At 72.7% G+C, this 45,961-nt stretch carries 48 protein-coding genes and 1 pseudogene; 22 read left to right on the plus strand and 27 right to left on the minus strand.

What is annotated here, in order from left to right:
* Positions 1-827, minus strand: a pseudogene (locus ACFWE1_RS07010) (hypothetical protein); the annotation flags it as partial.
* Positions 828-991: 164 nt separating this feature from the next.
* On the opposite strand from ACFWE1_RS07010, the gene ACFWE1_RS07015 reads away from it, so the two are divergent.
* The 3 genes from ACFWE1_RS07015 (at position 992) to ACFWE1_RS07025 (ending at position 4,046) form a co-directional block, all read left to right on the plus strand.
* Positions 992-2,125: a hemin ABC transporter substrate-binding protein gene (locus tag ACFWE1_RS07015; RefSeq protein ID WP_376932749.1), complete on the plus strand. Its 1,134-nt coding sequence runs from the start codon at positions 992-994 to the stop codon at positions 2,123-2,125.
* A 134-nt stretch (positions 2,126-2,259) separates the two neighbouring features.
* The gene (locus ACFWE1_RS07020) at positions 2,260-3,273 is read left to right on the plus strand and encodes a FecCD family ABC transporter permease (protein WP_376933077.1); all 1,014 of its coding nucleotides are present in this window, start codon (positions 2,260-2,262) and stop codon (positions 3,271-3,273) included.
* Complete coding sequence (locus ACFWE1_RS07025) at positions 3,270-4,046, plus strand: heme ABC transporter ATP-binding protein (RefSeq protein WP_376932750.1); 777 nt, start codon at positions 3,270-3,272, stop codon at positions 4,044-4,046. Before ACFWE1_RS07020 ends, ACFWE1_RS07025 begins: the two co-directional genes overlap by 4 nt.
* A 166-nt stretch (positions 4,047-4,212) precedes the next feature.
* Here ACFWE1_RS07025 and ACFWE1_RS07030 read toward each other — a convergent pair whose 3' ends face one another.
* Positions 4,213-4,581, minus strand: coding sequence for a sterol carrier family protein (locus tag ACFWE1_RS07030; RefSeq protein WP_376932751.1), 369 nt, complete (start codon positions 4,579-4,581; stop codon positions 4,213-4,215).
* 32 nt (positions 4,582-4,613) lie between these two features.
* Between ACFWE1_RS07030 and purD the strand changes: the two genes are divergently transcribed.
* The 4 genes from purD to ACFWE1_RS07050 all read left to right on the plus strand — a co-directional run bounded on the left by purD (position 4,614) and on the right by ACFWE1_RS07050 (position 8,683).
* Entirely contained in the window at positions 4,614-5,939 is a 1,326-nt protein-coding gene (gene purD / locus ACFWE1_RS07035; protein ID WP_376932752.1) for a phosphoribosylamine--glycine ligase, read from the plus strand.
* A 12-nt stretch (positions 5,940-5,951) separates the two neighbouring features.
* Entirely contained in the window at positions 5,952-6,890 is a 939-nt protein-coding gene (locus ACFWE1_RS07040; RefSeq protein WP_376932753.1) for a phosphoribosylaminoimidazolesuccinocarboxamide synthase, read from the plus strand.
* A 108-nt stretch (positions 6,891-6,998) separates the two neighbouring features.
* Positions 6,999-7,679, plus strand: a complete 681-nt coding sequence (locus ACFWE1_RS07045; RefSeq protein ID WP_376932754.1) for a response regulator transcription factor — start codon at positions 6,999-7,001, stop codon at positions 7,677-7,679.
* Positions 7,676-8,683: a sensor histidine kinase gene (locus ACFWE1_RS07050; RefSeq protein WP_376932755.1), complete on the plus strand. Its 1,008-nt coding sequence runs from the start codon at positions 7,676-7,678 to the stop codon at positions 8,681-8,683. Before ACFWE1_RS07045 ends, ACFWE1_RS07050 begins: the two co-directional genes overlap by 4 nt.
* Here ACFWE1_RS07050 and ACFWE1_RS07055 read toward each other — a convergent pair.
* From ACFWE1_RS07055 to ACFWE1_RS07070, 4 genes are all read right to left on the minus strand, one after another.
* Complete coding sequence (locus tag ACFWE1_RS07055; RefSeq protein WP_376932756.1) at positions 8,672-9,472, minus strand: FAD:protein FMN transferase; 801 nt, start codon at positions 9,470-9,472, stop codon at positions 8,672-8,674. The genes ACFWE1_RS07050 and ACFWE1_RS07055 overlap by 12 nt on opposite strands.
* Complete coding sequence (locus tag ACFWE1_RS07060) at positions 9,469-9,924, minus strand: FMN-binding protein (protein ID WP_376932757.1); 456 nt, start codon at positions 9,922-9,924, stop codon at positions 9,469-9,471. The genes ACFWE1_RS07055 and ACFWE1_RS07060 overlap by 4 nt, the downstream gene beginning before the upstream one ends.
* A 43-nt stretch (positions 9,925-9,967) precedes the next feature.
* Positions 9,968-11,389, minus strand: a complete 1,422-nt coding sequence (locus ACFWE1_RS07065) for a ferric reductase-like transmembrane domain-containing protein (protein ID WP_376932758.1) — start codon at positions 11,387-11,389, stop codon at positions 9,968-9,970.
* Positions 11,390-11,559: 170 nt separating this feature from the next.
* Positions 11,560-12,051: an aldehyde dehydrogenase family protein gene (locus tag ACFWE1_RS07070; RefSeq protein WP_376932759.1), complete on the minus strand. Its 492-nt coding sequence runs from the start codon at positions 12,049-12,051 to the stop codon at positions 11,560-11,562.
* A gap of 43 nt (positions 12,052-12,094) precedes the next feature.
* Here ACFWE1_RS07070 and ACFWE1_RS07075 point away from each other — a divergent pair, with 43 nt between their 5' ends.
* The gene (locus ACFWE1_RS07075; protein ID WP_376933078.1) at positions 12,095-12,937 is read left to right on the plus strand and encodes a VOC family protein; all 843 of its coding nucleotides are present in this window, start codon (positions 12,095-12,097) and stop codon (positions 12,935-12,937) included.
* A 58-nt stretch (positions 12,938-12,995) separates the two neighbouring features.
* On the opposite strand, the gene ACFWE1_RS07080 is transcribed toward ACFWE1_RS07075, so the two are convergent.
* A complete protein-coding gene (locus ACFWE1_RS07080) occupies positions 12,996-13,637 on the minus strand; it encodes a TetR/AcrR family transcriptional regulator (protein WP_376932760.1) in 642 nt (213 codons plus the stop codon).
* A 111-nt stretch (positions 13,638-13,748) separates the two neighbouring features.
* On the opposite strand from ACFWE1_RS07080, the gene kynA reads away from it, so the two are divergent.
* The 3 genes from kynA to ACFWE1_RS07095 are packed head-to-tail and all read left to right on the plus strand — an operon-like array spanning position 13,749 to position 16,899.
* Positions 13,749-14,627, plus strand: coding sequence for a tryptophan 2,3-dioxygenase (gene kynA / locus ACFWE1_RS07085; RefSeq protein WP_376932761.1), 879 nt, complete (start codon positions 13,749-13,751; stop codon positions 14,625-14,627).
* A complete protein-coding gene (locus ACFWE1_RS07090; protein ID WP_376932762.1) occupies positions 14,624-15,643 on the plus strand; it encodes a hypothetical protein in 1,020 nt (339 codons plus the stop codon). The genes kynA and ACFWE1_RS07090 overlap by 4 nt, the downstream gene beginning before the upstream one ends.
* Positions 15,640-16,899: a kynureninase gene (locus tag ACFWE1_RS07095; protein WP_376932763.1), complete on the plus strand. Its 1,260-nt coding sequence runs from the start codon at positions 15,640-15,642 to the stop codon at positions 16,897-16,899. Before ACFWE1_RS07090 ends, ACFWE1_RS07095 begins: the two co-directional genes overlap by 4 nt.
* 48 nt (positions 16,900-16,947) lie before the next feature.
* Here the strand turns inward: ACFWE1_RS07095 and ACFWE1_RS07100 are convergent, their stop codons facing one another.
* Positions 16,948-18,492 (minus strand): DHA2 family efflux MFS transporter permease subunit, encoded by a 1,545-nt coding sequence (locus ACFWE1_RS07100; RefSeq protein ID WP_376932764.1) that lies wholly within the window; start codon positions 18,490-18,492, stop codon positions 16,948-16,950.
* Positions 18,493-18,509: 17 nt separating this feature from the next.
* A complete protein-coding gene (locus ACFWE1_RS07105; protein ID WP_376932765.1) occupies positions 18,510-19,079 on the minus strand; it encodes a PadR family transcriptional regulator in 570 nt (189 codons plus the stop codon).
* A 171-nt stretch (positions 19,080-19,250) separates the two neighbouring features.
* Between ACFWE1_RS07105 and purS the strand changes: the two genes are divergently transcribed.
* The 4 genes from purS to ACFWE1_RS07125 all read left to right on the plus strand — a co-directional run bounded on the left by purS (position 19,251) and on the right by ACFWE1_RS07125 (position 22,156).
* The gene (gene purS, locus ACFWE1_RS07110; protein ID WP_243570298.1) at positions 19,251-19,532 is read left to right on the plus strand and encodes a phosphoribosylformylglycinamidine synthase subunit PurS; all 282 of its coding nucleotides are present in this window, start codon (positions 19,251-19,253) and stop codon (positions 19,530-19,532) included.
* 4 nt (positions 19,533-19,536) lie between these two features.
* Positions 19,537-20,235: a phosphoribosylformylglycinamidine synthase subunit PurQ gene (gene purQ / locus ACFWE1_RS07115; protein WP_376932766.1), complete on the plus strand. Its 699-nt coding sequence runs from the start codon at positions 19,537-19,539 to the stop codon at positions 20,233-20,235.
* A gap of 119 nt (positions 20,236-20,354) precedes the next feature.
* Positions 20,355-20,822, plus strand: a complete 468-nt coding sequence (locus ACFWE1_RS07120) for a hypothetical protein (protein WP_376932767.1) — start codon at positions 20,355-20,357, stop codon at positions 20,820-20,822.
* A gap of 197 nt (positions 20,823-21,019) precedes the next feature.
* Positions 21,020-22,156 (plus strand): C45 family autoproteolytic acyltransferase/hydolase, encoded by a 1,137-nt coding sequence (locus ACFWE1_RS07125; protein ID WP_376932768.1) that lies wholly within the window; start codon positions 21,020-21,022, stop codon positions 22,154-22,156.
* Here the strand turns inward: ACFWE1_RS07125 and ACFWE1_RS07130 are convergent.
* From ACFWE1_RS07130 to ACFWE1_RS07155, 6 genes are all read right to left on the minus strand, one after another.
* A complete protein-coding gene (locus tag ACFWE1_RS07130) occupies positions 22,153-23,145 on the minus strand; it encodes an FCD domain-containing protein (RefSeq protein WP_376932769.1) in 993 nt (330 codons plus the stop codon). The genes ACFWE1_RS07125 and ACFWE1_RS07130 overlap by 4 nt on opposite strands.
* Positions 23,142-24,824 carry a dipeptide ABC transporter ATP-binding protein gene (locus ACFWE1_RS07135; protein ID WP_376932770.1) on the minus strand — a complete coding sequence of 561 codons (1,683 nt, stop codon included), beginning with the start codon at positions 24,822-24,824 and terminating at the stop codon, positions 23,142-23,144. Before ACFWE1_RS07135 ends, ACFWE1_RS07130 begins: the two co-directional genes overlap by 4 nt.
* Positions 24,821-25,804, minus strand: coding sequence for an ABC transporter permease (locus tag ACFWE1_RS07140; protein WP_376932771.1), 984 nt, complete (start codon positions 25,802-25,804; stop codon positions 24,821-24,823). The genes ACFWE1_RS07135 and ACFWE1_RS07140 overlap by 4 nt, the downstream gene beginning before the upstream one ends.
* Positions 25,805-25,812: 8 nt before the next feature.
* Positions 25,813-26,763: an ABC transporter permease gene (locus tag ACFWE1_RS07145; protein WP_376932772.1), complete on the minus strand. Its 951-nt coding sequence runs from the start codon at positions 26,761-26,763 to the stop codon at positions 25,813-25,815.
* 57 nt (positions 26,764-26,820) lie between these two features.
* The gene (locus ACFWE1_RS07150; protein ID WP_376932773.1) at positions 26,821-28,386 is read right to left on the minus strand and encodes an ABC transporter substrate-binding protein; all 1,566 of its coding nucleotides are present in this window, start codon (positions 28,384-28,386) and stop codon (positions 26,821-26,823) included.
* A gap of 426 nt (positions 28,387-28,812) precedes the next feature.
* The gene (locus tag ACFWE1_RS07155; protein ID WP_376932774.1) at positions 28,813-29,547 is read right to left on the minus strand and encodes a flavodoxin family protein; all 735 of its coding nucleotides are present in this window, start codon (positions 29,545-29,547) and stop codon (positions 28,813-28,815) included.
* Positions 29,548-29,737: 190 nt separating this feature from the next.
* On the opposite strand from ACFWE1_RS07155, the gene ACFWE1_RS07160 reads away from it, so the two are divergent.
* Entirely contained in the window at positions 29,738-30,430 is a 693-nt protein-coding gene (locus ACFWE1_RS07160) for a DUF1345 domain-containing protein (protein WP_376932775.1), read from the plus strand.
* 13 nt (positions 30,431-30,443) lie between these two features.
* Here the strand turns inward: ACFWE1_RS07160 and ACFWE1_RS07165 are convergent, their stop codons facing one another.
* A complete protein-coding gene (locus ACFWE1_RS07165) occupies positions 30,444-30,977 on the minus strand; it encodes an adenine phosphoribosyltransferase (protein ID WP_376932776.1) in 534 nt (177 codons plus the stop codon).
* Between the two features lie 123 nt (positions 30,978-31,100).
* Between ACFWE1_RS07165 and ACFWE1_RS07170 the strand changes: the two genes are divergently transcribed.
* Positions 31,101-31,571 carry a DUF3817 domain-containing protein gene (locus ACFWE1_RS07170; RefSeq protein WP_376932777.1) on the plus strand — a complete coding sequence of 157 codons (471 nt, stop codon included), beginning with the start codon at positions 31,101-31,103 and terminating at the stop codon, positions 31,569-31,571.
* A gap of 43 nt (positions 31,572-31,614) precedes the next feature.
* Here ACFWE1_RS07170 and ACFWE1_RS07175 read toward each other — a convergent pair whose 3' ends face one another.
* Positions 31,615-32,817 carry an MFS transporter gene (locus ACFWE1_RS07175; protein ID WP_376932778.1) on the minus strand — a complete coding sequence of 401 codons (1,203 nt, stop codon included), beginning with the start codon at positions 32,815-32,817 and terminating at the stop codon, positions 31,615-31,617.
* Positions 32,818-32,975: 158 nt separating this feature from the next.
* Here ACFWE1_RS07175 and ACFWE1_RS07180 point away from each other — a divergent pair, with 158 nt between their 5' ends.
* The 4 genes from ACFWE1_RS07180 to ACFWE1_RS07195 all read left to right on the plus strand — a co-directional run bounded on the left by ACFWE1_RS07180 (position 32,976) and on the right by ACFWE1_RS07195 (position 37,239).
* Positions 32,976-33,794 (plus strand): shikimate 5-dehydrogenase, encoded by an 819-nt coding sequence (locus ACFWE1_RS07180; RefSeq protein WP_376932779.1) that lies wholly within the window; start codon positions 32,976-32,978, stop codon positions 33,792-33,794.
* A gap of 326 nt (positions 33,795-34,120) precedes the next feature.
* A complete protein-coding gene (purL, locus tag ACFWE1_RS07185) occupies positions 34,121-36,439 on the plus strand; it encodes a phosphoribosylformylglycinamidine synthase subunit PurL (RefSeq protein ID WP_376932780.1) in 2,319 nt (772 codons plus the stop codon).
* A 48-nt stretch (positions 36,440-36,487) separates the two neighbouring features.
* Positions 36,488-36,976, plus strand: coding sequence for an NUDIX domain-containing protein (locus tag ACFWE1_RS07190; RefSeq protein WP_376932781.1), 489 nt, complete (start codon positions 36,488-36,490; stop codon positions 36,974-36,976).
* Positions 36,977-36,978: 2 nt separating this feature from the next.
* The gene (locus ACFWE1_RS07195; protein ID WP_376932782.1) at positions 36,979-37,239 is read left to right on the plus strand and encodes a hypothetical protein; all 261 of its coding nucleotides are present in this window, start codon (positions 36,979-36,981) and stop codon (positions 37,237-37,239) included.
* A gap of 98 nt (positions 37,240-37,337) precedes the next feature.
* On the opposite strand, the gene erm is transcribed toward ACFWE1_RS07195, so the two are convergent.
* Positions 37,338-38,207: a 23S ribosomal RNA methyltransferase Erm gene (gene erm / locus ACFWE1_RS07200; protein WP_376932783.1), complete on the minus strand. Its 870-nt coding sequence runs from the start codon at positions 38,205-38,207 to the stop codon at positions 37,338-37,340.
* A gap of 429 nt (positions 38,208-38,636) precedes the next feature.
* Between erm and ACFWE1_RS07205 the strand changes: the two genes are divergently transcribed.
* Positions 38,637-39,203: an OsmC family protein gene (locus tag ACFWE1_RS07205; protein ID WP_376932784.1), complete on the plus strand. Its 567-nt coding sequence runs from the start codon at positions 38,637-38,639 to the stop codon at positions 39,201-39,203.
* Between the two features lie 40 nt (positions 39,204-39,243).
* Here ACFWE1_RS07205 and ACFWE1_RS07210 read toward each other — a convergent pair whose 3' ends face one another.
* From ACFWE1_RS07210 to ACFWE1_RS07250, 9 genes are all read right to left on the minus strand, one after another.
* Positions 39,244-39,816 carry a hypothetical protein gene (locus ACFWE1_RS07210; RefSeq protein ID WP_376932785.1) on the minus strand — a complete coding sequence of 191 codons (573 nt, stop codon included), beginning with the start codon at positions 39,814-39,816 and terminating at the stop codon, positions 39,244-39,246.
* A 20-nt stretch (positions 39,817-39,836) separates the two neighbouring features.
* Complete coding sequence (locus tag ACFWE1_RS07215; protein WP_376932786.1) at positions 39,837-40,025, minus strand: hypothetical protein; 189 nt, start codon at positions 40,023-40,025, stop codon at positions 39,837-39,839.
* Positions 40,025-41,008, minus strand: a complete 984-nt coding sequence (locus tag ACFWE1_RS07220; RefSeq protein ID WP_376932787.1) for an SDR family NAD(P)-dependent oxidoreductase — start codon at positions 41,006-41,008, stop codon at positions 40,025-40,027. The genes ACFWE1_RS07215 and ACFWE1_RS07220 overlap by 1 nt, the downstream gene beginning before the upstream one ends.
* Positions 41,009-41,018: 10 nt before the next feature.
* A complete protein-coding gene (locus ACFWE1_RS07225; RefSeq protein WP_251203119.1) occupies positions 41,019-41,342 on the minus strand; it encodes a chorismate mutase in 324 nt (107 codons plus the stop codon).
* Between the two features lie 81 nt (positions 41,343-41,423).
* Positions 41,424-42,749 (minus strand): FtsX-like permease family protein, encoded by a 1,326-nt coding sequence (locus ACFWE1_RS07230; protein ID WP_376932788.1) that lies wholly within the window; start codon positions 42,747-42,749, stop codon positions 41,424-41,426.
* Positions 42,746-43,537 carry an ABC transporter ATP-binding protein gene (locus tag ACFWE1_RS07235; protein WP_376932789.1) on the minus strand — a complete coding sequence of 264 codons (792 nt, stop codon included), beginning with the start codon at positions 43,535-43,537 and terminating at the stop codon, positions 42,746-42,748. Before ACFWE1_RS07235 ends, ACFWE1_RS07230 begins: the two co-directional genes overlap by 4 nt.
* A gap of 171 nt (positions 43,538-43,708) precedes the next feature.
* Entirely contained in the window at positions 43,709-44,482 is a 774-nt protein-coding gene (locus ACFWE1_RS07240; protein WP_376932790.1) for a hypothetical protein, read from the minus strand.
* The gene (locus tag ACFWE1_RS07245; RefSeq protein WP_376932791.1) at positions 44,479-45,384 is read right to left on the minus strand and encodes an ABC transporter ATP-binding protein; all 906 of its coding nucleotides are present in this window, start codon (positions 45,382-45,384) and stop codon (positions 44,479-44,481) included. Before ACFWE1_RS07245 ends, ACFWE1_RS07240 begins: the two co-directional genes overlap by 4 nt.
* A complete protein-coding gene (locus tag ACFWE1_RS07250; RefSeq protein ID WP_376932792.1) occupies positions 45,381-45,740 on the minus strand; it encodes a GntR family transcriptional regulator in 360 nt (119 codons plus the stop codon). Before ACFWE1_RS07250 ends, ACFWE1_RS07245 begins: the two co-directional genes overlap by 4 nt.
* Positions 45,741-45,961: the final 221 nt, after the last annotated feature.

A 45,961-nucleotide genomic window follows, 5' to 3' on the forward strand; every position in this document is an offset into this window, starting at 1 on the left:
ACATCCGTCGACGGCGACACCGGCGAGAACCCGGTCCCCGACACCGTCACGACCTCACCAGCCGCATCCAGCCCCGTCGTCTTCGACACCGACACCACCGGCACCACCGGCTGCTTCACGGTGATGGGGGCGAAGGCGTCGAGGGAACGGTCGGTGGCCGAGAGCTCGTGCGCGGCCGACGAGGCGACCGTGTAGCTCCTCGCGGGGTCGAAGGTGCCCGCCGCGATCGTGATCGACTTGGTGAAGGCGCCGTCGACGATCTCGCGCGGCATCACCCAGCTCTGCGCGAGCCAGCCCTCGGAGACGAGGGGGCCCTCGCCGGCCCAGATGCCGGCCTCGCCGATCAGCAGGTAGGCGCCGTTCTTCGCGCCCTCGCCGACGAAGCCGGTGCCGGTCACGGTGAACACGTGCTGCACCGCGGGGTCGACGTCGCTCGCCGGGGAGATCGTGAGCTGCGGGGCCGCGGCCGCGAGCGGCGCGGCAGCGGAGGCGTCGGCGGCCTTCGCGGCCGGGGACGGCGCCGCAGGCTCGGCCGGAGCGGCCGGGGTCTCGGCGACCGGCGCGGTCTCCGTCGCCTCCGGCGCTGGGGATGCCTCGGGCGCACCCGATCCCGCCGCGTCGCCCTCAGCGCTCGAGTCCGCGGGCGCAAGCGGCGCCTCTGCGACGAGCGGGGCCGGGGACGGCGTCGCGTCCTCGGCGAGCGCGGGGCCCGCCGACATGAGCGAGCCGCCCGCGACGAGCAGCGCGGCGAGGCCGCTCGCGAGCCAGCGGGTCACTGTTCCGGCGCGGGTCGCCGGTCGAGCGGTGGTCGGTGACGGTGTCTTCACGACGCGGTCCTCCAGGCATGGCGAAGCCGCGCGGCGCACGTCGGCGAGCGCGGCTTCGGTGATGGTGATCGGGGGAAACCAATTGAGGTTAGGCTTAGCTAAGACGAACCTATGCCCTGCGCTGACACCCTGTCAACATTGAGGATAGGCTAACCTCACTCCCGATGACCTCACTCCCTCGCCCCCGCTCGGCGCGCACGCGCCTCGCCGCTCTCGCGACCCTCGCGGTCGTGCTGCTCAGCGGCTGCGCCACCGGTGCCGCGGGCGGCCCCGCGGCCGTCGCCCCCAACTGCATCGACGCCGAGGTGCCCTTCGCCGAGCTCGCCATCGAGCAGACGCCGCGCGAGACCGTCGGCGAATCGACCGCCTGCCTCGCCAACTCCGCCCTGCCCGTCGTCAAGAGCGACGAGCAGCCGGCCCTGCCGACGACGGTCACCGACGCGAAGGGCAACGAGGTCACGGTCGAGGATGCCTCGCGCATCCTCCCCCTCGACATCTCCGGCTCGCTCGCGGCGACCGTCTTCGGCCTCGGCCTCGGCGACCGCGTCGTCGGCCGCGACGGCTCCACCGGCTTCGCCGAGGCGGCCGGGCTGCCCGTGGTGACCCACGGCGGCCACAACATCACGGCCGAGGCGATCCTCGCGCTCGACCCGAGCGTCGTCATCACCGACACCACGCTCGGCCCGCTCGACGTGCTCGACCAGCTCCGTGACGCCGGCATCCCCGTCGTGCTCACCACCTCGGAGCGCAGCCTCGACACGATCGACCTGCTCATCGAGCAGGTGTCGACCGCGCTCGGCGTGCCCGAGCGCGGCGCCCTCCTCGCCGCCCAGGTCGACGAGGAGCTCGCGAGCACCACCGCCGAGATCGCCGCCGCCGTGCCGGCCGACCCCGAGGTGCGCCCGCGCGTGCTGTTCCTCTACGTGCGCGGCTCCGCGAACGTGTACTACCTCTTCGGCGAGGAGTCCGGCGCCGACGCCCTCATCGAGGCGATCGGCGGCGTCGACATCGCCGGCGAGATCGGTTGGACGGGCATGCGCCCCGTCACCGCCGAGGCGCTCGTGGCCGCCCAGCCCGACGTCGTGCTGCTCATGACCGACGGGCTCGAGTCGGTCGGCGGCGTCGACGGGCTGCTCGAGCGCGTGCCCGCCCTCGCCTCGACGCCCGCGGGCGAGCACCGCCGGTTCGTCGACATGGCCGACACGGAGATCCTGAGCTTCGGCCCGCGCGCCCCGCACATCGTCGAGGCGCTCGCCCGCGCGGTGTGGGCGCCCTCGCAGTCCGGCCCGCTGCCGTGAGCGGCGCGCGCACCGGCACGGCCGACACCGGCACCGCCGAGACGGGCACGAGCGGCGCCGGCACGAACCGGGCGCCGCTCGACACCGTCACCGCGCCCCCGAGCGGCTGGGTGACGCTGCGCACCCGCCGCACCCTGCTCTTCACCGGGCTCGCCCTCGGCCTCGTCGTCGCCGCCGTCGTCGCCGCGGGCACCGGCCAGCTCGCCATCCCGCCCGGCGAGGTGTGGGCCTCGATCCTGCGCGGCCTCGGCCTCTCGAACGCCCCCGAGACCGTGCCGAACGCGGACTCGGCGCTCTGGAACATCCGCTTCCCCCGCGTCGCCATGGCCGTGCTCATCGGCGCCGCCCTCGCCGTCGCCGGCACCGTGATGCAGGCGATCTTCGCGAACCCGCTCGCCGAGCCCGGCGTCGTCGGCGTCTCCTCGGGCGCGGCGCTCGGTGCCGCGAGCGCGATCGTCTTCGGCTGGACCGCCGCGGGCGACCTCGTCACCGCGGGCGCCGCCTTCGTCGCCGGCCTGCTCACGACCCTGCTCGTCTACTTCACGAGTCGCGCGGGCGGCCGCACCGAAGTCGTCACCCTGCTGCTCACCGGCATCGCGATCAACGCGTTCGCGGGCGGGGCGCTCGCGTTCCTCACGTTCCTCGGCGACTCCGGCTCGCGCGAGGAGATCGTGTTCTGGCAGCTCGGCTCGCTGAACGGCGCCCGCTGGCAGGAGGTCGCCGTGATGCTGCCGCTCATCGCGGTCGCGATCACCGGAGCGCTGCTGCTCGGCCGCACCCTCGACCTGTTCTCACTCGGCGAGCGCGGCGCCCGCCACCTCGGCGTGCGCGTCGAAGCCGTGCGGATCACCTCGATCGTGCTCGTCGCCGTCCTCGTCTGCTCGGCCGTCGCCTTCGCCGGCATCATCGGCTTCGTCGGCCTCATCGTGCCGCACCTCATGCGCATGGCGATCGGGCCGGCGCACCGGCCGCTGCTCATCGCGAGCGCGCTCGGCGGTGCGCTGCTGCTGCTCCTCGCCGACCTCGCGGCGCGCACCCTCGTGCCCATGGCGGAGCTGCCGATCGGCATGCTCACCTCGCTCATCGGCGGCCCCTTCTTCTTCTGGCTGCTGCTGCGCACCCGCCGCCGCTCGGGAGGCTGGGGATGACGCGGCCGCCCGCGCTCGAAGCGCGCAGCCTGTGCGTCGAGATCGACGGCGCCCGGCTGCTGCACGACGTGGACTTCGCCGCGCACGCGGGCCGGGTGCACGCGCTCATCGGCCCGAACGGCGCTGGCAAGTCGACCCTGCTCGCCGCCCTGTCCGGCGACCTGCCCGCCGCGAGCGGCGAGGTGCGGCTCGGCGACGCCCCGCTCGCCGGACGCAGCCCGAAGGCCCTCGCCCGCGAGCGCGCGGTGCTCACGCAGGACCACCGCGTCTCCTTCCCGTTCCCGGTGCGCGAGGTCGTCGCGATGGGCCGGCACCCCTGGGCCAGGAGCCCGGAAGCCGAGCAGGACGACGCGATCGTCGACGACGCACTCGCGGTGACGGATGTCTCGCACCTCGCGCACCGCACGGTGCCCTCGCTCTCCGGCGGCGAGCGGGCGCGCGTCGCCCTCGCGCGGGTGCTCGCCCAGCGCACTCCCGTGCTGATGCTCGACGAACCCACCGCCGCGCTCGACCTCAAGCACCAGGAGGACGTGCTGCGGCTCGCCCGCTCGCACGCGCAGCGCGGCGACACCGTGCTCGTCGTGCTGCACGACCTGAACCTCGCCGCGGCGTACGCCGACGACATCACGCTGCTGCGCGGCGGACGGGTCGTCGCCACCGGCGCCCCCGCCGAGGTGCTCACGGCCGAGCGGATCGAGGCCGTCTACGGGCAGGCCGTCGAGGTGCTGCCGCACCCGAGCACGGGCGTGCCGCTCGTGCTGCCGATCCGCTGACGCCCGGCGCCCCGAGCCCGTCGAGGGGCGGTTGGTCCCCCGAGCCCGTCGAGGGGCGGTTGGTCCCCCGAGCCCGTCGAGGGGCCGCACCGCGCGCTTCGACAAGCTCAGCGAACCAGGCGGGGCACGCTTCGACGAGCTCAGCGAACCAGCTCAGCGAACGGGGTCAGCGGAGCGCGATGACCGGGACGTGCCCCTCGAGGTCGGCGCGCTGCCCGGAGGCGTGCACCCGCCCGCTCGCCCGAGCCTCGTCCCACGAGGCGCGACCGGTGGCGAGGCCGAGCCAGGTCGAGGCATCCGTCTCCACCACGTTCGGCGGCGTGCCGCGCGTGTGGCGCGGCCCCTCGATGCACTGCACCGCGCCGAACGGCGGCACCCGCACCTCGACCGTGCCGCCGGGGGACAGCTCGGCGAGCAGCTGCAGGGTGTAGCGCACCGCCAGCGCGAGCGCCGGGCGGGCCGTGCCCTCGCCCTCGCGCGCCCACTCCGCGACCGCGTCGCGTCCTGCGATGTCATCGATCCTCGCCCGTGCCATCCCGCCATTCTCCCTCGCGGTAGCCTGTGGGGGTGAAGATCCTCGTCCTCGGCTCGGGCGCGCGCGAGCACGCCATCATCCTCGCCCTGCTCGACGAGGAGGCCGGTCACGAGATCGTCGCGGCCCCCGGCAACGCGGGCATCGCGGGCTCGCCGACCGACTCCGCCCGGGGCAGCGTCACGACCATCGCGCTCGACCCCACCGACCCCGCCGTCGTCACCGACTACGCGCGCGAGCACGGCATCGAGCTCGTCGTCGTCGGCCCCGAGGCGCCGCTCGTCGCGGGCGTCGCCGACGCGCTCCGCGCCGCGGGCCTGCCCGTCTTCGGCCCGAACCGCGAGGCCGCCGCACTCGAGGGGTCGAAGACCTTCGCGAAGCGCATCATGGACGCCGCGAACGTGCCGACCGGCCGCGCCGTGCGCGCCGCCGAGCTCGACGAGGTCGCCCGCACGCTCGACGGGTTCGGCGCACCCTACGTCGTGAAGGCCGACGGGCTCGCCGCGGGCAAGGGCGTGCTCGTCACCGAGGACCGCGACGCCGCCCTCGCGCACGCCGAGCACTACCTGCAGCAGGGCCCGGTGCTGGTCGAGGAGTTCCTCGACGGCCCCGAGGTCTCGCTGTTCCTGCTCTCCGACGGCGAGCACGTGCTGCCCCTCTCGCCCGCGCAGGACTACAAGCGCCTGCTCGACGCCGATCAGGGCCCGAACACCGGCGGCATGGGCGCCTACTCGCCGCTGCCCTGGCTCGCCGGCGCCACGAACGGCCGCGGCGACGTGTTCGGCAGCGAGGAGGCCTTCGTCGACGAGGTGATCGAGTCGATCGCCCTGCCGACCGTGCGCCAGCTCGCCGCCGAGGGCACGCCCTTCTCCGGACTGCTGTACGCCGGGCTCATCCTGACCAGCCGCGGCATCCGCGTCATCGAGTTCAACGCCCGCTTCGGCGACCCGGAGACGCAGGTCGTGCTGCCCCGCCTCGCGACGCCGCTGTCGGGGCTGCTGCTCGCCGCCGCGACGGGCGGTCTCGGCGGGCTGCCGAAGCCCGAGTTCCGCCCCGAGGCGGCCGTCACGGTCGTGCTCGCGAGCGAGGGCTACCCCGAGCGGCCGGAGACGGGTCGCGCGATCGAGGGCATCGACCAGGCCGCCGAGGTGCCCGGCGTGCACCTCGCGCACGCCGCGACCGCCGTGGCCGCCGACGACGCGGCACCCGGACTCGTCGCGACCGGCGGCCGCGTGCTGAACGTCGTCGCCGTCGGCGAGGACTTCGCCGAGGCCCGCCGCCGCGCCTACGACGCCATCGGACGCATCCGCCTCGACGGCGGCCAGTACCGCACCGACATCGCGGCCCGCGTCGCCGACTGAGAGAGGCCACGGATGACGAACGCCCCCGAACTGCCCGGCTGGCAGCACGTCTACTCCGGCAAGGTGCGCGACCTCTACGTGCCCGCGGCGACGCCCGACGATGACGACTCGTGGACGGGCGATCCGCTCCGCCGCTCGCCGATCGTGCTCGTCGTGGCGAGCGACCGGGTGAGCGCCTTCGACCGGGTGCTCGATCCCGCCATCCCCGGCAAGGGGGCGCTGCTCACTGAGCTCACGCACTGGTGGTTCGAGCAGCTGCCGGAGGTGCCGAACCACCTCGTGCAGCCCCACGACGACCGCTTCGAGGTGCCGGCCGTCCCCGCCGAGGTCGCGGCCCGGGCGACGGTGTGCCGCACGCTCGACATGTTCCCGGTGGAGTGCGTCGTGCGTGGCTACCTCACCGGCGGCGGCTACCAGGAGTACCTGCAGACGGGCGCGATCGGCGGGATGCCGCTGCCCGCGGGCCTCTCCGACGGCGACAGGCTGCCCGAGCCGGTGTACACCCCGGCCTGGAAGGCGCCGGTCGGCGAGCACGACGTGAACGTGTCGTACGAGCGCACCGTCGAGCTCGTCGGCGAGGTCGTCGCCGAGCAGCTGCGCACCATCTCGCTCGAGGTGTTCGCGAAGGCCTCCGCGATCGCCGAGGCGCACGGCGTCATCCTCGCCGACACGAAGTTCGAGTTCGGCGCCGACCGCGAGACGGGCATCGTGACGCTCGGCGACGAGGTGCTCACGAGCGACTCGAGCCGGTACTGGGATGCCGAGGCGTACGCCCGCGCCGACGCCCCGCTCGGCGAGCGGCTCGCGAGCTTCGACAAGCAGATCGTGCGCGACTGGCTGAGCGCCAACTGGGATCGCGCGAGCGGCGGCGAGCCGCCCGCCCTGCCGCAGGACGTCGTCGAGCGCACCGCCGCCCGCTACGGCGAGCTGCTCACCCGCCTGCGCGGCTGACCCTGAACGCCGAGTTGCCCGACTTTCATGAAAGTCGGGCAACTCCGGAGTGACGGACCCGACCGTGTCTTGGTGCGATCTTGGCGGGAGTCTGATGGACTCTCTCGCGTGAGCGGTTCGCAGGAGACGAAGATGCCACGGCTGCTGTACGTCGAGGACGATGCGGCGATCGCGGCGATGACGATCGAGGTGCTTGCCGAGCGCTACGACGTCGACCACGTCGCCGACGGAGACACCGCGGTGCGCCGGGCGCTCGGGGGCGGCTACGAACTGATGCTCGTGGACCGGCGTCTCCCCGGTCTGGACGGGATCGATCTCGTGCGCGCCATCCGCACGGCGCGGATCACCACGCCCATCCTGCTGCTCACCGCGCTCGGCGCGATCGACGACCGCGTCGCCGGGCTCGACGCGGGCGCGAACGACTATCTCGTCAAACCGTTCGACTACAATGAGCTCCTCGCTCGGCTCCGTGCGCTGCTGCGCGGCTTCCAGGCCGAAGGTCGCCGACGGGTCGTCGGCGAGTGGAGCTACGTCCCGGACTCGAGCGCGATGTACGGAGCGGGCGGTGCTCGTGTCGCACTCACCGCCACCGAGAACGCCCTGCTGCGACTGCTCACCGACAGCCCCGAGCACATCTTCACCAGGGAGGAGATCCTGCGAGCGGTGTTCGCGTCGGAGGATGCCTCGAGCTCCGTGGACACCTACGTGCACTACCTCCGCCGCAAGACCGATCCCGACGTGATCGAGACAGTCCGCGGGCTCGGCTACCGCGCGGGAGCAGGGTCGTGAGCGACGCCGCCGACCGCTCCCGCGTGCATGCGGCGGCGACGCGGGTCGGTGTGTTCGTCGGGGCAGGCTCGGCCGCGGTGCTCGTCGTGGGCGTCTCGGTCCTCCTCGTCGTGTTGAACACCTCGGCACGACCCGAACGGGAGCACGGCGGCGCGCCGCATCCGGACAGCGACCGCTTCGTCGTCGACCTCGACCACATCGTGTGGTGGATCGTCGCGCTCGCGACGGCTGGGGCCGTGCTCATGGCCCTGATCGGCTGGATCGCGGCGCGGAGTGCCGTGCGCCCCTTGGCCGCAGCGCTCGGCGCGCAGCGCCGCTTCGTCGCCGATGCGAGCCATGAGCTGCGCACTCCGCTCACCGCAGTCTCGGCGAGGGTTCAGCTGCTGCAACGACGGCACGATCGGGATGAGGCGATCGACGAGCTCCTGCCGCTCCTCCGCCACGATGTCGAGGTGATGGACGCGGTGCTCCAGGAACTGCTGCTGCTCGCCGAAGGCGGCGCCGCCGAGATCCCCCCGGGCGGAGCCGATGCCGTCGCCTGCGCGCGCACCGCCGTGGGCCTGCTCGAGCCCATCGCGAGCGGGCACGACGTCCGGATGACGCTCACGCCGTCGGACGTGCCGGGGGTCGCGATCCCGGCGTCGACGCTCACCCGGCTGATCACCGTGCTCCTCGACAACGCGGTGCAGCACGCACCGGAAGGCACCGAGGTCGAGCTCACGCTCGCCGTGGTGGACCACGCCGTCGAGGTCCGGGTGCGCGATCACGGTCCCGGTGTCGATCCCGTCGACGTCGAGCGGATCTTCGATCGGTTCGCTCGCTCCGGCGAGCGCGGCCGTCGACGCGGCTTCGGGCTCGGGCTCGCCTTGGCGAGAGAGGGGGCGGAGCGGTTCGGCGGCAGTGTCGAGCTCACCTCGACGTCCGCTCAAGGATCGACGTTCACGCTCCGGCTGCCGCGTGCGGGCGGCGCCACGACCGGCTCGGAGGGCCGCTCAGTCGGGTGACGTCGCGCCCTCGGCCGCGACCAGCTCCGCCGTGCCGGCCCAGCTCCGGATCCGGCCGTCGGCCGCCACGAGAAGGCCGGACCTCGTCTCCGCGCCGCCGATCCAGCTGAGGTCGTCGGCTCCGGCGATGCACGCCGCCGTCGCCCAGACGTCCGCCCGGGCGAGGCCGTCCGCGACGACCGTGGCGCTCAGGACGGATGCCGCCGCGCGGCCGCTGCGCGGGTCCACGAGATGCGTCCCGCGCTCGGCGAGCCCGGACGTCGCCACGGCTCCGTGGCCGAGCTCGAGGGTCGCCAACAGGGATCCGGGGCGGCGGGGATCGCTGATGCCGATCCGCCAGCGCCACTCCTGGTCGGGCGCGCGGAAGAGCTGCAGGTCGCCACCGACGGAGATGCCCACGGCGATCACTCCGGGACGTTCGCAGAGTGGGGCGAGATGGTGCCGCGCCGCGCGCTCGACCGCCCAGCCCTTCACGAACCCGGTCGGATCGAACTCGCCGCCGAACCACGCCGAGAACCGTCCCCCGGTTCGCCGGCTCCAGACCTCGCACGCCGACGCGACCTCAGCGAGGAGCGGGCTCGCCTCGCCCGGCGCGAGCTCGCCCCGCCGCAGCTTCGAGACCTCCGAGTCCGTTCGATAGGTGGAGAACCGAGCCTCCAGCTCCGAGAGCTCTCGCAGGCAGTCGTCGATCGCCTCGGAGGCGGCCTGCGGATCGAGCGGTTCGCCCACGGCTCGGACGCTCGCGACCGTGCCCATCAGCTCGGCGACTCGGGTCTGCACGGCCGTCATTGCCGGGCCTGGTCGAGCGCGGACTGCAGGGACTGCTCGTACCCGGTGCTCGTATAGGTGGCGCCGGAGACGAAATGCACCGACGCGGACTGCGTCTGGATGGTGTCGGAGACGAGCTGCGGGATGGCGCGCTGGGAGATCTCCCGATCGCGGCCGTTGCCGTTCGGCGATTGGATCACGTCGACGGCGCTGATCCGGCCGGCCGAGACCGTCACGCTCAGTTGCACCGGACCATAGCGCGTCGAGGCGGTCTGCCCGGTGTACTGGCCGTCGATGAGTCCCGAGCCGGCCGAGCCGGCCGAGCCGGCCGAGCCGGCCGCCGACGAGGTCGCGGCGGTGCCCGTTCCGGTGGCGGTGTCGGCTGGGACCGCGTCACCGAACGAGGTGCGATAGCTGAAGAGCAGGACGAGCCCGCTCACGGTCGCCGCGAGAGCGAAGAGGATGCGTTTCATGATGCCTCCCGGGTCGGGAGCCGCCCGGAACCGGGCGACCGGCTCAGATGGTGAAGGACTCGTGGTGCAGGCGGTCCGCCGGGACGCCGGCGGCACGAAGGTCTCGGAGCAGCGCGGTCATCCAGGACGCAGGTCCGCACACGTAGACGTCGCAGTCGAGGAGATCCGGCCGCAGGTACCGCAGCAGTTCGCCGCCGGACCAGTCGGCGTACTGGGCCGGCACCCAGGTCGGGCCGCGCTGTGCACGGGGACCGTCCAGGGCGAAGTGCACGACCCCGCGCTCCAGTCGCAGCCGGTGGATCTCCTGCGACCGAAGTGCTTCCGCCCCGCGGTGATCGCGAGTCACGAGGGTCGCCTCCCCGGGGCCGTAGGCCTCCCCCTCCAGCAGGGCGACGAGCGGCGCGACGCCGGCACCCGCGCCGAGCATCAGGACGCCCCGCCCTCCGATGCGCTCCCGCCCGGTCATCGTTCCGTACGGCCCCTCGACGAGCACCCGGGTGCCGGGGCGCATCGTCGCCAACCGACGAGTCCCGTCTCCCGCGGTCCGGGCAGCGAGCACCAGCTGTTCGGCGTCCGGAGCCGCAGCGAGGGAGAACGGGTGGCCGCGCGTCCAGCCGGGTCCGTCGAGGAACCGCCAGACGAAGAACTGTCCGGGGAGCGCCCGGAGCCCGTGCAACGCCCGACCGCGCACACGGACCTCGACGCCGCGCTCGCCGTCCGGGCGGACCGACTCGACGCGCAGTCCGTGACGGAGCGACCGGCGGAGCGGGATCGCGATGCGCCAGACGCTGACGCTCGTCGCTGCGACGAGCCACAACCCCAACCAGTAGGCGCTCGCGATGGGCGCGCCCGAGAAGTCGGCCCCGGTCCACAGCATGTGCGGCACCGCGAGGCCGACGCCGAGGTAGCCGTAGAGGTGCAGCAGGTGCCAGCTCTCGTAGCGCATCCTCCTCCGGGAACGCCGTCCCGAGGTGGCGACGACGAGCACGAGCAGAAGGGTGCCGGCGGTCGCCAGCAGCATGCCCGGATAGCTCCAGACGAAGCTCCACAGCTGCGTCAGCGGGTCGATCCGCGCCGCTTCGGCATAGCCGAGCACGAGGAGCGCGATGTGCGCCAGCAGCAGCCAGAACGACCAGAATCCGCTCTGCCGGTGGAGGCGCGTGATGGCGTCACGACCGAGGCCGCGTTCGAAGACCGGGACTCGGGCCATGAGCAGCACCTGGTACAGCAGCAGGTTCGCGGAGGCGAGCCCGGTGATCCGGCCGAGGCTGTCGAGCGCGTCGGCGGGCCCCGCGGCGAGCGCCTGCACTCCGCCGCCGAGCACCCAGATCACGGCGATCGAGAGGCTCGTGCCCCAGATCACGCCGATGGCGGCGAACTTCCAGCGCTGTCGCGCCGCCCGGGCACCGGACCCGTGCGGGACCGGGATCATCGCTGCGGGCCGGGAGCTGGCTGTTGCGGTCATGCGGCCATGCTCCGCGGGTCGTTCTCAGACGTCGCCAAGAATCCGTGGCGCAGAGGAAACGCTCAGCAAACGGACAGCCCACGCACCCGGCGACCTCGCTCCGCCCAAACCGGAGTTGCCCGACTTTCATGAAAGTCGGGCAACTCCGGTTTTGGCTTGGGGTCGGCGGCTCAGGCGGTCCAGGCGGTCTTGATGTTCACGAACTCGCGGATGCCGAAGGCGCCGAGCTCGCGGCCGTAGCCGGAGTCCTTCACCCCGCCGAAGGGCAGACCGAAGAACGACGCCGAGTTGCCGTTCGCGAACACCGCGCCGAACTCGAGCTCGTCCTGCAGCCGGGCGATCTCCTCGGCCGCCGTCGTCCAGACGCTCGCGGCGAGGCCGAACTCGGAGTCGTTCGCCAGCTCGACCGCCTCCTCGAGCGAACCGACCCGGTACACGCACGCGACCGGGCCGAAGCACTCCTCGCGGAAGATCCGCATCTCGGGCGTGACGTCGGTGAGCACCGTCGCCGGGTAGAACCAGCCGGGGCCACCGGGCAGCTCGCCGCCCGTGTGCACCGTCGCGCCCTTCGCGATCGCGTCGGCGACGAGCTCGTGGGCGTCGGCCCGCACCTGCTCGGTCGCGGGGCGCTGCGCGGTAGTATTAGTTGTGCTTACAACCAATGGGGCGCCGCAGGGCGCCGGACTCCTCGCCGCCGACACCGGCATGGGCGCCGTGACGCTGCGGGTCGCCGACCTCGACGGCATGATCCGCTACTACCGCGACGGCGTCACCCTCGAGCTGCTGCGTCACGACGGCCCCGTCGCCGTGCTCGGCCGCGGCTCGACCCCGATCATCGTGCTCGAGCACGCGCCCGAGCTGCGGCACGCCTCGCCGCGCGACGCCGGGCTCTACCACACGGCCATCCTCTTCGACACGCGCGAAGCGCTCGCGACCGCGATCTACGCCGTCGCCTCGCGCTACCCGGGCACCTTCACGGGCAGCGCCGACCACCTCGTCAGCGAGGCCTTCTACTTCACCGATCCCGAGGGCAACGGCGTCGAACTCTACTTCGACCGCGACCGCTCCACCTGGAGCTGGGTGCACGGCACCGTCGAGATGGCGACCCTGCACCTCGACCCGAACGCCTACCTGCGCGAGCACCTCGGCGAGCCGGGCGTGCAGGCGGCCGCCGCGGGCACCGGGCTCGGCAGCGCGATCGTCGGCCACGTGCACCTCTCGGTCGGCGACGTGGCGAGCGCGCGCGAGTTCTACGTCGAGCGGCTCGGCTTCGAGACGACCGCCGAGATGGGCGATCAGGCCCTGTTCGTCTCGGCGGGCGGCTACCACCACCACATGGCGATGAACACCTGGGGCAGCCGCGGCGCCGGCCGTCGCGGGCTCGCCCTCGGGCTCGGCAAGGTCGAGATCGTCGTGCCCGACGCCGACGAGCTCGGTGCGCTCGGCGAGCGGATGGCGCACTTCCGCGTCGGCGTGCGCGACGACGGTCGGACCCTCGCCTTCGACGACCCGTGGGCGAACCTCGTCGAGGTGCGCGCGGCCGAGTAGGCCGGGCGGGCGGATGCCTCCGACGCGGATGCCTCGTCGAGGCATCCGCGTCGCCGCACTACTCGGCGGTGCCGCGTCCGTGCTGCAGTTCGTGGAACTCGGCGAAGCTCGGCGCCTCGCCCGGCAGCGGGGTGAGCTCGGGCCGGGCGCGCAGCCCGTCGAGCACGATCGTGAGCTGCCGGTGCCAGTGCGGCAGGTAGCCGCCGCCGAACTGCCCGACCGAGCCGAGCATGTTCGCGAGCACGGAGAGGTCGACGCCCGTGACGTCGGCGCGCAGCGAGCCCTCGGCCTTGGCGCGGTCGACGAGCTCGTTCAGCAGCGGCTCCATGGCGAGCGCCGGCTGATGGTCGGGGTAGATCTCGCCGACCCGGTGCAGCAGCGCCGCGAGGTACGGCGTCTCGGCGATCCAGCCGGCGAGGCGCTCGATGTAGCGCTCGATCGCCTGCCAGGCGGTGTCGGCCTCGAGGATCTCGGGCTGCATGTCGCGGAACATGACGAGCGCCGAGTCGTAGAGCTCGAGCAGCAGCGCTTCACGGTTCGGGAAGTGCCGGTACACGGTGCCGGCCCCCACCCCCGCTCGATTGGCGAGTTCGTCGAGCGGCGCGTCGATGCCGCGCTCGGCGAACAGGCGACGGGCTTCCACGAGCAGCCGCTCGTGGTTGCGCCTGGCGTCGCGACGGGTGGAGGTCGACGAGCTCATTCTGGAATTGTAGCGACGGATGCCCCCGCCCATTCATGCGGATTTTCGGCGAGCGCCCCGTCAGCGGGCCTCGAGCCCCGCTCGCCCGAGGCGCGCGCGTAGGCTGGCTCCGTGACTCAGCACGAAGACGTGGCCGGCGGCGTCGAATCGAACACCCGGCGGATCGAGGCATCCGTCGTCACCGACTTCAGCGACCGGATGAGCTACGGCGGCTACCTCGACCTCGGCACGCTGCTCGCCGCGCAGCGGCCGATCTCCCGGCCCGAGCACCACGACGAGTTGCTGTTCATCATCCAGCACCAGACCACCGAGCTGTGGCTGAAGCTCGTGCTGCACGAACTCGAGGCGGCCTGCGCCTACCTGCGCGCCGACGAGCTCGCCCCCGCGCTGAAGTGCGTCGCCCGCGTGAAGCACATCCAGAAGACCCTGACCGAGCAGTGGTCGGTGCTCGCGACCCTCACCCCGACCGAGTACGCGCAGTTCCGCAACGTGCTCGGCAACGCGAGCGGCTTCCAGTCGTACCAGTACCGCGCCGTCGAGTTCGTGCTCGGCAACAAGAACGCCAAGATGCTGCAGGTCTTCGACGCCGACCCGGTGGCGCACGCCGTCGTGCAGCAGGCGCTCGAGCAGCCGAGCCTCTACGACGAGTTCCTGCGCCTGCTCGCCCGGCGCGGCTACGCCGTGCCCTCCGCCGTGCTCGACCGCGACGTCACCCTCGCCTGGACCTTCCAGTCCGAGCTCGTGCCGCTCTTCGCCTCGATCTACGCGAACCCCGACGAGCACTGGGCCGCGTACGAGACCTGCGAAGAGCTCGTCGACCTCGAGGACAACTTCCAGCTCTGGCGCTTCCGGCACCTGAAGACGGTCGAGCGCATCATCGGCTCGAAGACCGGCACCGGCGGCTCCTCGGGCGCCCCGTTCCTGCGTCGCGCGCTCGAGCTCACCTTCTTCCCCGAGCTGTTCGCCGTCCGCACCGAGATCCCGGGGTGAGCGTGCGCGCCGCCGACGACACGCCGAGCTCCGGCCCGCTGCCGGGGCGGCCGGCGCGGCTGCGCCTCGCCGACGGCGCACCGGGCCCCGAGGGCACGGCCTTCCCGCCGTTCGTCGACCACCACGTGCACCTGCAGATGGTCGACCCGGATGCCGCGCCGCGGGCGGGCATCGCGGGCGTCGTCGACCTCGGCGCCGAGCTCGCCGCGATCTCGGCCCTCGCCGCCCGCGAGCCGCTGCCGCGCGTGGTGTTCGCCGGCCAGTTCCTGACCGCGCCGGGCGGCTATCCGAGCGATCGCTGGTGGCTCCCCCCGGGCAGCCTCCGCGAGCTGCCCGCCCCCGTCCCCGCGCACGAGCGCCGGGCGCTTCCCGACCCGATCGAGACGGCCGTCGCCGAGCAGGCGGCCTTCGGCGCCCGGCTCGTGAAGGTCATGCTGAACGCCGACGCCGGTCCGGTCTTCGACCGCGAGACGCTCGACGCGATCATCGCCGCGGCGCGGACGCACGGCCTCCTCGTGGCCGCGCACGCCGAGGGCGAGGGCATGGCCCGGCTCGCGATCGAGGCCGGCGCCGACGCCCTCGTGCACGCGCCGTTCACCGAGCGCCTCGACGACGAGCTCCTCGCGCGCGCGGCCGCGGCGGGGCAGTGCTGGATCGCGACCTTCGACATCCACGCCCGGGCCGGCGAGGCATCCGCCCTCGAGACGGCGATCGACAACACCGCGCGGTTCCGCGCCGCCGGCGGGCGGGTGCTCTACGGCACCGACCTCGGCAACGGCGAGCTGCCCGACGGGGTGAACGCGGGCGAGCTCGCCGCGATGCTCGCCGCGGGGCTCGGCGCCGCCGAGCTCGTCGCGGCGCTCGCCGACCCGTGGCCGCTCGCCGACGCCGCCGACTGGGGCGGCGACGCCCTCGCCACCTTCGTGCCCGGCCCGCAGCCGGGCGATGCCGACGGGGTGCCCGGCTGGCTCGCCGGCGCCCGTGTCGTCCCGATCGAGAACCTGGAGTTCGGATGAGCCTCGACCAGCACCTCGCCTACGCCCGCCGGATGGACCGGGCCGACGGCCTCGCCCACTTCCGCAAGCGCTTCGCCGGGGCCGACGCCCCGCTCGTCTACTTCGACGGCAACTCGCTCGGCCGCCCGCCGATCGCCGCGATCGAGCGCATGCAGCAGTTCATGACCGAGGAGTGGGGCGGCCGGCTCATCCGCGGCTGGGACGAGGCCTGGCTCGCCCAGCCGACCGAGCTCGGCGACCGCATCGGCCGGGCGGTGATCGAGGCGAAGGCCGGGCAGACCGTCGTCGCCGACTCCACGACGGTGCTGCTCTACAAGCTCGCCCGCGCCGCGGTCGACGCGCAGATCGCCCGCGACCCGCAGCGGCGGGAGATCGTCGTCGACACCGACAACTTCCCCACCGACCGCTACGTGCTCGAGGGCATCGCGAAGGAGCGCGGGCTGCGGCTGCGCTGGATCGAGGTCGACACCGCGGCCGGCGTCACCCCCGCGCAGCTCGCGCAAGCGGTCGGGCCGGAGACCGCGCTCGTCGTCGTCTCGCACGTCGCCTACCGCTCGGCGCACCTCGCCGACGCCCCGGAGCTCACGCGCATCGCGCACGACGCGGGCGCGCTCATCCTCTGGGACCTCTGCCACTCGGCCGGCTCGGTTCCGGTGAAGGCGGATGCCTGGGGCTTCGACCTGGCCGTCGGCTGCACCTACAAGTACCTGAACGGCGGCCCGGGTTCGCCCGCCTTCGCCTACGTGCGCGACGACCTGCAGGGCGCGCTCGCGCAGCCGATCCAGGGCTGGTGGGGCACGACGGACATGTTCCTGATGGGCCCGGAGTACGAGCCCGTGCCCGGCATCCGCCGCTTCCTCTCGGGCACCGCGCCGATCCTCGGCATGCTGCCGATGGCCGAGACGCTCGCCATGATCGAGGAGGCGGGCATGCCCGCGATCCGGGCGAAGTCGATGGCGCTCACCGCCTTCGCGATCGAGCTGTCCGAGGCGTGGCTCGCCCCGCTCGGGGTGACGCTCGCCTCGCCCGCCGACCCCGAGGAGCGCGGCGGGCACGTCACCCTGCACCACGACGCCATGCGCGAGGTGACCGCCAGGCTCTGGCAGCGCGACGTCATCCCCGACTACCGCGATCCCGGGGGTCTCCGCATCGGCCTCTCACCGCTGTCGACGAGCTTCGAGGAGGTGCACCGCGGCCTGCAGCAGACCGAGCAGGTGCTCCGCCAGGTGCTGACCGAGCGGGCCGGGCTGGCCTAGCCGGCCGGCCCGGCCCGGCCGGTCGCCGCTGGCCGCCGGCCCGGCGCGCTACTCCGAGCGGGACGCGGATGCCTCGGCGGGCGCGTCGCCCGCGGCATCCGCGCTGCCCGAGGCACCCGCCGGCCGCTGACCGCCCCAGGCCACGGTGACCTTCGGCTTCGCGAAGAACAGCACCACGATCGCGCCGAGCCCGAAGCCGATGACCGGCAGCCAGAGCGACTGGCTCATCGCCGTCGCGAAGCCCTCGGCGAGCTGGGGCGGCAGCCCGCCCGAGCCGGAGCCGGCGCCTGCCTCGCCGCCGAAGCCACCCGTGAATCCGGGCAGCTCGGCCGCGAGCCGGGCGTTCAGCAGCGCCGTGATCGCCGCGCTGCCGAGCACCGAACCCACCTGGCGGGTCATGTTGTAGACGCCGGAGCCGGCACCGGCCTGCTGCGGCGGCAGGTTGCGGGTCGCCGAGGAGGCGAGCGGCGCCCAGATGCCCGACAGGCCGAGGCCGAGCAGCGCGACCGGGAACAGCAGCGTCCAGAGCTCGGCGTCGGGCGAGAGCCAGAGCGCCATCCAGCCGAGGGCGACCGCGACCGTCGAGAAGCCGGCGAGCGCGACCCACTTCGGGTCGACCCGGTCGGTGAGCTTGCCGATGATCGGCGCCATGATGCCCGAGGCGACCGCCATCGGCGCGAGCATGAGCGCCGCCTGGGTCGGGTCGAGCCCGCGGGCGATCTGGAAGTAGAACGCGAGCGGCAACGGCATCGAGGTGATCGCGAGGCCGACGAGCGAGATCGCGACGTTCGACAGGGCGAAGTTGCGGTCGCGGAACAGGCCGAGCGGCAGTAGCGGCTCGGCGCGGTTGAACCGCTGCCAGACGAGGAAGCCGGCGAGCACCACGACGCCCGTGACGATGAGGCCCCACACGCTGATCGGCCCGACGATGGTGCCCCAGTCGTAGCTCTCGCCCTCCTGGATGCCGAACACGACGAGGAACATGCCGATCCCGCTCAGCACGACGCCGAGCCAATCGAAGCGGTGCGGGTGCGTCTCGAGGTTCGGCACGAGCCAGACCGCCATCGCGAAGGCGACGATGCCGACGGGCACGTTGACGAAGAAGATCCACTCCCAGCCGAGGGTGTCGACGAGCACGCCGCCGAGGATCGGGCCGACGAGGGTCGCGATGCCCGCGACCGCGCCCCAGAGGCCCATCGCCGCGCCGCGCTGGTTCGGCGGGAAGATGCGGGTGATGACGGCCATCGTCTGCGGCGTCATCAGCGCGGCGCCGAGCCCCTGCACGGCGCGCGCGACGATGAGCATCGTGATGTCGCCCGCGAAGCCGCACCAGAGCGAGGCGAGGGTGAAGATCACGAGGCCGACGAGGTAGATCCGCTTCGGGCCGAAGCGGTCGCCGAGGCGGCCGGTGATGAGCAGCGGCACCGCGTAGGCGAGCAGGTAGGCGCTCGTCACCCAGAGCACGGCGGTGAAGTCGGTGTCGAGGTCGGTGAGGATCGCCGGGTTCGCGATCGAGACGATCGTCGAGTCGACGAGGATCATGAAGAAGCCGATGACGAGGGCCCAGAGTGCGGGCCAGGGCTTGCGTTCCATCGCGGAACCTTTCGGAGTCAGTTGGATGGCCCGGGCCAGGCGAGTGCGCCCGTCCCGAGCTGGGAGATCGTGGAGTCGAGCCAGTCCGCCTCGGCGACGAGCATGGCCCGCGTGTAGTGCACGTTCAGCACGTGCGCGGTCGCGACGCCGCGCGCGGCGATGCCCGCGAGGGAGGCGTCGATGAAGCCGATGGTCTCGCGGATGCTGGCCACCCGCTCACCGAGGAGCCGCACGACCTCACCGGCCGGCAGGTTGTGCGCCTCGCCGATCGCGACCGGGAACTCGGGGAACTCGTTCACGTGGCGGCCGAGCATCTCGGCGATCGACTCGCGGAGCGCCGCGCGCCCGGCGGGCGTGATCGAGTACACCGTGCGCTCGGGCCGGTTGCCCTCGCGCTCGACGCCGACCTCGGCGATGAGCCCGTCGGCGGCGAAGCGCTCGACCGCGCGGTAGAGCGATCCGGGCGAGAGCCGCACGACGCGGTCCTCCTTGCGCGCCAGCATGAGCTGGTACATCTCGTAGGGATGCATGTCGCCTTCGGCGAGCACCGCGAGGGCGGTGACGCCGAGCGGCGTGAGCTGCGGCATCCGGTCCCCCTCTCGATGCGCTCAGGCGTGAGCTCGCCTGACGGTCTATTCCGCCCGGAATAGTACGCCCGGAATGACCGCGCCGCAAGCCGGCCCGCCTCGGACGCCGGCGTGCCGTGGCACCGGCTAGAATCGAGGCATCCCCACCCTCGACACCGGACGGAGTCCCAGGTGCCCACCATCGTCGTCGACGTGATGCCGAAGCCCGAGCTGCTCGACCCGCAGGGAAAGGCCGTCGCCGGCGCCCTGAACCGCACGGGTCACTCGCTCGTCACCGGAGTCCGCCAGGGCAAGCGATTCGAGATCACGGTCGACGGCCCGGTCGACGAGGCGGTGCGCGCCGAGATCCGCACCATCGCCGAGGAGATCCTCTCGAACTCGGTCATCGAGGACGTCGTGGCCATCGACTTCGGCGACGCCGAGCTCGCCGCCGACGAGACGACCGAGGCCTGAGCCCGTGCGCGTCGGCGTCATCACCTTCCCCGGCTCGCTCGACGACCGCGACGCGCAGCGCGCGGTCCGCCTCGCGGGAGCCGAGCCCGTCGTGCTCTGGCACGGCTCGCACGGCCTCGAGGGCGTCGACGCCCTCATCCTGCCCGGCGGCTTCAGCTACGGCGACTACCTGCGCTGCGGCGCGATCGCCTCGCTCTCACCGATCATGACGGAGGTCGTGGATGCCGCGAACCGCGGCATGCCCGTGCTCGGCATCTGCAACGGCTTCCAGATGCTGGCCGAGGCGCACCTGCTCGAGGGCGGCCTGATCCGCAACGACCACGGCTCCTTCATCTGCCGCGACCAGGTGCTCCGGGTCGAGAGCACCTCGACCGACTGGACCTCCGAGTTCGAGGCCGGCGAGCAGATCACCATCCCGCTAAAGAACGGCGAGGGCGGCTTCATCGCCGACGACGAGACGCTCGACCGACTCGAGGGCGAGGGTCGCGTGGCGTTCCGCTACGTCGACGTGAACCCGAACGGCTCGCTCCGCGACATCGCCGGCATCACGAACGCGCGCGGCAACGTGGTCGGCCTCATGCCGCACCCCGAGCACGCGGTCGAGCCCGGCTTCGGCCCCGACACGGCCGCCGCGATGCGCTCCGGCGTCGACGGGCTGCGCTTCTTCACGAGCGTCATCCAGCGCACCCTCGCCGCGGCCTGACGCTCCCTCCTCCCCAGTCGCGCCCCACGCCCCCGGCTCCACCACTTCGCAGTCGCGCCACTTCTGCGCGCCCGGCACTGGAAGCCTGGCCCTGGAACGGCGACGATGAAGGGGTGCAGATGACCGAGGCGCAGGTGTGGACCATGCTGGGGGTGTTCACGACCCTGATGTTCGGCATGCTCACGATCGTGTCGGTCGGCTTCGTCCGCGTGCTGCGCGCCGAGATCGGCGGCCTCCGTGCCGAGATCGGCGGCGTGCGCGGCGAGCTCGGGGGCGTGCGCGGCGAGCTCGGGGGCGAGATCGGCAGCCTCCGTGCCGAGCTCGGGGGCGAAATCGGCAGCCTCCGCAGCGAACTGCACGGCGAGATCAGCACCCTCCGCAGCGAACTCCACGGCGAGATCGGCAGCCTCCGCAGCGAACTCCACGGCGAAATCGGCACCCTCCGTGCCGAGCTCGGGGGCGTGCGCGAAGAGATGCGGGCGCGCTTCGAGGCGGTCGACGCACGCTTCGACGCGGTCAACCATCGCATCGACGGGATCGACCGCGACGTGCAGATGCTCGTGCAGCGCACCTTCGGGGTCGACTGAGCGATCCGCCTCTGCGGGCATCCGCGTTCATCGTCCAGCCCCGCCGGAGCGGCCGCCGAGACGAGTTCCAGATGAAGAGGCTCACCGCCTCGGCGCTCGTCGTGGACGGCACCGCGCTCCGTGCCATCTGCGTCCGCGCACTACTCCGCACGCATATGTATACTACACGTAGCAGACACTCAAGGAGGAGCGCACCGATGACGGAGCAGGAGTTCTCGATCCCCACGATCGACATCAGCGGAGGACCCCGCGAGCGGGGCAGGCAGTACGGCGAGCTCGCATCGGCTCAGATCGAGGCCTCGATCGAGTTCTACCGGCGCGCATTCCAGTCGTCGTCGGGGGTCGCGTGGGAGCAGATCGTGGCGTCCGCAGAGTCCTGGGTGGCTCCGGCCGAGGCCTACGCCGCCGACCTGGTCGAGGAGCTCCGTGGCATCGCGGAGGGCGCCGGCCGGGAGTTCCTGGAGCTCATGGCGATCAACGCGCGCGGTGAGATCATCTACGACCGCTCCTTCTCGGAACTCGTCGCCGGCGAGTGCACGACGTACGCCGTGCTTCCGGAGGCCGCCGGCGACGGGCACATGTACGCCGGCCAGAACTGGGACTACCTGTGCGGGGCCGTCGACTCCCTCATCATGCTACGCATCCGCAGCGACGACGACACCCCGGACATCATCATGCAGATCGAGGCCGGCCAGGTCGGTCGCCACGGCGCGAACTCGGCGGGCATCGCGATGCAGGTGAACGGGCTCGGCGGCCGCTACGGCTTCCAGGGCTTCGGCGTCCCGCAGCCGTTCGTGCGCCGCAAGGTGCTGCAGAGCCGAACCCTGCACGACGCGATGGAGCGGGTGTTTCAGGCGCCCCAGCAGATCGGCGCCAACTACCTGCTCGCGACCCGGGAGGGGTTCGCCATCTCCCTCGAGACGACCCCGGCGGAGCGCACCGCCTGGATCTACCCGAGCGACGGCCTGCTCGTGCACGGCAACCACCACGAGGCCTACGTGCCGACGGGTCAGGCGGGGCCCTACACCCCGATGGCGGTCGACTCGCTCTACCGGGTGCCGCTCGTGACGCAGGGGCTGCGCGCCGCCCGCGGCGCTGCGGACACGGAGGGCACCCGCGCGGCGATCGGCCGCGCGCTCCAGAACGTCGACTTCGCCCCGAACTCGGTGTGCGCCCTCCCCGACGCCAGCCTCCCCGCGGACAAGCAGTGGCAGACCGTCGCGGCGGCCATGGTGGACCTCACCACCGGCGACTACCTGCTCGCCGACGGCCTGCCGAACGAGCGCAGCTTCAAGCGCCTGCCCTGGAACCTCTACGGGGGAGCCGCAGCCTAGGCCGGATACCGGGCCTGACGGATGCGCCGAGCGGCCTCGAGGTGAGCGGTGACGATCGCCTCGGCCCGCTCGGCGTCCCGCTGCTCGATCGCATCGATGATCGCATCGTGCTCGTCGAGCGACTGCGGCCAGCGTCCCGGCTCGTCGAGCGTGGTCCCCGACCATTGGTCGAGTTGATCGTTCAGCTGGCGCACCAGCACGCCGAGCGTGCGGTCACGGGCGGCGTCCCAGCTCGCCTCATGGAAGCGCCGGTTCGCCGCCGCCGCCTCCTGCGACCCGGCGCGTTCGAGCGGCAGCTCGCGCATGACCCGGTTGAGCGTGCGCATCGTCTCGATGTCGGCGGTCGTGCGCCGCTCGCACGCCCGGCGGACGAGCGCGGAGTTGAGCAGGATGTGCGCGTCGTAGAGCTCGTTCATCTCGGCTCGGGTCTGCACCGGTGCTCGGACGCCGCGGTGATCCCGGACGATGAGGCCCTTCTGCTCGAGGATGCGCAGCGCCTCGCGAACGGGGGTCCGGCTCACGCCGAAGCGCGCCGCGAGCTCGACCTCGGTCACGTAGCGGTCGGTGGAGATGCCGCCGGTGAGGATGAGCTCGCGGAGCTCGGCGTACACGTCGGGCGTCGCGACCCGTCGGCGGGGCTCGCTCGTCCGCCCCGCAGCTCCATCGTTCTCGCGCATCGCCGCGGAGATCGTGCCCTGGTCGAGCGAGGCCCGCAGCGCGGACTTGAAGTCCTTCAGCCCCGGGTACCCGAGCCGCTGCACCGTGCGGATGACGCTCGCGTCGCTCGTGCCCGTGGCGTGGCCGATCTCGCTCGCCGAGGCGAAGAGCACCTCGCCCGGCCTGGCCGCGATGTGGTCCAGGATGCGTCGTTCCGCCGAACCCGCACGGGCGGGGGACGCCGCGAGCCGCTGTCCGAGCGTCGGATCCTCGGCGGATGCTGACACGGATTCCTCCCACTTCGAGATTGATTCACCGTAGCGGATCGTCACCCGGCTTCCTCGGCGATCCGGTCGCCGCTCGCCGCGAGCGCGGCCCGTCGCGCGCGCTGCTCGACGGGATCCGGCACCGGGACGGCCGAGATCAGCTGCCGGGTGTAGGGGTGCCGGGGACGCGCGAGGAGCTCCGGCGCGGCCGCGAGCTCGACCAGCTCCCCTCGGCGCAGCACCCCCACGCGGTCGGCGACCTGCTCGACGACCGCGAGGTCGTGCGTGATGAACAGCGCAGCGAAGCCGAGCGACTCGTGCAGGCGGTGGAACAGCTCCAGCACCCGCGCCTGCACGGAGACGTCGAGCGCGGAGGTCGGCTCGTCGGCGATGAGGAAGTCGGGGTCCAGCGCGAGCGCCCTCGCGATCCCGACTCGCTGACGCTGTCCGCCCGAGAGCTCGGTCGGCGAGCGTCGGGCGAACGCCGCGGGCAGCTCGACCGCGTCGAGCAGCTCGCGAACACGCGCCGCGATCGCCGGCCGAGCGCTGATGGTCCGGTGGATCCGGATCGGTTCGGCGATGCAGTCGGCCACCGTCATGAAGGGGTTGAACGACGAGGCCGGGTCCTGGAAGACGAAGCCGATCCTGCGGCGCAGCTCACGCAGCTCCCGAGCGGGGGCGCTGGCCAGATCCGTGCCGAAGACGCGCAGCCGGCCCCCGGAGACCGGCACGAGCCCCGCGATCGCCTTGCCGATCGTGCTCTTGCCGGAGCCCGACTCGCCGACGAGCCCGAGGATCTCGCCCCGCTCGATCGCGAAGTCGACGCCGCCGATCGCGGTGAACCCCGGCTTGCGGAACCCGCCCGGATAGCGGATCTCCAGCCCCGCCGCCTCGAGCACCGGGGGCTCGTTGGGTTCGGCGAGGCGGGCGTCGGCCCCCTCGGCATCCGGGCGTCCGCCGCTCGTCAGTCGAGGGACCGCAGCGAGCAGTCGCCTCGTGTAGTCGGCCTCGGGGCTCGCGAAGAGCTGCTCGACCGGCGCGGTCTCGACGATCCGCCCCCGGTACATGACCGCGACGCGGTCGGCGAGGTCGGCGACGACGCCCATATTGTGCGTGATCAGGACGATGGAGACGCCGAGTTCGTCACGGCAGCGGCGCAGCAGGTCGAGGATCTCGGCCTGCACGGTCACGTCGAGCGCCGTGGTCGGCTCGTCGGCGATGATCACGGCCGGACGGAGGGCGAGCGCCATGGCGATGACGATGCGCTGCTTCTGGCCTCCCGAGAACTGATGCGGGTAGTCCCCGTAGCGGCGTTCCGGTTCCGGGATGCCGACCGCCTCGAGCATCTCGAGGGCACGGCGACGCCGCTCCGAGGCATCCGCGACGCCGTGCGCCCGCAGCCCCTCCTCGAGCTGCCAGCCGATGGTGAAGACCGGGTTGAGCGCCGTCGACGGCTCCTGGAAGACCATCGCGGCATCCTGCCCCCGGGCCTGCCGGAGCTGCACGGGCGACGCGGTGAGCATGTCCTGCCCGCCGAGCAGCACGGCGCCCGACGCCGTGGCGGCGCGCGGGAGCAGGCCGAGCAGCGCGCGGGCGGTGAGCGTCTTGCCCGATCCGGACTCGCCGACGATGGCGAGGATCTCGCGCTCGCGGAGCTCGAGCGAGACCCCGTCGACCGCGACGACGTCGCCGCCGTCCGTCTCGATCCGGATCCTCAGGTCCTCGATGGTCGCCGGTCCGTTCATCGCGATGCATCCTTCCGGTGCGAGAGGGTGGGGCGCCGTCCGCCGAGCAGGCGCGAGAGCACGCCGCGCCGTCCGTCGCGCGAGGCGCGGGGATCGACGAGGTCCCGGAGTCCGTCGCCGAGCAGGTTCAGGGCGAGCACGGTCACGATGAGCGTCGCGCTCGCGGCGATCGTCATCAGCGGCGACTGCAGGATGACGCTCTTGCCGTCGTAGAGGATGTTGCCCCAGCTGGGCTCCGGCGTGGGGACGCCGGCGCCGAGGAAGCTCAGCGCCGCCTCGGTGATGATCGAGTCGGCGAAGATGAACGTCGTCTGCACGGCGAGCACCGAGAGCACGTTGGGCAGCACGTGCCGGGCGATCAGGTGCGGCGTGCGCGCACCCTGCGCCCGGCTGGCTTCGACGAAGGTCTCCGTCATCACACCCAGCGCGCGCGAGCGCACGAGACGGGCGACGGTCGGGGTGAAGACGATGGTGAGGGCGAGGATCAGGTTGGGCACCGTCGGCCCGAGCGCCGCGGCGAGCGCGACCGCCAGGAGCACCGCGGGGATGGCCATGAGTCCGTCGCAGACCCGCATGAGGATGTGGTCCAGCACCTTGAACGCGCTCGCGAGGAGCCCGATCATCGTGCCGATCACCGCGCTCAGGAGAGCCACGCTCGTCCCCACGATCAACGAGGTCCGCGCCCCGACGACGATTCGGGAGTAGAGGTCGCGGCCCACCCCGTCGGTGCCGAGGAGATGCTCCGCGCTCGGCCCTTCGAGCCTCCGCATCGGATCGACGGCGTAGGGCTGCAGCTCGAGGAACGCGGGCACGACCACGGCCCAGACGAGGATCAGCATGAAGAGCGCACCCCCGGCGAGGAGGGCCCCGTTCCGTCGCACGCGGTGCCAGAGCCGCTCCTCGGGCGGAAGCGCGGCGATCGCCTCGGTGTTCGGTGCGGCCACGGCGTCGGTGGTCGGCCAGCGGTGTGGGTTCGACACGGGGTCCCCTATCGGCTCGTGGCCAGTCGGATGCGGGGATCGACCAGTCCGTAGAGGAGGTCGACCACGAGGTTGACGCCCAGGTACATGAGCGTCGCGAAGAGCACGACTCCCTGGATGACCGGGTAGTCGCGTCGCTCGATCGAGTTCACGAGCAGGGAGCCGATGCCCGGGATGTTGAAGATCGTCTCGGTGACGACCGCGCCGGTGACGAGGCCGCCGAAGGTCAGCCCCACGACCGTGAGGATGGGAAGCCCGGCGTTGCGCAGGGTGTGCCGGAAGAGCAGGCGCCCCTCGCCGACTCCGCGCGAGCGGGCGGCGTCGATGTAGTCGGCGGAGAGCACGTCGAGCACGGCGGCGCGCGTCGTCCTCGTGACGAACGCGGCGAGCACGGCGCCCAGCGAGATCGCGGGCAGGATCAGATAGCGCAGGCCCTCGGGCTGCTCGAAGGGGTTCTGGTAGCCGGCGACCGGGAACAGCCGGAGCCCGACGCTGAGCGTCAGGACGAGCAGGAGCCCGAGGATGAAGCTCGGCACGGCCATGCCGATGAGCGTGACCGAGGTCGTGACCCCGTCGAGCACGGAGTCGCGGTACCGTGCCGCGAGCGTGCCGAGCGGGATGGAGATCACGAGGGTCACGGTCAGCGCGAGCACCGAGAGCTGGATGGTGGGGACCGCGTGCGAGGCGATCGCGGTCGAGACCGGTTCCCGGAGGAACACGGAGTCGCCGAGGTCGCCGCGGAGCGCGTCGCCGAGCCAGCGCAGGTACTGGATGATCAGCGGATCCTCGAGCCCCATCTGGCGGCTGAGCGCGGCGACGGCTTCGGCGCTCGCCTCGGGCCCGAGGATGGCTCGGGCGGGATTGCCCGGCGTGAGATGCACGATCGAGAAGATGACGATCGAGACCACGAGCAGGACGGGGATGAGACTCAGGACTCGTTTGAGGACGTAGGTGAGCACGGCGCTCCTCGGTTCGACGGTCGGGGTGGCGGGGCCTGGCCGGCCCCGCCACCTGGGTCACTCGCTGACGCTCGTCGACCACCAGACGATGCCGTCGTCGGTGGTCGTCACCTCGACGCGGTCCGTCGTGGCGAAGATGGTGTCGGCGTCGCCGAGCTTGGAGACGGGCAGGTAGTCGTAGAACCATCCCTGGAACTCGTCGTAGTGGCTCTGCGCCTCCTCCAAGGTCGCGGAGGCCCGGTACTCGGCGAGGATGGCGTCCAGCTCGGGGCTGTTCGTGGAGCCGGCGAAGTCCTTGCGGGTGAACACGAGCGAGCCGGGGTCGGCCTTCGCCGTGTTCGGGATGATCGCGAGGTCCCACGCGCTCGGGTCGTCGCGGACCTCCGTGAAGGTCGGCCAGTCGTAGGTCTCGAGGCTGACGTCCATGCCGATCGCCTTCAGCTGTTCGATCACGACGATCGCGGAGTTGTAGGCCTCGACGTAGTCGCGCGTGGTGATCATGCGCAGCGGGCCGCCCGTGTAGCCGGCCTCGGCGAGCAGTTCCTTCGCCTTCGCGGGGTCGGCGAGGTTGAAGCGATCGGCGCCGGCGTCCGAGTCCCACTGCCCCCGCTGCTCCTCGAGCATGACAGAGGGGGTGATGGTGAAGAACTGCGGATCGGCGACCGCCGCGGTCATGATCGGCTCGCGGTCGAGCGCCGTGTCGACGGCGCGACGCGCCTCGACGTCCGCGAAGAGGCCCTGCGCCTTGTTGTAGTAGAGGTTCAGCAGCGTGACGGGGTACGACCCGGCGCGCAGCGAGTCATCGTCGAGCACCTGCGTCGCACTGTCGTACGGCACCTCCGAGACGACGTCGTACTCCCCGGTCTGCAGTCCCAGGATGCGGGTGGATGCGTCGGGGACGAACTTGATGTCGATGCCCGCCACCTCGGCGGTGCGGTCCCCGGCACGACCGCTCCGGGCGCCCTCAGCCGGCTGGTAGTCGTCGAAGCGGTCGAGGGTCAGGCGCTGGTCCGAGACCCAGTCGACGAAGACGAAGGGCCCCGTGCCGATGATGTCCGTGACCGGCTCGTCGCTCGCGGCCTCGATCACCTCCGAGGGCATCACCGCGGCGAACTGCTCACGGCTCCCGGACAGCGCGAGGGGCACGCCGAAGCTCGGCGTCTCGAGGTCGAGGCGCACGGTGAGCTCGTCGACGGCGGTCCAGCTCGCGCCGGTGAAGTAGCTCTGGCCGGGGCCGGAGAGCCGGCTCCAGCGCTCCATCGAGGCGACGACGTCGGCCGAGTCCAGCGAGGTTCCGTCGTGAAACTTCACCCCGTCCCGAAGGTGGAAGGTGTAGCTCGCCCCGTCGTCGCTCACCTCGAAGCGCTCCGCGAGCATCGGCTGGATCTCGAGGTTCTCGTCGGTCGTGAGCAGCGTCTCGAAGACGTTGACCGCGACGGAGGACGTCGCCGTCGCGGTGGAGACCATCGGATCGAGGTTCGGCGGCTGCGCCGGTTCGGCGACCACGAGGCGCGCCTCGAGGTCGGGGGCCGCCTCGTCGGACGCGCCCGATGCGCACGCGGTGAGGGTCAGCCCGACGGCGACGGCGCCGACGAGCAGGGGGGAACCGAGTCTTCTTCGCATGAGATCTCCTGGTGCGGTCGGGCGCCGCGGCAGTGATCCACTCGAAGAGATTCCCCAGCCACCGGCGCCTGCGGATGTCGCGAATGTAGCACGCCATGCTGATGCATGCAAGCTACTACATCCTTGCGATAACCGCGCTTCCGCTCCGCACCGGGCGATGCCGAAGCGCCAGCCTCGGTCGAGCGGCCCGCGATCGTAGCGCGCGCTACGCGTCAGCCGGCGATCGGCCGCAGGAGTGCTCGCCCCGTGGTGCGCGCGGCACGCGCGTGCGGGAGCGGTCGGTTCTCCCGACGGGGTCGTTTTCCGACCGAAGCGACACGCTCAAGCCGTGCCCGTGTCGCAATTCGACCCCCTCGAGGGTGGGGGTGAGGGATGAGGCGTGAGGAGGCAGGGGCGGGGCAGGGGCAGGGGCGGGGGGCGCGCCGCTCAGCGGTACTCGGGGTTCGCCCCGTACGGGTTCGGCTCGAAGCCGGAGTGCTGCCCCTCCTCCCACTCGGCGATCGAGTTGCCGCCGAGCGGGAAGCCCCCCGCGTCCTTCAGCAGGCGCGCGAGGTGCAGCAGGTTGGACGTGAGAAACGTCGTGTTCCGGTTGGTGAAGTCGTTCTCGAGGCCGCCGGATCCCGGGTCGAGGTAGCTCGGCCCCGGCCCCGCCTCACCGACCCAGCCCGCGTCGGCGCCGGGCGGGATGGCGAAGCCGATGTGCTGCAGGCTGAACAGCACGTCCATGGCGCAGTGCTTGATGCCGTCCTCGTTGCCGGTGATGATCGCCCCGCCGACCTTGCCGTAGTACACGTACTGGCCGCGATCGTTGCGCTCGCCGCTCATCGCGTACAGCCGCTCGATCAGCCGCTTCGTCACCGAGGAGTTGTCGCCGAGCCAGATGGGTCCGCCGATCACGAGGATGTCGGCCGCCTCGACGAGCGGCCACACCTCGTCCGGCCAGACGTCCGTGGCCCAGCCGTGCTCCCGCATGTCCGGGTAGACGCCCGTCGCGATATCCAGGTCGACGAAGCGCAGGAGATCGACGTGCACGCCGTGCTCGCGCATGAGCGCGATGCTCGCGTCCATGAGCCCCTGCGTGTTGCTGCGCTCGGGGCTGCGCTTCAGCGTGCAGTTCACGTACAGCGCGCGGAGGTCGGAGAAATCGGGAAGCTCGCTCATGCGGGCGAGGCTACGTGCGCGGGCACCGGGCGGCGAGGGGGTTGACGACGTCGACGGTGCCGCGGGCGAGGGGCCGCCCCGAGGCATCCGTCGCTCCCGATGCTGGCGCTCGCGCCCGCGCTGCGGCAGGCTACGAGCAGACGGCGGGATGCCGCGGCGGCCCGCCGCTCGCCCGGGGAAGGAGCCCATCGTGTCGACGAGCGCAGCCACGCATCGCGCCGACGTGTGGGCGATGGTCGCGGAGTCGCTCGGGCTCGCGATCCAGCTCCCGCTCGTCTGGCTCGGCGTCGCCTTCATCGTCGGCGACGACATCGAGGACCTCGTCGGCTGGTGCCTCGTCGGCACCTTCTACCTCGTGGTCACCATCCTTGCGCTGAACCTCGCGGTCCGGATGCCGGGCATGACGGGACGGGACGGCACACGTCGCTTCCTCGCCCACCCCGCCATGCGCATCGCCGCGAGCCTGCTCACGTTCTCGTCGAGCACGGTCGGCATCGTGGCCGCGATCCAGCTCATCGTGCTGCGGAACGACCCCGAGTGGAGCGGATTCATCGAGCTCTTCGCGGTCTGGGCGATGCTCGTGGCCTGGGGGCTGTTCCACTGGGGCTGGGCGCGGATCTACTACTCGCGCTACCACCGGACGGCCGGCATCCGCCCCCTCGAGTTCCCGAAGACCCCCGAACCGGAGCTCATCGACTTCGTCTACTTCGCCTTCACGAACGCGACGAACTTCTCAGTGTCCGACGTGCAGGTCACGACGACCCGCATGCGCTGGACCGTGATCTGGCACACCTCGCTCAGCTTCTTCTTCAACGCACTGATCCTGGTGCTCGCGATCAACACGATCACGGGCATCCAGATCGACCCCGATCTGCTGAAGTAGCGCGCGGCCGCGCTCAGTAGCTGAGCAGGCTGTATGCCTCGAGTCCGGCCGGCAGGGCGTCGCGGCCGCGCAGCTCGGCGAGCTCGATCGCGACCGAGACGCCAGCCACGTGCCATCCGGCCCGCTCGACGAGGCGCGCGGCAGCCGCGACCGTGCCACCCGTCGCGAGCACGTCGTCGACGATCAGCACGCGCGTGCCCGGCGCCAGCTCGCCCTCGTGCACCTCGAGGGCGGCCGTGCCGTACTCGAGCGAGTACTCCTCGCGGAGCACCGCACGCGGCAGCTTGCCCGCCTTGCGGATCGGCAGCACGCCGACGCCCGCCGCCACCGAGGCGGCCGCCGCGAGCAGGAAGCCCCGGGCCTCGACCCCGGCGAGCACGTCGAAGCGCCCGGCGAACGGCGCCGTCAGCGCCTCGGCGAGCGCGTGGAACGCCTCCCCGTCGGCGAAGACCGGCGTGAGGTCGCGGAACAGCACGCCCGGCTCCGGGAAGTCGGGGATGAGCGCGAGACGCGACTCGACGAGGGCACGGGTTTCGGACTCGTTCACCGTGACAGGCTAGCCCGCCGCGGGCGTGCGCCAGAACGGCGCCGCTTTCCAACCTTCGACGGATGCCTCGGCGCGCCCGATCGGCGACGATGGAAGCATCCCGATCGCTGGAGTCCCCCGCCTATGACCACGCTCAGCCCCAAGCGGCTCTTCCGCGGCCTCGCCCTCGCCGAGGCCGTCACCTGGACGATCCTCATCGTCGCCATGATCCTGAAGTACGCCGCCGGCGTGGACTGGGCCGTGCTCGTCGGCGGCTCGATCCACGGCTTCGTCTTCCTCGCCTACGCCGCGAGCTCGATCCTCGTGGGCGTCAACCAGCGCTGGAGCGTCGGCCGCATCGCGTTCGCCGTGCTCACCGCGATCGTGCCGTACGCGACGATCCCGTTCGAGCTGCACCTCGTGCGCAGCGGACGCCTCGAGGGCGAGTGGCGGCGCGAGGCCACCGATCATCCGGCCGACGGCGCGTGGTGGAACCGGGTGCTGCGCTGGTTCCTCGCCCGCCCCGTGCTGCTCGTCTCGGTCGCGGTCGTCGCGATCGCCGCGATCTTCGGCGGCCTGCTCGTGCTCGGCCCGCCCGGGGGCTGGCAGAGCTGAGCGGCGCGGCCCCCGCGCGCCCGTGTGAGCGGCGCGGCCGCCGCTACCGGCGCAGTCGGTTGACGAGCGCCGTCCAGACGAGGGCGGCCGTCGAGCAGACGAGCAGCGCCACGAACACCCACGGCAGCCCTGCGAGCCCGATCGCGCCGTAGAGCACCGAGCCGAGCAGCGCGCCGCCGCCGATGCCGAGGTTGAACGCGGTCGTGTAGAACGACGCCGCCGCGTCGCGGATGCGCGCGGACGCCGAGTGCAGCAGCCGGGTGTTCAGCATCGGCGGCAGGGCCCCGAACGCCGTGCCCCAGAGCAGGAACGACGCGATCCCGACGACCGGCGACTGCGCGAAGGCGGCGAGACCCGCGACGCCGACGCCCGTCGCGACGAGCGCGACGACGAGGCCGACGGTCGGCCGCCGGCCGAGCACCGTGCCGGCGAGCAGGAGGCCGACCGCCCCGGCGATGCCGTAGGCGAGCAGCATCGGGCTGATGGCGCTCGCGGGCAGGCCCATCACCTCGGTGATGAACGGCGCCACGAAGGTGTAGAAGGTGTAGGCGCCGACCATCGTCACCATCGTGATGAGGCAGACCACGAGCACCGGCACGAAGGTGGGGTCGCGGCGCAGGCTGAGCGGCTCGGCGTCGGCGCGAGCGGCGTGGTGCGCGACCGGCGGCAGGAAGCGCAGCACGAGCAGCGCGCCGACGAGCGCGGCGCCGCCCACGACGGCGAAGGCGAGCCGCCAGCCGAACGCCTGGCCGAGCGCGGTGCTGAGCGGCACGCCCAGCACGAAGGCCAGCGAGCCGCCGGCGACGCTGATGGAGACGGCCCGGGCGAGCTGCTCCTTCGGCACGAGGTGACCGGCGTAGGCGCCGACGACCGACCAGAACACGGCGTGCGCCGCACCGCCGAGCACGCGGGTCGCGACGACGGTCGGGTAGTTCGGTGCGAGCGCGGTGAGCACGCAGCTCAGGGCCAGGATGCCGAGGGTGATCACGATGAGCGTGCGGCGCGGCACGCGGCGGGTGAGCGCCGAGAGCGGCACGGCGGCGATCACGACGGTGCCGGCGAACACGGTGACGAGCACGCCGATCGCGGGCTCGCCGACGCCGAGCTCGCGGCTCATGTCGGGCAGGAGCCCGGTCGGGATCATCTCGATCGTGATGGACAGGAAGACGGCGGTGGCCAGGGTGAGGAGCCCGAGCCAGGGGAACGGCGGCGCCGGGGTGGCGCGCGCCGACGAAGACGTGGTCATTGCGGATACCCAAGAGGGAGCGTGTCGCTCGTCGGCACCGGGGCGGGGCTCCGCGCGTGCGCCGCGACGAGGACTGCGCGCCGATGTGCGCGCCCAGGGCCGCCGGGAACCGACGACCGCGTCCAGTGTACCGGCGCGCGCGGGTGCACACTGGGAACATGCCCATCCTCAACAAGGACATGACCCTGTGCATCTCGCTCTCGGCGCGGCCGTCGAACCTGGGCACGCGATTCCACAACTTCCTCTACGACGAGCTCGGGCTGAACTTCGTGTACAAGGCGTTCTCGACCGAGGACATCGAGGGCGCCGTCCGGGGCATCCGCGCCCTCGGCATCCGCGGGGCGAGCGTCTCGATGCCGTTCAAGGAGGCGGTCATCCCCCTGGTCGACGAGCTCGAGCCCTCGGCCCGCGCGATCGAGTCGGTGAACACGATCGTGAACGACGCGGGCCGGCTCGTCGCCGCCAACACCGACTACGAGGCGATCGCCGAGCTGATCCGCGCGAACGGGCTCGACCCGGAGGCGCGGGTGCTGGTGCGCGGCTCCGGCGGCATGGCGAAGGCCGTGGTCGCCGCGTTCCGCGACGCGGGCTTCGCCCGGCTGACGGTGCTCGCCAGGAACGCCGAGCTCGGTCCGGCGCTCGCCGAGCGGTACGGCTACGACTGGCTCGCCGAGGACCCGGCGCCGGGCGCCGCGGACGTCCTCGTGAACGTCACCCCGCTCGGGATGGCCGGGCCGGATGCCGAGACGCTCGCCTTCTCCCCGGAGCACCTCGCCGCGGCGACGGTGGTCTTCGACGTCGTCGCGTTCCCGGCCGAGACGCCCCTCATCCGCGCCGGCCGCGACGCCGGCAAGCTCGTGATCTCGGGGGCGGAGGTGCACGCCCTGCAGGCCGCGCGCCAGTTCGAGCGCTACACCGGCGTCGCGCTCACGCCCGAGCAGGTCGCGCGCGCCGCCGCCTTCGCCCGCGAGGCTTGACCCCCCTCCCCTGCATCCCCGTCCCCCTCCCAGCTCCCCTCCGTCCCCGTCCCCCTCGCCGTGAAGTCAGTATTTGCGGGTCCGCTGACGGCGAGACCCGCAAATAGTGACCGCACGACCTCCGGCAGGGAGGGAGGGGGCAGGTGGCGCAGGCGGGTAGGCGGGCGGCAGGGAGGGAGGGGGCAGGTGGCGCAGGCGGGTAGGCGGGCGGCGGGGGGGGGTAGGTGGGCGGCGCGGGCGGGCGGGCGGGGCCGCGCGCCGCCGGTAGACTGATCCGGTCAGGCTTCCGTCCGCGGCATCCGTCGCTCAGCCCTGGAGACTCCCCTGTGACTCAGCCGGCCACCACCCCTGCTCCCGTGCTCGACACCGTCGACGTCGCGGCATCCACGCCCGAGAAGGAGCAGCCCTACGCGGCCCTCGGCCTGAAGCCCGACGAGTACGAGCGCATCCGCAACATCCTCGGCCGCCGTCCGACGAGCGCCGAGCTCGCGATGTACTCCGTGATGTGGAGCGAGCACTGCTCCTACAAGTCCTCGAAGATCTACCTGCGCCAGTTCGGCAAGAAGGTCACGCCCGAGATGAAGCAGCACCTCATGGTGGGCATGGGCGAGAACGCGGGCGTGCTCGACATCGGCGAGGGCTGGGCCGTCACCTTCAAGATCGAGTCGCACAACCACCCCTCGTACATCGAGCCGTTCCAGGGCGCCGCGACGGGCGTCGGCGGCATCGTGCGCGACATCATCTCCATGGGCGCCCGCCCCGTCGCGGTCATGGACGCGCTGCGCTTCGGCGCCATCGACCACCCCGACACGGCCCGCGTCGTGCACGGCGTCGTCTCGGGCATCAGCTTCTACGGCAACTGCCTCGGCCTGCCGAACATCGGCGGCGAGACCTGGTTCGACCCGACCTACCAGGCCAACCCGCTCGTCAACGCGCTCGCGGTCGGCGTGCTGCGTCACGAGGACCTGCACCTCGCCAACGCGAAGGGCGCGGGCAACAAGGTCGTGCTGTTCGGCGCCCGCACGGGCGGCGACGGCATCGGCGGCGCCTCCATCCTCGCCTCCGACACCTTCGCCGAAGGGGGCCCGACCAAGCGCCCCGCGGTGCAGGTCGGCGACCCCTTCGCCGAGAAGGTGCTCATCGAGTGCTGCCTCGAGCTCTTCGCCGCCGACCTCGTCGAGGGCATCCAGGACCTCGGCGCCGCCGGCATCTCCTGCGCGACGAGCGAACTCGCCTCGAATGGCGACGGCGGCATGTCGATCGTGCTCGACGAGGTGCTGCTGCGCGACCCCACGCTCACGCCCGAGGAGATCCTTATGAGCGAGAGCCAGGAGCGCATGATGGCCATCGTGCGCCCCGAGAAGCTCGCCGGCTTCCTCGAGGTCGTGCAGAAGTGGGATGTCGAGACGAGCGTGCTCGGCGAGGTCACCGACACCGGCCGACTCTCGATCACGTGGCGCGGCGAGGAGATCGTCAACGTCGACCCGCGCACCGTCGCCGTCGACGGCCCGGTCTACGAGCGCCCGGTCGCCTACCCCACGTGGATCGACGCGCTGCAGGCCGACACGGCCGCCAAGCTCGACCGTCCGGCCACGCCCGACGAGATCCGCGAGCAGTTCCTGCAGCTCGTCGGCTCGGCGAACCAGGCGGATGCCGCGTGGGTCACGAGCCAGTACGACTCCTACGTGCTCGGCAACACCGCGCTCGGTGCGCCCGACGACGCCGGCATGATCCGCGTCGACGAGGAGTCGGGCCTCGGCGTCTCGGTCGCGACCGACGCGAACGGCCGCTACTCGCAGCTCGACCCGAAGCAGGGCGCGAAGCTCGCCCTCGCCGAGGCGTACCGCAACGTCGCCGTCACCGGTGCCACGCCGATGGGCGTCAGCGACTGCCTGAACTTCGGATCCCCCGAGAACCCCGAGGTCATGTGGCAGTTCTCGCAGACCGTCGAGGGCCTCTCCGACGGCTGCCTCGAGCTCGGCATCCCCGTCACCGGCGGCAACGTCTCGTTCTACAACCAGACCGGTGACGTGCCCATCCACCCGACCCCGGTCATCGCGGTGCTCGGCGTGATCGACGACGTCGCCCGCCGCGTGCCGAGCGGCTGGCAGGACGACGGCCACAACATCTACCTGCTCGGCGACACGGCGCTCGAGCTCGACGGCTCGGCATGGGCCGGCACGGTGCACGACCACCTCGGCGGTCGCCCGCCGGCGGTCGACCTCGGGCGCGAGAAGACCCTCGGCGAGCTGCTGAGCGCCGCGGCGCTCGAGGGACTCATCGACTCGGCGCACGACCTCAGCGACGGCGGCCTCGCGGTCGCCCTCGCCGAGGGCGTGTCGCGCTTCGGCGTCGGCGCCCGGGTGTTCCTCGGCGAGGTCGTCGAAGACGCGGGCATCGACCTCGCGACCGCCCTGTTCAGCGAGTCGACCGGTCGGGTCATCGTCACGGTGCCGCGAGAGGACGACGTGAAGTTCCGCGGGCTCTGCGAGGGACGCGGCTACCCGGTGCGCCGCATCGGCGTGACCGACGCCGCCTCGAACGCGCTCGAGGTGCAGGACGCCTTCACCGTCTCCGTCGACGAGCTCCGCGGCGTGAACCGCGCCCCGCTCGCCGAGGCGTTCGGCCCGGTCGTCGGGTACTGAACGCCCGCACGCCGGCTCCTGAGGGCCGGCCCGTGTGAGACTGGTGGTGTGACCGAGGAGTACTCCGACGCCTACGCCGCCACGCACGGCCGCTTCACCGTCGTGCCCGCCGCGTACGTGCTTCTGCGCCGCGGCGACGAGGTGCTGCTGCAGCTGCGGCGGGGCACCGGCTACTACGACGAGCACTGGGCGTTCGGCGCGGCGGGGCACATCGAGGCCGGCGAGTCGCTGCCGGCCGGCGCGGCCCGCGAGGCCCGCGAGGAGCTCGGGGTCGAGCTGGTGCCCGGCGCACTCGAGTTCGTCACGCTGATGCACCGCACCGACGGCTCGGGGCGGCCGATCGAGCAGCGCTTCGACGTCTTCTTCCAGGCCCGCGAGTGGACGGGTACGCCCCGGCTGATGGAGCAGGGCAAGGCCGCGGGGCTCGACTGGTTCCCGCTCGACGGGCTGCCGACCCCGGTCGTGCCGCACGAGCTGCGGGTGCTCGAAGCCCTGCGCGCCGCTCCGGTTCCCGGCATCACGACGTTCGGCTTCTGATCGTGGATCCGTCGCTCATCGGCACGGTCGCGGGGATCGGCTTCGGCGCGGTCATCGCCGTCGGGGTGGTCGTGCGCTGGATCCGGGCCCCGCGCGGTGCCCGCTCCCGGCTGCGGCACGCCTTCGGGCCGATCGCCGGTGCGGGCGAGAGCTACCAGGAGCTGCACACCGGCCAGCGCGGCCTGCAGGCCTCCATCATCGAGGCGGTGCAGGAGCAGGAGCAGGGCGGCGGCGCCGAACGCGACGCCGGCGCCCCGCGCTGACCGCCCCATCCCGACTTGCCTGACTTTCATGAAAGTCGGGCAAGTCGAGACGGGAGCGGGAGCGGGAGCGGGGGCCGAGAGCGGGGGGCGGGGCCCGCTCAGCCGCGACCGCGGGAGGCGTCCCACAGGGCGGCCCAGTCGTCCGGCGCGAGGCGGCCCGGCGGCGTCGAAGCCGGGATGCCCCGGCGGCGCAGCCACGCGTTCGCCGCGCTCGGCGTCATCCCGGTTCCCCCCGTCGCCGCCGTCGCCGACGCGAGCCGCTGGGCGAACCCGGCCCCGCGCCCCTGGAACGCCTCCCCCACGAAGCGCTGGTACCCCCGCCGCTCGCGCAGCTCGACGAGCGGTCGCTCGCGCCGCTCGATCGTGAACAGCCCGCCGTCCACCGAGGGGACCGGACGGAACGCCGACGCCGGCACCCGCCGCCGCAGCCGGAAGCGGTACCACGGCGCCCACTGCACGGTCAGCATGCTCGCCCCGCCGACGCCGCAGCGCCGGCGCGCCACTTCCCACTGGGTGAGCAGCACCGCCCGCTCCCAGCCGGGCGAGTCGAGCAGGTGCCGCAGCGCGGCGGTCGTCACGTGGAAGGGCAGGTTGGCCACGACGAGATGCGGATGCCTCGGCAGCGCCCAGCGCAGCAGGTCGGCGTGCACGACCTCGACGTGCGGTCCGAGCTCGCGTCGCAGGCGTGCGACCCGGGAACGGTCGAGCTCGACGGCGGTGAGCGGTCGGCCGAGCTCCGCGAGCGGGCGGGTGAGCGCCCCACCGCCCGGGCCGAGCTCGACGATGGGGTGGCGGCTCGTCCGGGCGAGCTCGACGATCTCGGCGACGATGCGGCGGTCGACGAGGAAGTTCTGTCCGAGCTCATGGCGCCCGCCATCCGGCTGGCTGGGCCTGTGCGGCTGCGCGCGGCCGCCGTGCGACTGGGCGCGCCCGTGCGCGCGGGACGAGGGTGAATCGAATGAAGGCATGGATGCTCCGCTGACGAATGAACGCCGGGGACGCCGAAGCGCGCCGCGGCCGAGGACTCGGCTGGCGGCGGAGCGGGAGAGGGATCCGGTCGCTCCGCCTCAGGCGGTGCGGGGCCGAATGATCATCTGCGAGCACATGCAGGACATGGTCCGTCACCCTAGCAAGTGCCGACGGCGGCCGCGAACCGGCCCACTTCACCCACTCCCCGGGTTGCCCAACTTTCATGAAAGTCGGGCAACCCGTTGAGCATCCCGACTTGCCCAACTTCCATGAAAGTCGGGCAAGTCGAGACGGGAGCGGGAGCCGGGAGCGGGAGCGGGAGCGCTGGAGGCCGACGCGAATCAGCTGTGCGACGCCGTGTGACGCACCGCGACGGCGGATGACGGCGGGGCTCGCCGCGGCATCCGTCCCACCCGTACGCTCCCGCCATGACGCTCATCGACGACCCCACCGCCGCCCCCGCATCGTCGGCCGACCCGGCCGCGGAGGCGGCCGACCGCGCCGCCCGCCTCACCGATGCCGGCGCCGCCTGGCACGAGCGCATCGCCGCCGCGCCCGCGAACGCCGAGCTCACCTACCGCGTCTCCGGTCGCGGCACGGGCTCCGTCGCCACCCGCATCATCGCCGGGAAGCACCGCTTCACCGTCGACGAGCCGGCCGCCCTCGCCGGCGACGACGCCGCCGCGAGCCCGGTCGAGTACGCGCTCGGTGCCCTGATCTCGTGCCAGGTCGTCGTGTACCGGCTGTACGCGCAGGCGCTCGGCATCGTGCTCGACGACGTCGAGATCAACGCGGAGGGGGACCTCGACGTGCGCAAGCTCTTCGGCATCGACGAGTCCGGCCGCGCCGGGTTCTCGGCGGTGCGCCTCGACGTGCGCCTGAGCGGTCCCGAGTCGAAGGAGCGCTACGCCGAGCTGCAGGCCGCGGTCGACGCCCACTGCCCGGTGCTCGACCTGTTCCAGAACCCGGTGCCGGTGCAGGTCACGCTCGGCTGAGTCGCGCGACACGTCCCGGGGCTCGGCGGCTCGGCCGGGGTCACGCCCCGGGCGCGGGCTGCGCGAGCAGCTCGGCGCGCTCGGCGAGGTAGCCGGCGAGCGGCGTCCAGGCGCCGGGATCGCTCGGGTTCCAGCGCACCATCACCCGGTCGTCGCGGAGCGCCACCGGTCCGCCGGGCGGCAGCGCCCCGACGCCCCCGTCGAGCGGGATCGGCACGGCGTCGAAGTCCACCGTCTCGCCGGCGGGGATGCCGCCCTTCACGGCCGCGGCCCGGTAGGCGCGCTGCTCGGCGACCGCGTTCGCGGTGACGGAGCGCCGGGCCGGAGCCTCGGCGCGCACGACCCGGCCGACCGCGTACAGCCGCCCGTCGTCGTCGAGCAGCAGGGAGCCGAGTCGCCAGACCTCGCCGAGCCGCCGCATCCTGGCCGCCCGCGGCAGTCCGAGCCGCCGGCGCGGCGGCTCGTAGGCGGCGAGCACCTCCCGGCGCGCTCCGGCCTCCGCGAGACGCGCGGTGGCGGCGGCGACGGCGGCGCGCGCCTCGGTGAACGCCGCATCGCCGAACGCCGCCTCGCCCGCGCCGCGCGCGGATGCCTCGCCGGGCCCGTCGGTCATGGAGTGCAGCGTACCCGCCCTCAGCGCCGGATCCGTGCGGGGCCGAGGGCCGCCGCGAGGCCGAGCAGCACGATCGCGACGACCACGACGCCCCAGCGCCCGGTGAACACGCCGAGCACCGCGAGCACCGTGCCGACGACCGCGACGCCCGTCGCGGCGCGCCGCCGCACGGCGGGCCGCGCCCACCAGCCCGCGAGGAGCCCGCGCATCAGCCGACGAGGGTGAACGGGGTGGCTGTCGCCAGCTCGGCGAACGCCCACGTCTTCGCGCCGATGACCGGATCGCTCGACACCCGGGTCGGCTGCTGCCTGGCGGGCGCGCCCTTCACGAGCCCCCGCGGGCCCCAGAATTCGCCGCCCGCGACGTCGGCCGCCGTGAGCGCGTGCAGCACGGGCTCGGCGCCGCGATGCTTGCCCTGCGCCCAGAGCGCCTGCAGCGCGTCGGCGAAGCGGTCGCCGCGGCTCGGCTCGTTGACGCCCGGCACGGTGGGCGTGCGGCCCGAGATGGCATAGCCGGGGTGCGCGACGATGCTCGCCACCGGCACGCCGGCCCGGCGCAGCCGCCGGTCGAGCTCGAAGCCGATCGACTGCCCGGCGATCTTCGACTGCGCGTAGGCGCGCCAGAAGTCGTAGCCCCGCTCGAGCTGCAGCTGGCCCACCCGGAACGTCGAGAGCTTCGTCGACAGCGAGCCGAGGGTGATCACCCGCGCGCCGTCCGCGAAGCGGCGCGAGCCAGGCACGAGCTCGTCGCCCGCGCCCGCCGCGCCGAACAGCCCGGCCAGCAGCGCGAAGTGCCCGAGCACGTTCGTGGCGAGCACGAGCTCGTTGCCGTCGGGGCTCTCGAGCCGCCGGCCGGGCGTGTGCACCATGCCGGCGTTCAGCACGGCACCGTCGAGCTGCGGCTCCCCGCGGAGCGCGGCGACGCCGGCGCGCACGGAGTCGAGCGAGGCCGTGTCGATGACGAGCGTCGAGACCCGGCCGCCGAGCTCGCCGCGGTCGGCTCCGGCATCCACCCGCTCGCGGATGACCGCGGCGGCCGTCTCGAGCCGTTCCGGGCTGCGCCCCGAGAGCACGACGTGGGCACCCGCGCCCACGAGCCGGGCGCTGGTGAAGAAGCCGAGCCCGGCGTTCGCGCCGGTCACGAGGTAGCGGCGGCCCGTGAGATCGGGCAGCGGCACGGGGTACCAGCTCATCGGGCGCGGCTCACAGCTCGCCGGAGGCGCCGTTGCCGGCGAGCTCCTCGTGGTGCTGGATGACCTCGGCGACGACGAAGTTGAACCACTTCTCGGCGAACGCGGGGTCGAGGTGGGCGTCTTCGGCGAGCGCGCGCAGGCGCTGGATCTGCCGCTTCTCACGGTCGGGATCGCTCGGCGGCAGGCCGTGCGTCGCCTTCAGCCGGCCCACCTGCTGGGTGAACTTGAAGCGCTCGGCCAGCAGGTGGATGAGGGCGGCGTCGATGTTGTCGATGCTCGCTCGGATGCCGAGCAGCTCGGACATCGCGGCGTCCCGGTCGTCGATCGCGGTCATGCTTCGACCCTACTTCGCGCAGCCCCGGTTCTCGTGCCCGACGTCGGCCCGCGATCCCGGGTGCGGGCCGACGTCGGGGGCTTATCCGGACTCCGCCGCGCGCCGCAGCATCGGCCGCGTCGCGACGAGCCCGAGGGCGACCACGCCGATGCCGGCGGCGAGCACGCCCGCGATCACGAGCAGCGCGAGCGGCTGCACGATGAGCGTGATGCCCGTGAGCGGCAGCATGACGACCGCGGCGATCACGGCGGAGCCGATCGCGGTGATCCGCAGCGGCGACATCACGGCGCGGCGGCGCGCGGCGTCCATCGTCTGCTCGGGCATGCCGAGCATGTGCAGCGAGCGGGAGAGCTCGCGGCGGTCGAGGATCCCGGCGGCCTGGTTCACGCCGACGGAGCAGGCGACCATGAGGAACGAGCCGATGACGGTGATGAGGATGCCGGTGCGGATGTCGGTGATGAGCTCGAGCCCGTCCCGGTCCATCTCGCCCGAGCCGCCCATCGCGTCCATGAGCGCGATGCCGACGCCCGCGAACACGGCCATGAAGCTCGTCATCGCGACGCCCGACACCTGCCGCCAGGCGGCCTTCGGCGACTCGAGCACGCTGCGGGCGGCGAGCAGTTTCGCGGGCTTCGCCGCGCGCTTCGCCTGCCCCTGGGCGACGAGCCGGATGACCCACGGTCCGATGAGGTTCAGCACGGCCAGGGTGCCGCCGAACGCGGCGCCGAGGAACAGGAAGAGCACGGATGCCTCGCCGGCCAGCTGCAGCACGTTCATCAGCCCGAAGGCGAGCAGGATCACCGCGGCGCCGATCGCGACGCGCAGCCAGGAGAGCTTCGGGGCGTCCTGGCGCGTCCGCACGCCGAGCGGCGAGATGATCACTTGGCGCAGGCCCAGCACGGCGCTCACGACGGCGAGCAGCACGATGCCGAGCGGCACGGCGAGGAGCACGGCGGGCGGCAGCAGCACGCCGCCGATGCCGAGCGGCTCGCCCCGGAACGGCACGAGCGCGATGCCGGGCATGATCGCGAAGTAGCCGACGATCCCGATCAGCGAGCCGACGAGGGCGAGCATCGCCGACTCGATCACGGCGAGCGCGGAGACGGTGGCGGGGGTGGCGCCGAGCAGCCGCAGGGTCGCGAGGCGGTCGTCGCGGCGTCTGGCGGAGAGCCGCGCGGCCGCGCCGCCGAGCGAGGCGAGCGGCACGACGAGCAGCACGAGCGCGATCACGGCGAGCAGCTGGTAGGCGGTGGCGGCGTCGTCCGTCCAGCGCCAGAACGACTGGGCGCCGCCGATGACGGTGAGCAGCAGCGCGGTGACGATCGCGAACGCCGTGATCGGCAGCACGAGGGTCGCCGCACCCGAGGATCCGGGGCGGGCGAGCAGCCAGGCGACGCGGCCGATCACGCCCGGCCTCCTGGCGCGGGCAGGGGCACCGCCGTGGCGCCAGGCGCAGGCGGTGCAGGCGGCGCGGCAGGTGCCGACTCGGCCGCCGCACCGTTCGGCTGCGGCATCCGCTCACCGACGATCAGGCCGTCGCGGACGTCGACGATGCGCGAGCAGCGCGCCGCGACCTCCGGGTCGTGCGTGACGAGCACCAGGGTGCGCCCCTGTCCGACGGTGGAGTGCAGCAGCGCCCCCATCACGTCGGCGGAGGTCGCCGAGTCGAGGGCGCCCGTCGGCTCGTCGGCGAAGACGACGCTCGCGCCGGTGACCTGGGCCCGCGCAATCGCGACGCGCTGCGCCTGTCCCCCGGAGAGCTGGCCGATGCGCCGGTCCTCGAGGCCGGCGAGGCCGAGGGCGGCGAGCCAGCCGCGGGCGTGCTCCTCGGCACGAGCCCGCGGCATCCCGTTCAGCATGAGCGCGAGCGCGACGTTCTCGATCGCCGTGAGCTCGGGGATCAGCAGGCCCTGCTGGAAGACGAAGCCGAACGCCTCGCGGCGCAGCCGGGAGCGGTCGCGCTCGCCGAGCGCGTCGACCTGCACGCGGCCGGTGCCGCCGAGGAAGGAGACGGTGCCGGCGTCCGGCAGGGTGATGCCCGCGAGGCAGTGCAGGAGCGTCGTCTTGCCGGAGCCCGAGGCGCCCATGATCGCGAGCGACTCCCCGGTGCGCACGGCGAGCGACACCCCGGCGAGGGCGCGCGTGGGGCCGAAGGACTTCTCGAGGCCGGATGCCTCGATGACGAAGGAACTCATGCTTCGAGCCTGCCGGGCGGGCGGTGGCGGGCGCGTCGGGCGCGGGCATGATCCGGGGCGCGAGGCGTCATCCGACCGGATGACCCGCGCCGCCGCCGCTGGGATGACCCGGAAACGCGAGTTGCCCGACTTCCATGAAAGTCGGGCAACTCGGGTGGTGCACTGCCGCGATCAGCGCGGGGTGGCCCGGCGGATCACGAGGAAGCCGGTGACGGCCGCCACCGCGGCGGCGGCGAGCCCCAGCAGGATCAGGCCGGTCGGGGTCAGCCCGCCGAGCCAGCTCCACACGGCCGGCCACGAGCCCGTGAAGGTCAGCGAGGCGACGAGGATCAGCACGAGTGCGACGGTGCCGAACAGCAGCACCATCATGCCGCGCACCCGCCAGCGCATGTAGATCGTCGTCGCGCTCGCGCCGACGAAGAGCACGAGCAGCTGCAGCACGAACGTCGAGAGGAAGTCGAAGCCCCAGCCGAGCTGCCCGTACCAGAGCGCGTCGAACATGCCCGCGCCGATCCACCAGCCGTTCGTGAGCTGCTCGAGCTGCACGAGGGTCGCGATCGCGACGGCCATCTCGGCCGAGACGAGCACGAACATCACGCTCATGCCGAGCCAGAAGTCGCGCCTGGTCGAGCCGAAGCCGAGCGCGAACGAGAAGGTGTACGCGACGGCCTGCACGCCCACGACGACGAGGTACCACTGCGGCGAGAGCACCGCCCAGCTGTAGCGGAAGCCCTCGCGGGCCTCCTCCATCGGCGCCCCGGCACCGGTCATGATGAGCGCGAGCACCATCGTGACGGCCCAGGCGCCGCCGAGGATCATCCAGGGCACCCCGAAGAAGATCGTGGGGTTCACGGCGAGCAGGCGCACGATGCGCCAGATCTCTCCGACGCGGAGCCGGGATGCCCCGAGCTCGCGTTCGGCGGTGGCGGTGGCGACGGCGGTCATGCGGCGACCTCCTTCTCGGTCGAACCGGCGAGGTCTGCGCCGGTGAGGTGGACGATGAGCTGCTGGAGCGAGACCGGCGCGAGCTCGAGCCCGAGCTCGGCGGCCCGGATGCGCTCCTCGCGGTCGAGGCGCCCGTCGATCGTGACCGAGGCGAGCCCGCCGAGGCCTTCGCGGCCGATGACGGGCCGGCCCTGCACGAACTCCTCGACGGCGGAGCGGGCGCCGGCGATCGTGGTCGCCTGCCCGCGCACCTCTTCGGCGTCGCGGTCGAGCAGGATGCGGCCCTGGTCGATCAGGATGACGTGCTCGAGGAGGTTCGCGACCTCGTCGATCAGGTGCGTCGAGAGCACGATGGTGCGGGGGTGCTCGGCGTAGTCCTCGAGGAGCCGGTCGTAGAAGATGTGCCGCGCCACCGCGTCGAGCCCGAGGTAGGGCTCGTCGAAGAAGGTGAGCGGGGCCCGGCTCGCGAGGCCGACGATGACGCCGACGGCGGAGAGCTGGCCGCGGGAGAGCTTCTTGATGCGCCGCTTCACCGGGAGGCGGAAGTCAGCGATCAGCCGCTCGGCGAACTCGGCGTCCCAGTTCTCGAAGAACCACGGGGCCGCGGTGAAGACGTGCTTCGGCGTGAAGTCCTCGGGGTAGCGCTGCGACTCGGCGATGAAGCAGAGCCGGCGCAGCACGTCGGCGTGTTCGGCGGGCCGGCGGCCGAACACTTCGAGCTCGCCCTCGTTCGGGAAGAGCTGGCCCGTGAGCAGCTGCATGAGCGTCGTCTTGCCGGCGCCGTTGCGGCCGAGGAGGCCGTAGATGCGGTGCTCCTCGAGCGCGAAGTCGACGTGGTCGACGGCCGCGAAGGAGCCGTAGCGCTTGGTGAGACCGCTGGCGCGGACCACGGTGCTGGTCATGATGCGATCCTTTCCGCGCGGATGAGTGCCGCGAGGTCGTCGATGGTGATGCCGAGCTTCTCGGCCTCGATGATGAGCGGCCGGAGGTACTCCGCCGCGAAGTCGGCCCGCCGGCGCTCGACGAGCCGGTCGCGGGCGCCCTCGGTCACGAACATGCCGATGCCCCTTCGTTTGACCACGATCCCGTCGTCGACGAGCCGGGTCACCCCTTTCAGTGCGGTCGCCGGATTGATCCGGTAGAACGCGGCGAACTCGTTCGTCGAGGGGATCTGCGCCCCTTCGGCGATGACCCCGTCGATGATGTCGTTCTCGATCTGCTCCGCGATCTGGAGGAAGATCGGGCGGGATTCGTCCATTCCGGCCTTCCTGTGCGTCGTCCCCGGGAACGAACCTTGGTTGGTTCATTACTTGTGTAACTAACCAACCACGTGGGCGCGCCCGTGTCAAGCGCCGAGCCGGAATCGGCCGCGCCATCCGTCCCACCGACGCCCCAGCGCCACTTCGGCATCGTTGCGCCAGCAGAGGTGGTACAACAATGCCAAAGCGGCATAAAAGACTCGGAAGAAGGGGGGGACTC

The organism is Agromyces sp. NPDC060279 (assembly GCF_042726785.1).
Taxonomy (GTDB): domain Bacteria; phylum Actinomycetota; class Actinomycetes; order Actinomycetales; family Microbacteriaceae; genus Agromyces.

Bases quoted from the DNA above. Each gene is read 5' to 3' on its own strand.
- ACFWE1_RS07175 (WP_376932778.1), bottom strand. From the start codon at position 32,817: ATGACCACGTCTTCGTCGGCGCGCGCCACCCCGGCGCCGCCGTTCCCC.
- ACFWE1_RS07135 (WP_376932770.1), bottom strand. From the start codon at position 24,824: ATGAACGGACCGGCGACCATCGAGGACCTGAGGATCCGGATCGAGACG.
- ACFWE1_RS07095 (WP_376932763.1), top strand. From the start codon at position 15,640: ATGAGCCTCGACCAGCACCTCGCCTACGCCCGCCGGATGGACCGGGCC.
- ACFWE1_RS07030 (WP_376932751.1), bottom strand. From the start codon at position 4,581: ATGGCACGGGCGAGGATCGATGACATCGCAGGACGCGACGCGGTCGCG.
- ACFWE1_RS07235 (WP_376932789.1), bottom strand. From the start codon at position 43,537: ATGAGTTCCTTCGTCATCGAGGCATCCGGCCTCGAGAAGTCCTTCGGC.
- ACFWE1_RS07075 (WP_376933078.1), top strand. From the start codon at position 12,095: ATGGGCGCCGTGACGCTGCGGGTCGCCGACCTCGACGGCATGATCCGC.
- ACFWE1_RS07155 (WP_376932774.1), bottom strand. From the start codon at position 29,547: ATGAGCGAGCTTCCCGATTTCTCCGACCTCCGCGCGCTGTACGTGAAC.
- ACFWE1_RS07100 (WP_376932764.1), bottom strand. From the start codon at position 18,492: ATGGAACGCAAGCCCTGGCCCGCACTCTGGGCCCTCGTCATCGGCTTC.
- ACFWE1_RS07065 (WP_376932758.1), bottom strand. From the start codon at position 11,389: ATGACCGCAACAGCCAGCTCCCGGCCCGCAGCGATGATCCCGGTCCCG.
- ACFWE1_RS07225 (WP_251203119.1), bottom strand. From the start codon at position 41,342: ATGACCGCGATCGACGACCGGGACGCCGCGATGTCCGAGCTGCTCGGC.
- ACFWE1_RS07180 (WP_376932779.1), top strand. From the start codon at position 32,976: ATGCCCATCCTCAACAAGGACATGACCCTGTGCATCTCGCTCTCGGCG.
- ACFWE1_RS07055 (WP_376932756.1), bottom strand. From the start codon at position 9,472: ATGACGGCCGTGCAGACCCGAGTCGCCGAGCTGATGGGCACGGTCGCG.
- ACFWE1_RS07015 (WP_376932749.1), top strand. From the start codon at position 992: ATGACCTCACTCCCTCGCCCCCGCTCGGCGCGCACGCGCCTCGCCGCT.
- ACFWE1_RS07105 (WP_376932765.1), bottom strand. From the start codon at position 19,079: ATGCCGCAGCTCACGCCGCTCGGCGTCACCGCCCTCGCGGTGCTCGCC.
- ACFWE1_RS07080 (WP_376932760.1), bottom strand. From the start codon at position 13,637: ATGAGCTCGTCGACCTCCACCCGTCGCGACGCCAGGCGCAACCACGAG.
- ACFWE1_RS07245 (WP_376932791.1), bottom strand. From the start codon at position 45,384: ATGACCAGCACCGTGGTCCGCGCCAGCGGTCTCACCAAGCGCTACGGC.
- erm (WP_376932783.1), bottom strand. From the start codon at position 38,207: ATGCCTTCATTCGATTCACCCTCGTCCCGCGCGCACGGGCGCGCCCAG.
- ACFWE1_RS07025 (WP_376932750.1), top strand. From the start codon at position 3,270: ATGACGCGGCCGCCCGCGCTCGAAGCGCGCAGCCTGTGCGTCGAGATC.
- ACFWE1_RS07215 (WP_376932786.1), bottom strand. From the start codon at position 40,025: ATGCGCGGGCTCCTCGCGGGCTGGTGGGCGCGGCCCGCCGTGCGGCGG.
- ACFWE1_RS07205 (WP_376932784.1), top strand. From the start codon at position 38,637: ATGACGCTCATCGACGACCCCACCGCCGCCCCCGCATCGTCGGCCGAC.
- ACFWE1_RS07240 (WP_376932790.1), bottom strand. From the start codon at position 44,482: ATGACCGCCGTCGCCACCGCCACCGCCGAACGCGAGCTCGGGGCATCC.
- ACFWE1_RS07125 (WP_376932768.1), top strand. From the start codon at position 21,020: ATGACGGAGCAGGAGTTCTCGATCCCCACGATCGACATCAGCGGAGGA.
- ACFWE1_RS07170 (WP_376932777.1), top strand. From the start codon at position 31,101: ATGACCACGCTCAGCCCCAAGCGGCTCTTCCGCGGCCTCGCCCTCGCC.
- ACFWE1_RS07040 (WP_376932753.1), top strand. From the start codon at position 5,952: ATGACGAACGCCCCCGAACTGCCCGGCTGGCAGCACGTCTACTCCGGC.
- ACFWE1_RS07250 (WP_376932792.1), bottom strand. From the start codon at position 45,740: ATGGACGAATCCCGCCCGATCTTCCTCCAGATCGCGGAGCAGATCGAG.
- ACFWE1_RS07220 (WP_376932787.1), bottom strand. From the start codon at position 41,008: ATGAGCTGGTACCCCGTGCCGCTGCCCGATCTCACGGGCCGCCGCTAC.
- ACFWE1_RS07060 (WP_376932757.1), bottom strand. From the start codon at position 9,924: ATGAAACGCATCCTCTTCGCTCTCGCGGCGACCGTGAGCGGGCTCGTC.
- ACFWE1_RS07210 (WP_376932785.1), bottom strand. From the start codon at position 39,816: ATGACCGACGGGCCCGGCGAGGCATCCGCGCGCGGCGCGGGCGAGGCG.
- ACFWE1_RS07120 (WP_376932767.1), top strand. From the start codon at position 20,355: ATGACCGAGGCGCAGGTGTGGACCATGCTGGGGGTGTTCACGACCCTG.
- ACFWE1_RS07150 (WP_376932773.1), bottom strand. From the start codon at position 28,386: ATGCGAAGAAGACTCGGTTCCCCCCTGCTCGTCGGCGCCGTCGCCGTC.